The organism is Undibacterium umbellatum, from assembly GCF_014284125.1.
GTDB classification, from domain to species: domain Bacteria; phylum Pseudomonadota; class Gammaproteobacteria; order Burkholderiales; family Burkholderiaceae_D; genus Undibacterium; species Undibacterium umbellatum.
This window is the reverse complement of sequence record NZ_JACOFX010000014.1, coordinates 1-57,671: the sequence shown is the minus strand read 5'-3', so window position 1 is coordinate 57,671 and position 57,671 is coordinate 1. Positions and strand designations below refer to the sequence as shown.

Here is a 57,671-nt window from a genome sequence, read left to right as displayed (position 1 = left end):
TCAAGACGGGTGCCAGCAAGCCGTGCAGTATGGTATCAGTGGTGGTGATGCGAACTGTACCAGCTACCTGGTCTGGCTGCATTTGCATGGCCGAACGGGCAGCTTCTAGTTGCGCCTCCATCTGTTCTGCATGCACCGCCAACTCCTGCGCCAGTTCATTGGCTTGATAACCTGTGCGCGAGCGTTCAAACAGACGTTGCCCCAAGCCTTTTTCCAGCTTTTGTATGCTGCGAAATACGGTGGATGCATCCAGTGACAGGCGCTCGCCTGCCTCAGCCAGCTTGCCAGTGCGCACCAGCGCCAGCACCACTTCAAGATCAGCCGCAGTTAATTTGTAATTTAGCTTGTATTGCGTTCTTGCATTCATCGTTTGCTCTATCGCCTATTTTCATTGCATATTCGAAATCATATAGTAGCTCCATCAACCACTTTTTGGAGAATAAAATGACTCACTCAATTCCCTCTGCAAACCAAGGCAGCAATGCCTACGGTATCACCTTATTACGCATCAGCCTGGGCATCATGTGGATAGCCCACGCCCTGCTGAAACTGTTTGTGTTTACCCTGCCTGGTACGGCGCAGTTTTTTGCCAGCATAGGTTATCCGGGTTTTCTCGCTTACCCCGTGTTTGCGCTTGAATTACTTGGTGGTGTGGCCTTGGTTCTTGGTATCTACAGCCGCCAGATTGCGCTGGCACTGGTGCCTATCATGGTGGTTGCCGCTACTGTGCATTTCGGTAATGGCTGGGTGCACACCAGCCCTAACGGTGGCTGGGAATATCCAGTGTTTCTGATCGTCACTTCAATTGCGCTCTGGTTGCTCGGTGATGGTGCGTTTGCCCTCCGCCGTAGCTCACGCTTTTCATTGACATAAGGAAGGGACAAATCATGAGCAATCAATATACCCTGATCAGCCACAAGCTTTGCCCTTATGTGCAGCGCGCGGCAATTACCCTCGCAGAGAAAGGTTTAGACTTTGAACGAATAGATATAGACCTGGCGAACAAGCCCGACTGGTTCTTGCAAGTTTCACCACTGGGCAAGACACCGGTACTACTAGTCAATGGGCAAGCCATTTTCGAGTCGGCTGTGATTTGCGAATACCTGGATGAAACCACGCCATCCTGCCTGCATCCAGAAGCCGCACTGGAAAGGGCGCAACACCGTGCCTGGATAGAATTTTCCTCAGCCACCTTGAATAGCATAGGCGGTTTTTACAATGCCGCAGATGCGCAGATATTGGATGCCAAAGCAGCAGAATTAAAAGCCAAGTTTGCACAATTGGAAAAGCAGTTAGGCGATGGGCCTTATTTTTCTGGTAAAAATTTTAGCCTGGTGGATGCCGCGTTTGCACCAGTCTTTCGCTATGTTGATGTGTTTGAACGGATAGCAGATTTTGGATTTTTAAATTGCCACCCCAAGATCCAGGTATGGCGGCTATCCCTACAGGAACGTACTTCCGTGCAGACTGCGGTCAGTGAAGATTACCCTGCTTTATTAAGTGCATTCTTACGAGCCCGTCAATCTGCCTTATCAGCTTTGATGCAATAAAAAAACGGTGCAGATTTTCTGCACCGTTTTCATTGTCCCATTTCAAATCATCAGAAAAGGATCACAGATTGTTTTTCAAAAACTCCCATTTGGCTTTTTGCAAAGACCAGTTAATCCAGTCACCGCGCGGGCTATGGCCTACGCCAGGATACAATTGCAGGCTATAGTCCTTGCCATTCTTGATGAGTTCATCAATGAACATGATGGTATTTTGCGGATGGACATTATCATCCATGGTGCCATGCATGAGCATGATCTTGCCACTCAGGTCCTTGGTCGCTTTCAGCACGCTGCCCTTGTCATAGCCTTCGGCATTGTCTTGCGGCAGGCCCATATAACGCTCTGTATAGACGCTGTCATACAGGCGATAATCCGTGACTGGCGCGCCGACAAATCCTATCTTCCATGCCTTGCTATGCGTCATCGCATACGCAGTCATATAGCCGCCATAGCTCCAGCCATTCAAGGCTACCCTGTCCATGTCTGCCCAGCCCTGCTTGCGTAACCAGTCAAGTCCATCAAGCTGGTCTTGCAGTTCAAGTTGGCCCAGTTTTTTGTGTATGGGCCAGGCGCTGGCAAGACCTTTGTTGCTGGCACTGCGATTATCCAGTACCCAGACAATATAGCCCTGCTGCGCCAGGAAGTGGTGCCAGAGATTGCTGTTCCAGCGATCCACCACTTGTGGTGCCATGGGGCCTGAATACAGATGCTGGTAGACTGGGTATTTCTTTTTCGGATCAAAATCCGGTGGCAGGAACAACAGACTCTCCATCAGGAAGCCGTCACGCGATTTGATTTGCTGTTGCGTGACTTTGCCCAGTTTCAGGCTTTGCATTTTTTCTGGCACGCCTGCATCATCGACCAGCTTCAATGACCTTCCTTCTGCATTGAATACGGCCTGCTTCGGTGCTTGCTTGAGGCTGCTCCAGCTATCGATGAAATGCGTATATGCACTATTCCAGCGTGCATTGTGGTTGCCGGATTCTGTCGTCAGCCTTTGCAGCTTGCTACCATCCAGATTGATTGCATATACATCGTTACCGATGGGATTGCGTTCATTGGCCGAAAAATAGACTTTGCCTTTTGCTTCGTCAACGCCATAGACAGTGCGTATATCCCAGTCGCCTTTGGTAATCGCCCCCTTGAACTGGTATTGCTGGTCATAGTGATACAGGTGATGGTGACCTGTGCGGTCAGAAGCCCAGACAAAGCTGCCATCTTTCAAGAACTGTGGTAACGGCAAACGCTCCACCCAGGCCGGACTACTCTCGCGCAGCAATTGCTTGCTGCGGTATTGCGTATCATAGATGCGCAAGTCCAGCCAGGTTTGCACACGGTCTTGCCAGGATGCCAGCAGCTTGCCATCTGGGGTCCAGCCCACTTGCACGATCAGGGTTTCCTTGCCAGCATATGGATTCTCAGTCCAGCTGGTTTTGCCTGTCATGTCAACGACACCAAGTTTGACTTCAGGGTTGGGATCGCCAGCCTTGGGATAGCGGGTGCGTTCGCTCTTGATGGGTTGGGCATGGTCACCGCTAAGGGTGTAGACAGGCACCTTGCTTTCATCAAAACTCAGGTAGGCGATTTTTTTTGAATCTGGTGCCCACCAGAATGCACGCAAGTGACCACGCCCATAAATCTCTTCCATGTAAACCCAGTCCAGGCGGCCATTGAAGATGGTTTCGCTGCCGCCTGTGGTCAGTCGTTTTTCTGTCGCTGTGACCAGGTCTGTCAGGTACATGTCATTACCCTTCAGATAGGCGACCGATTGCAGGTCAGGTGACAGGATAGCTTCATCTTCAGCCTGATCCGGCGTATGGGTCAGTTCCCTGACCTTGCCCTGCTGCATATCCAATAGCCATAAGTCATTTTTATAAGTGAACAGATACGATTTCAAATCTGGTTTGAACTGCGGTGTCAGCTTATCGACCAGGGCCTTGGCTTCTTTCTCTGGGATGCCTGCGGCTGTCATCAGGGCCAGGATATTGCCATCGGCAGCCAGGGCCTGTTTTTCCCAGTTGACGGGATTAACAACAAATTGCTGGACTATGCCATCCTTGCTTTGCGTTTCTATCAATCGGTTTTGCGCATCCCAGGCAAGACGAGTCAGGGGCTTGGTATCGAATTTTTCTTTTTTTGTGGGGTGATACATCATCTCAAGACTGAGCATGCCCTCCTGGGCTTGGGCTGCCGTAGCTATCAGCAAAAACGGCAAGACGCAGGATGTGAAACGGATTTTCATGAATTCCCTCAATATTTTTATAATGAATATGGCAACCGGAGTTTAAACAGGATGCCATGTCCTGACTAAGACTATTTGGCTGCCACACAGTTCACAGCAGCCCATTGAACAAGACAAAGCACAGAAAAATGCCTGCCAGCTTTACATATCTAAAGGCAAGTCTGCATTATGATGATTTTTATTTGCCACCCAGATATTTCATGACCTGGGATAGCCGCTGCTCAAGGCTGCCGCAAACGCGCAAATAAGGCAAGGTACGCTGCGCCAGTTGCTGTTTATACCATTCTTGCTGATGCAGCCGGAAAGCCTGGTCCTGACGCGTACCATCCTGTATCAGGGGGATATCTATATCGCACAGGATGATGAAGTCATAGGGCGTATTTGCCATGTCTTGCAAGGCATCAGATGCTTGTTGAAACATCGCCAGGCTATACAGCAAGGTCGTCATTGGCGAAGTATCGCAGACCAGCCACTGGTTTGCCTGGGGACGCAACTGCTCTTCATGTGCCAGTTGCTTCACGGCGATGGCCTGCATATCTTCAAACACCAGTTGCCCATCTTTTTCTACCCACAGATCACGCCCATATTCCGGCACCCACAGGGTATGCAAATGCCGTGCAAGCGCCTCGGCCAGGGTGGTCTTGCCGCTGGACTCAGCACCCAGCAGGCAAATCTTTTTGACAAAGCTGGCATACACGTGGCTGGACAGATACGCTTTATTTGCATGGGGATCCAGGCGCACTTTGGTCCCGGACACAGGCACGGTAAGACGCTGCTGGTCCAGCTTGATATGGGCCACGACAGGCAAGCCAGGATCATGCTGCTGAAAGCGCTGCGTCAGCACCGCTGCAAAACCATCACCATAATCTTCACTGGTGAAAACAGCATCAGCCGTGCTATCCAGTAGCGCCAGGCATAGCCAGGCGACGAACTGCCGGTGTATATCCTCAGCGGCATCGTTATGAGGAACTTCAGGGATGTGCTGTATGCCACGTTCGCTACACAAGCGCTGCAAGATCACATCATCGATGACCAACTGCTGGATATACGGGAATGACAGCGCCAGCCAGCGCTCACGTACTAGCGGGCCACATAAGGGAAATTCTGGTTTGGTATAACTGATCACCAGCAAGTCTTCACATGCCGCGATTGCCTGCTCGATCAGGTATTCATGCCCTTTATGCAAGGGGCAGAATTTGCCGACGATCAAACCACGCTGAAATGTCTTGCTCATTTTGCCGCAACCACAAAAGAAATAGCCTGGTCACTGTTCAGGTTTTTCCGCCATGCCAGCCAGGACACAATGGCATTGATCCAGTAAAACGCATACAGGAAAGCTGTCAGATACAATTCGCGGCTGGCATACAGTGGTACGGCGATGGTATTCACCAGCAGCCAGAATACCCAGGTTTCCATGCGCCTTTGCATCAATAGTATCTGCGCGATGATACTGAATACCAGTACCGCTGAATCGACAAAAGGGGCATAAGCCTTGGTCCAGTAGTACAAGAGCATCCCATAGCCCAGCGTTGCCAGCAAACCCACAGGTATGGACCATAGATAGCTGGCATGGCCTGCCCTGGAAATTGGTAGCGGCCTACCATTACGCCCTCTCAACCATTGCCACCAGCCTGTCATGCTGGTAACGATAAAAAATAACTGCAGCAATACATCGGCATACAGCAGGGCCTGGCCAAACACCAGGGCAAACAAGATGCTGCCTATGATGCCTGTCCACCAGGTGTGTACGCTATTGCGTCCTGCCAAAATAATGGAGGCTGTGGTGACTGCATTGGCAGACAATTCTAATGCTGAAATCAAGGGTGAGCGCCTTCCAGGTCGGATGTGTATTGCAGTATTTTATTATCAGTCGTTATCGTCTCTACTATCAGCTGCCGGATATTGAATAAGCTTGCCAGTGCCTGCTTTGCTTCGTCCGCCAAGTGCATGACAGATGGGGCCAGTCGTATGACGCTGCGGCCATCTGCACGTTGATGAAAACCATATTGTGGCAGCGGCAAGGCCTGTAATGCATGGGTGATGTCGATATTGTTGACCCAGGCACCAGTCCTGGTTTGAAACCTGACTGGGGAACGACCAGCCAGACCGACCAGCATGGGGCCTTTGGCACTGATCGCCATTGAGGCAAAATCACCTGTGCGGTAACGCAGCAGCGGCATGCAAAAATTGAAGCCGCCAGACAGACAAATTTCACCACGCTGGCCAGTTGCTACTGGCTGGCCTTTACTGTCGAGTATCTCTACATATAATTCTGGCTGCAACAGCAGATGGCCGCCAACAGCGGCATCATACACAGCCACAGGCCCGACTTCATTGAGGGAATAAATATCCAGCACAGGGCAGTGAAAACGTGCTTCCAGCATCTGCCGCATACCGGCTGAAAGGGCCATGGAAACCGAGATCAGCGCGCGCGGCAATTTTGTCAATTCCAGTTTTGTCAGCTCTGCAAATGAAAGCGGGTCACCCGTCATGACTTCTGGTGCCAGCGCATCCAGATAGCGCGCGCGGTCTTCTGGTTCACGCCAGTCATCCACATGCAAATTGATCTTGGCCAGGCCAGAATCATCCATGGTGGGCGTCACCGAAGTATAGGTAAAACAGCGCTGCTGGAAACCCACCAGCACCACGCCGACTTGCCCGCGTCCGTGCCGCAGTCGAATGCCATTCAGCAGTAAAGCCCGTTTGTGGAAAGTCAGGTAACGTGCCGCCACGACAGGATGGGAAGCAATGAGCATGGGGTGGCCAGTCGTACCTGTGGTACGAAAATTGATGAGCCTTTCCAGGGGCACAGTGTCTGGCACAAAGGCAGCAATATCTGCTGCCAGGTCAGCGCGGTTGATTGTAGGTATGTCTGCAAATTTTTGTGGAGCAGAACCCAGGGCCCGGTAATGTGGGACATGGGTAAAGACATGCGCAATGAATTGCCTGAGCCAGTCAGGTTCCAGGCCAGGGGCCCATGTAATGGGCTGGCCTATATGTTTTTTTTCAAAATCACGCAGCTTTTCCACTTCATTCTCAAGCAGGCGGTTACCACTTTGATTGCGAAAGGTGGGAGCAGATGGATGCTCAGTCATGAAATCCAGCATGGCCCTGCCGTGTTCAGACAAGGTCGGAAAATTGCTGATCTCTTGTGATGTAGCCAGGCTCATTCACGTGTCCTCATTCACGCGTCCACTTATCGGCAGATTCTTCTGCCGCTTTCTTTGCCAGCGCTTCACGTATGGCGCGTGCACGCTGCTCTGCTGCGCGGCTGGCTTCGACAAGTCGGCGACGCTCTATACCGCTGATGCTGGATAATCTGTCTGTCGCTTGCGCCAGGCTTTCGCCATAGGGTCGGTAATTCAAACGCGCCAGCACTACCCTGGCCAGTTCTTCGCGTCTGTCAGGGTCACTGGCAAATTTGTGTGCGGCAGTGGCAGCAGCCAACTCAGCAACAGTCTGGTCAAGTATCGTCATGAACTGCGCCGCTGGTAGCGCGGCTTTGATAAACCACTCATCTGCCAGCAACCAGGTAGCGATCATGGTCAGGGCCAGACGGTTTCTGTCTTTGCCCGCATCCATACCATCAAATTTTTCCAGGCCATCGAGCGGCGATACATTACCCAGCATGCGCAATACATCGTTGACAAGTGCTGCCACGGCGACGCCTTTATTGTTTTTTGCCATGCGCGGTTCATCGAGGAAATCTGGCGGTATGTTTGCCAGCCTGTGCGTCAGGGTTTCCAGTATAGGGCCAATGTTATCCATGCTTTTTTTGCTTACCTCAGATAATGTTGCTGACTGAAAACGCGGGCGAATTCCATCAAATGCTCGAACCCGGTGATGGCATGGATATGCCATCCCTGCTCATCGCGAGCACGCTTCAGGTCCTGTGGCACCTGCGCATAGTATCTGGATTCTTTTTCCCAGTCCGATGGCAAATTCAAGGCCATGCTGCCACCGGCACGTCCTTTTTCCAGGGCCATGGCGGAGATATCCCAGCCGTCGTTGCCAAGCTCGTCTTTATCAAACATAGTGGTAATGCCATCGTCGGAAATCATCAGGATATGCACGGCGCGGTCCTCCGGTTTTCTGCTGGCGAATGTATCGCGCATTTGAGGTATGGGAAAGCAGGTTGCACCGCCAAAAAAGCCGGTCAGCACGCTGAGTATTTCCGCATCATCACGCACAAAGCCATTGGTTTGCAGGGTTTGGTTCTTGCCGCTCCACAAAGTCACCTGCACACGCGAGCCCGCGCGCAAAGCTGACATGGCGATAATGGCCCCCGCCAGCGTCAAGTAGGATGTATGCGTCTGCGGATTGGGCATGGAACCTGAACTGTCTACATACATATCCAGGTCTATGGGTATATGTCCGGGGTCTTTGCCCTGCTCGTTGCCGTAAGCACGTTTTACCGTGGTCAGGCCAGGGATGGGGTGCGGCGACTGCAGCAAAGTCTGCAGCCAGTCTATTTCATCAAAGGGTTCGCCTATATCCCATTGTTCCAGCCCTTCCAGCTGCGGTTCTGGTGATTGCGGATTGGGTCGCTTCGGGAAAGGCACCAGATGTGGCAAGGCACGTTCACGGTAATAGCGTATGGCAATTTCATGATCCGACATCTGTATGCCTGCGGCCCTGAGGATTTCACCATATTCATAAGGCTCGCGGGTTTGTCCTGATGATGACGATGCGGTATTTTCATCTGGGGATGTCATGACCTCATCCACACCTGATACCAGAGGGTCATTGGCCGGGTGGACAGCACCATTGATTTCATCCGCCTCTATCTCCTGTGCACCTATCGGTTCGCAACCTGCCGCAGCATCTTTGGTATCATGTAAATGTGCCAGCGCTTGCTGGCTGGCGCTGGCTTCATTATCGGCAATCAGATAGGGTAGCAGCAGCGTGGCAAACTTGCCTGCGCCATGCATCCAGTCGCCTGCATATACACGTATCAAACGTGCGCCCAGCCAGGCATCCGTATCCATTTCTGGGCTGACGGCATTACTGGCAATCAGGCTGCCTTTTTCCAGTTTCCATAATTGCTCATAGATGCGCATGTATAGCACCCAGATCTGGCTGCCGGCAGTCGCGGCGTTTTCGCTCTTGCCTCTGCCATGTTGCGCAAGACGCAAATATATGTCTGCCATGCGCAAACTGGCCTGCCTGTGCAACCTGTCATTGATGTAAAGGTCTGTGTACAAGTTGGCGACCGTGGGCGCAAATTTTTCCAGCGTGGGCAAGGCGCGGCGTATCCTGGCCAGCAGGCGGAATTGTTCAGTCACACTGCCGGGCGCAAACACATGATGGCCAACTTCATGCGCCAGAATTTCAAGGGCATAATCTTGCAAACCTAGTTGCTGTATGCCTTCCAGGTCCACTACAACACTTTGATCGGACAGACGTATCATGGCAAAGCTGCCACTCAAGCCTGCTTGCGAGGCAGCCAGGCGGCTTACACACAATAGGGGTTCATGCAGGCGCGTAAACCTGCTCCATGCAGCCAGCGCCTGTGGCCACGCCGCCTGCCATGTTGCGAGCAGGGTTTGCTGAGTATTGGTTTGCTGCTCTGTGGATTGCGTATTCATTACAGTGGATACAGGCTGATGCCATATGTATACGGTGAGCTGACCGCGACCGTATGCAGATTGCAAGTCAAAACCAATTCTTTTGCAGGCAAGTTCAAGTTATGTTTGCCTCGTCTGGTCAGCAAGCTACTACCCTGTACGGTGGCCGCAAGGGGACCAGTAAGCACAGGGCCATGCTCAAATTCCTCCTGGCTCGCCCCATGCAGGACTGCCCCATAGACATCTGCCATCAGCAAAAAATAGCGATCAGCACTTTTTACCCAAAAACCATATTCAAAGGCACGCAACTCTGGCGGCGCTGGGAAAGCACCGCCCAAGCCTGTGAAATGACCTATAGAAATGCCATGCTCGTTCACATTCATTTGCTTTGCATCGGGGCACCACCAGGGGTCTTGCTGCATTTGTTTTTTTATCAGTTGCCAGTCACTACCTGCTTCTGCACCCAGCAATTGCAATAACAAAGCCGGTGGCAAGGTATCGGCGATGGCCATCCCCCCCTCCCTGAAGTGCGTCATGCCTGTACGCCATGCCAATACCTGCCCGGTCGCCTGCAAGGCAGACAAAGTGGTGATCAGTGGCGCGATGTTTTTCATTTCACTCAGCCATTGATCTACTCTTGCGCCAGGCGTCTTTTCTATATTCAGTGCGGCATTTGTGAGCAGGGCAAACACCTCCGTCGGCGCATTGACCAGTATGTGGGTATAGACTGGCAATAAATCCTGCCATACTCTGTCAACAATCTTGCTGCGTGCACCGGTACCGGTAAAAGCCTGGCCAACCAGATCAAGCGCAATATCGTAGGCAGTAAGAGCAATCACGGCAAGTCTATCTGGCATGTGCGCTGATACAGCTTGCACGACCGGGGTTACGCTGTTTTGCAAAAAATCGGACAGGGCCTGCACATCAAAAGCAGGATAGCGCCTTCTGGCCTCGACAACCCTGGCATTGAACTGGCTGCGCCCGGCCGCCAGTACTTGAGCAAAGGGTCCGGATATCATTGCGAGCGCAGCCACTTGAGATAATTGGTATAGCGCTGGTGCAGGTATTTCAGCTTGAGCAAATCATCATATAAATGACCATATAATTTACGGCCTTTGACACGGTCACCGATCAGGCGTTCTATTCTCATTAGCCTCGCTCTGGTATCGCGTTCACTGACATCGTTCAAGCCCTGGGCGAATTCGGCAGCCAGTTCTCCTACAGGATCATCCCTGTCCAGGTCAAGACGGTTGAATTCATCATTCGAGAGATCAAACAAGCGGCGCAACCAGCCCAGGCGGTCAGTCTTGTAGGCTGCGTTTTCTGGACGCGAGAAAAACGGGGCATCGATGTCAGGATGCAGTTTATCCAGCAAGACAAAGGGCAGAACCTGGCGCAGGTCGTCCAGTTCCACACTTTTATTACCGCGAAAATAAGCCAGTGATTTGGCAAAAATCAACAAGGTCATGAGATTGCGGACCGATACCCCGTTCATGGTCTGGCAACCCAGGTCCTTTAGGCGGTCGCGGCCATTATCTGCTGCTACGAGCTGCCCCCAGTCCATGCCAGATAGTCGCGCCGTGTCTTTGGTCATGTATTCAAACTGGGCACCAGCAGTTTCAAACAATTCAAACTGGCTGCAAAAAAATTCCAGCCTGTGCCGCACTTCTGGCGGCACTTCAATCTGGCGGATTTCTTCTCCCGCGCGATCAACCTCCTCCTCAGTGAAAATCAATTCACGCGGCATCAACTCTTCTGGCCGTATATTTTCTTCTATGCGTACCAGCAAGTCATTCAAAAAGCGTGGATTGAATGCCAGTGCCTGCACAGTGACGTCTATGCGGTCGCGCAAGGCATCAATCACCTGATAAGTGCCGCCACCCTGGTCATCATTCGCAGTCAGGTACCAGGCCGATTCAGGACATTCAAAAATCTGCCCCAGCACCTCGGCATAATTGTCACCCATCACTGTCAGCAAGGCACTTTGGGTGCGAGTGGGGATACGGTTATATTCATCGACGATCTTGACACGCATACCCAGCCATTTGCGCCAGGCGATGCGGATATCGTCCATATTCTGCGCCGCCATCAAATCAGATGGCAGCGGGTTGCCGAGCAGATCGGCAATCGTCATCTGAGGATGGCCATGCTGCATGGCACGACGTACATCGCGCACAGGAGCGCCGGAGAGTACGCCCATCAAAATAGCACTGGCCGTCTTGCCACGTCCTGGCCCACCAACAAACAGGCATTTTTTGCGGGTAACAAAAGTCAGCAGTGGCAGCAGGATGAAGCTGGAATAACTTTGCGCCGATGGCAGTGTCAAAGTGCGCTTGCTGTCGCCTACCGCGTAAGTCTGGCTGGGACCTTCATTATATTCAATATCGTAGTGCGGGCTGATGATGGCATTATTCACTATCCAGAAATACGCCTGGCGCAATTTTTCATCCAGCGCCTGCTCACCTGCCACCGCTGCCGCCCCGCTTTGCACCGGCCCCTGGTACAGGGCCGCCACATCAAACTGCCGTGGCTTGACCACAGGCCTGGGATTGGTAGGCGCTTGCGAAATACGGTTGAAGATATTAAATGGTGACATCGGATGTTTCCAGACTGGTATTTAACATGGATTAATATTTTGTATTTTTCCATATAAAGACGAACACTGGAAAAGAATATGGCGAGAAGCATGCGGCGATGGCACACTAGGAAAGTCGATGGAAGCGTGACGAGGACTCAGTACCCCGCATGAGCCACGGCGGCACGACAAAAAGGATGAGAAATTTGAAGACATAAAGAAAAAACCCACCGTTATTTCTAACGATGGGTTCTTAATTTGGTGCCGACTGCCGGAATCGAACTGGCCACCTGATGATTACAAGTCAACTGCTCTACCAAATGAGCTAAGTCGGCGAAACTTTATTCGTTTTTGCTTCGTTGCCGTTGCATTCCCGAAGACCAAGATTATAGGCTACTTTATTATTTTTAGCGAGGGCTTTTCTGATTTTTTTTCAGATTTTTTTATTTCATCTGTAGAAACCTGGTTTTCCACTGGGGAAGGTGCGCTTTTCACCGATGCAAGGCCCAGTACAGGCTTAGCCGTTTCTTCAACTTCTGCGGCGGCAACTTCATTTTCTTCTTCAGCTCCGCTGAGGTCGACTTCAAAAGCCATGCCCTGGCCATTTTCACTTGCATAGACTGCCAGGACATTTTCCACGGGTACATAGATTTCGCGGGATACGCCACCGAAGCGGGCTTTGAAGACCACGGCATCATTGTCCATCTTCAGGCCACTTGTCGCGCCGAAACTGATATTGAGTACGATTTCACCGTTCCGGACGAATTCCATGGGGACACGGGCAGCATGGTTGACCTTGACCGCCATATAAGGGGTAAAGCCATTGTCGGTGCACCATTCATAGATGGCACGCATAAAATAAGGTTTGGTGGATATTTCTTGCATGTTTATACAATCGGTGAAAATGTACTTTAAGAGCTGCGTTAAGTTTACAACTAAGTGTGCAACAAGAAAATGCCGTAAAAGATGCTTTCAGGGCTACTTTAAGCATAGGCGTAGTGCCCAAAAACAACAAGGCTGATATGCATCAGCCTTGTTATCTTATCCTGAAAAGTCGTGCTTATCTGCGCATGACTTTTTCAGATGGCGTCAGTGCTTCGATGTAGGCAGGACGAGAGAAAATACGTTCTGCATATTTCATCAAAGGTGCTGCTGTCTTCGACAATTCTATACCGTAGTGATCGAGGCGCCACAACAATGGGGCAACCGCCACGTCAAGCATGGAGAATTCATCGCCCAGCATGTATTTGTTCTTGACGAACAAAGGTGCGAGCTGGGTCAGGCGGTCGCGGATTTCTGCGCGTGCCTTATCCTGCACTTTGGCCGACGCAGTATTCTTGTCGTTTTCCAGAGTGTGGACGTGGATGAACAATTCTTTTTCAAAATTGAACAGCATCAGACGTGCGCGGGCGCGTTGCAGCGGGTCTGCCGGCATCAGTTGCGGATGCGGGAAGCGCTCGTCTATGTACTCGTTGATGATATTGGATTCATACAATATCAATTCACGTTCAACCAGGATAGGCACCTGACCATAAGGATTCATGGTCGAGATATCTTCAGGCTTGTTAAACAGATCAACATCGCGGATTTCAAAATCCATGCCTTTTTCGAACAACACCAGGCGGCAACGTTGAGAAAATGGGCAGGTTGTACCCGAGTAGAGAACCATCATTTTTATAGTTCCTTAGAAACGATCGGGGCGAGGAGCCAGTTTTGCGCACCTCACCCCTGGGATTACACGTCCGTCTACGACGGAGAAAAACGGACGATCTCAAAAAATTCCTGGCTCGTACTATGAATAGCGCAAGCCGGAAACCTTACATTTATTTTACTTCTTTCCAGTAAGACGCGTTCAAACGCCAAGCCAGAGTCGCCAGTGTTGCCAGGAACAACAGGACCCAGACGCCCAGACGCTTGCGCGTGCTTTGTGCTGGCTCACCCATCCACTGCATGTAGGCAACCAGGTCACCGACTGCATTGTCATACTCTATCTTGTTCATCGTGCCTGGTTTAACCAGATCAAAGCCAACAAACTTGTGCACCTTTTTGGATGCATCGTGTGGATCTTTTTCTTCCACTACCTTTTCTTCTTGTACGCCTTGCAATTCCCACAATACGTGCGGCATGCCCACACTAGGAAACACTTTGTTGTTCCAGCCGCTTGGGCGGGAATCATCTTTGTAGTAAGTACGCAGATAAGTGTAAATCCAGTCAGCACCAGTACCATCACCTGAGGCTTTGGCACGGGCAATTACGGACAAATCAGGCGGTACTGCGCCAAACCATTCCTTGGCATCCTTGGCTGACATGGTGGTCTTCATCAGGTCGCCAACTTTTTCTCCAGTGAACAGCAAGTTTTGCTTGATCTGGTCATCTGTCAAACCGATATCTTTCAAACGGTTGTAACGCATGGCAGAAGCAGAGTGGCAGTTCAGGCAATAGTTGACGAACAACTTGGCACCGTTTTGCAATGCGGCCATATCGGTAGAACGATCAGGTGCGCTGTCCAAAGGGAAAGTGCCACCAGCCGCCAACACCATTGCAGGTGCAAATGCCAGCACAGCGATCAGTTTTTTAAGTAATTTCATGCTTATTCTTCCTCGCTAATTCTCAGTGCGCTGCAAATGTAACGCGCTTGGGCACGGGCTTAAATGTTCCCATCGCACTCCACCATGGCATCAGCATGAAGAAGCCGAAGTAGATGACTGCGCAAACCTGGGAAACACGCTCACCCGCCGGCGATGGCGCCTGCACACCGAGGTAACCCAGGGTAACGAAGGCAATACCGAACACGATGTAGACATACTTGTGCCAGTCAGGACGGTAACGTATCGATTTGACCGGGGACACATCCAGCCATGGCAACAGTGCCAGTATCATGACAGAACCGCCGAACAATACCACACCCCAGAATTTTGCATCCAGTGCACCTGGCATCATGCCAGCAATGGCAATCAATGCAATTGCTGCAATTGCTATCTTCAGCATTTGTGGCAACTTGGTGGTCAGCCAGATAAGTGCAACATAAGCAACAGCACCAGCTTGCACTACGAACAGGAACTCGGAAGTCGTTGCACGCAGGATCGAGTAGAAAGGTGTGAAATACCAGGTTGGTGCAATATGCGGAGGCGTTTTCAAAGAATCCGCTGGAATGAAGTTGTTGTACTCAAGGAAGTAACCACCCATTTCTGGTGCAAAGAACACGACTGCACTGAAAATCGTCAGGAACACAGTCACGCCAAAGATATCGTGGAAAGTGTAGTAGGGGTGAGAAGGTATGCCATCAACAGGATGACCATCAGGGCCGATATTGTCCTTGATTTCGATACCGTCGGGATTGTTGGAACCCACTTCATGCAAGGCGATCAAGTGAGCAGCCACCAGGCCCAGCAAGACCAGAGGAATCGCGATCACGTGGAAAGAGAAGAAGCGGTTCAATGTTGCGTCAGACACTACATAGTCACCACGAATCCACAAAGACAGATCAGGGCCGATGAAAGGAATGGCACCAAACAGGTTAACAATCACCTGAGCCCCCCAGTAAGACATCTGACCCCATGGCAGCAGGTAACCGAAGAAAGCTTCGGCCATCAGGCACAGGAAAATCGCGAAACCGAACAACCAGATCAGTTCACGTGGCTTGCGGTAAGAACCGTACAGGAAGGCACGTGTCATGTGCAGGTACACGACGATGAAGAATGCCGACGCGCCAGTAGAGTGCATGTAGCGCACCAGCCAGCCCCAGGGCACATCACGCATAATGTATTCAACCGACGCAAACGCCAGCGTTGCATCTGGTTTGTAATGCATAACCAGGAATATACCTGTGACGATCTGGATAACCAGCACCAGCATCGCCAGGGAACCAAAGATGTACCAGAAATTGAAGTTCTTTGGAGCGTAATACTTGCCCCATTGATCATTCCACAATTTAGTCAGCGGAAAACGGGAATCGACCCAGTTCAAGGCCTTGTCCACGACAGGTGCGTCTGCCGGGAGTTTTTTCTCAACAAATGCCATGATTAAGCCTCGCCTTTCTCATCTTTACCGATGATGATTTTGGTGTCCGATAAAAACATGTGACGAGGCACATCCAGATTTTGTGGGGCTGGCTTGTTTTTATATACACGACCCGCCAGATCGAAAGTCGATCCGTGGCATGGGCAAAGAAAACCGCCTTTCCAGTCATCCGGCAGGGATGGCTGTATGCCTTCCTGGAATTTGGAGATTGGGGAGCAACCCAGATGTGAGCAGATACCGACGGCGATCAGAATGTCGCTATGCTCTTTGCGGGCGCGGCTTTGCTTGTCGCAATACTCTGGCATATCCATGGTGTAAGGCTTTTCCGACTTTGGATCGGCAACCTTGTCTTCAGTCTTTTTCAGACTGTCCATCATTTCTGGTGTGCGTTTCAGAATCCATACTGGCTTACCACGCCATTCTGTTGTTTGCATTTCGCCCGGTTTCAAGGACGAAATGTCCACTTCCACCGGCGCACCTGCAGCCTTAGCGCGCTCGGATGGCTGGAAAGTGCTTACCAGCGCACCTGCCGTTGCCAAGCCAGCCACACCACCCGCCGCGCAAGTGGCGACGAGTAAACCGCGACGGCCGGAATCGACCTGCTTTTCGATACTCATACCAACCCCAATCTGTCAATAATCAAAACTTGATGAAGCAAAACCCAACTTCTAGCAACCTTAAATTATAAATGACCCGGATATGGTTTTAAAGAAAAAGATATCCGAAACGCCAACTTGCTGGCATTTTTCAACAATTCAAGCCCCATTTGCTTGTTCGGGCTGGTTGAAATTGTGCTTTCAGCACAAAATCACGAGAGGTATTAAATATTTAAAATCTGTGAGAAAAGAAAATTGACAAAAATCTGCAAGCTTTTCCTGTACTTTGCACATTAAAATCGTGCAACTTAAATTTTGGACATGCATTTTTGTAGCTTATTTTGCACCAAAACACACTCTTTTTCAGCTTTTTATCAGCCTCTCAACAGGAGAATTTCTATGGCTATGTTGCAAGAATTCAAAACCTTTATCAGCCGCGGCAATGTGGTTGACCTGGCTGTCGGCGTCATCATCGGCGCTGCCTTTGGCAAGATCGTTGACTCTCTGGTGGGTGATATCGTCATGCCTGTCATCGGTCGCATTGTCGGTGGCCTGGACTTTTCCAATTACTACATCCCGCTGAATGGCCAGGGCACGCATCTGGTGCTGGTGGAAGCGAAAAAAGCGGGCGGTGTGATAGCCTATGGTAATTTTATCACTGTCAGCGTGGGCTTCGTTATCCTGGCATTTGTTATTTTCCAGATGGTGAAACTAGTCAATGCACTGAAAAAGCCTGAGCCTGCAGCGGAACAGGCACCTGAAGTCACTGCGGAAGATATCTTGCTGTTACGTGAGATCAGGGATTCGCTGAAGAAGTAAGCTGAAAGCTGGCAGTTCTCAGTCTTTCAACACACGAATAATGAGTGTAGCTCCTGCCCGATCAGCAGGAGACCACCAGACTTGGCACTCACACCGGATTATCAATATCCACAAAGCTGTGTTTGATTCCAAACTGAGCAGCGATAAAGTCCCCCAGACTCTGTACCCCAAAACGCTCGGTTGCATGATGGCCACAGGCGATGTAAGCGACACCTGATTCGCGTGCCAGGTGAACAGTAGGCTCGGAAATTTCACCACTCAGATACACCGACGCCCCGGCAGCAATCGCCTGATCCAGCATATTCTGGGCAGCGCCAGTACACCAGGCGACGCGGCCAACTGGAGCAGCAGGGTCGCCGATCAGTAAGGGTTTGCGCTCCAGCTTCAACTCTATATGCAGGGCCAGGTCAGCCATTGTAGCGACTGCGCGATCATCCACAGTACCCAGCCAGGCCAGATCATTTTCACCAAAGCGACCGTCAGCAGTAAAGCCCAGGCGGCGGCCCAGACCGATGTTATTGCCCAGCTCGGCATGGTTATCCAGCGGCAAATGGTAGGCGAACAGGGAAATATCATGTTCCAGCAAGAGTTTCAGGCGCCGTTGTTTCTGCCCGATGACGCGCATATCTTCACCGCGCCAGAAATAACCATGATGCACAAGGATGGCATCGGCCTGCATTTCCACGGCTTTTTCCAATAATGCTAAACTGGCGGTCACGCCGCTGACTATATGCTTAATCGTGTTGCGCCCTTCCACCTGCACGCCGTTTGGGCAATAATCACGAAAGTAATTCACTTGCAGTTCTTTTGCAAGAAATTGCGCCAAGTCTTCCCGATTCACTGATTTCATACTCATACTCACTATGCGTCGTCTTTGGTTATTGTTTGCCCAAACTGTTACTGTAGGTCTGGCGATCTGGTTTATTGTAACCACCTTGCAACCCGATTGGGTGAAAGCTGCTTATAACACCAGGCAAACCCAGACGCTGAATGCAGGTGCCCCGATCAAGGAAGCACCTGCCAATAGCGTGCCCGCGCAAAGTTCGTATGGCGCTGCTGCCAAACGTGCCATGCCGTCAGTGGTGAATATTTTCACATCGAAAGAAGTACGCCAGCGCCGCAACCCACTCTTGAACGACCCCTTCCTCAGGCGCTTCTTTGGTGATCAGCAAAACCCACAGGCCGAGCGCTTGTCCAGTCTTGGCTCGGGCGTGATCGTCAGTTCAGAAGGCTATATTCTGACCAACAACCATGTCGTGGAAACCGCCGACGATATCGAAGTTGCCCTGGCAGATGGCCGCAAGGCCCGCGCCAAGCTGGTCGGTACCGACCCGGAGACCGATCTGGCGGTCATCAAGATTGATTTACCAAATTTGCCAGCAATTACCCTGGGGCGCGCTGACCAGGCAAGTGTCGGCGATGTCGTCCTCGCTATCGGCAACCCTTTTGGTGTAGGCCAGACTGTCACCATGGGCATTATCTCGGCTTTGGGCCGCAATAATTTGACCGAGAATGCCTTTGAGAACTTCATACAAACTGATGCCGCGGTCAACCCTGGCAACTCAGGTGGCGCGCTGGTGGACGTGAATGGCAATCTGTTGGGTGTCAATACGGCAATTTATTCGCAAACTGGTGGTTCGGTAGGCATAGGTTTTGCCATTCCTGTATCTACCGTCAAACTGGTGATGGAATCCATCATTACCAATGGCCATGTAGTGCGAGGCTGGATAGGTGTGGAGCCACAAGATATCACGCCAGAACTGGCTGACAGCTTTGGCCTGAAACAAAAATCCGGTGCCATTATCGCAGGCGTGATCCGTGGCGGCCCGGCGGATAAGGCTGGGATGAAGCCCGGTGACATCCTGATCGCGATCGAAGGCAAGCCGGTCGGTGACACCACCCAGATGCTAAACCTGGTGGCGCAACTAAAGCCAGGCAACAAAGCCAAGATCACCGTCTTGCGTGATACCAAAGAACCGACCCTCGAAGTCTTGATCGGCAAACGCCCTTCAGTGCGCAAAGAAGAAGCCAGGGAATAGAGAAATCCATGCATTTGATAGACTTGCAAGCTTATTTGTCCGAACTGGGCGAGAACAATAACCGCGCCTGGTTCGTCATGAACAAACCACGCTATGACATTTTGCGGGCAGAATTTTTGCAACTGGTGACTGAGCTGATTGCCGACATCAGCAAATTTGATCCTGCCATCACAGGTCTGGAACCGAAGAAGGCGCTGTTTCGCATCAACCGCGATGTGCGTTTTGCGCATGACAAATCGCCGTATAAAACCACCTTCTCTTCTTCCATCCTCCCCAGCGGACGCAAGAAGCCCAGCGAAGGCGGTGGCCCTGCGTATTATTTCCAGATGGATGGAACGGGCCGCCTGTTCTACGCCTGCGGCGAATACATGCCACCGTCAGACCGGCTGAAGGCGATACGCAATCACATCGTGGCTGACCCGGATGGTTTTGCCAAGGTCTTGAAAGACAAGAAGCTGAAACAGTATTTTGGCACCCTGCAGGATGAAGGCAAGCTGCAGCGCCCGCCCAAAGGCTTTGATGCCGACCTGCCGCATATGGATCAGATCAAACTGAAGAATTTCATGGTGTGGACAGAGTGCCCACTCATGGGCATGGATACCGACGAATTGAAAACCACCCTGCTGACAGCTTACCGCAGCGCAATGCCACTGGTAAGCTGGTTGCGCTCAGCCTGATTAACTGCCGCTGGATTCATCGGCCGCAGGTGGTGCCTGGGTTGCCCTGACAAACAGCGGGGCAATCAGCAAACCTAATTCATATAACAGTATCATCGGTACGGCCAGTGAAAACTGGCTGACGATATCTGGTGGTGTCACGATGGCGGCAATCACGAAAGCACCAACGATGACATAAGGACGGATGGCCTTGAGTTTTTCCAGCGATACCAGGCCCACGCGCACCAGCACCACGACCACCACTGGAACCTCAAAGGTCACGCCAAAGGCCAGGCACATGGAAATAATGAAATCCAGGTAATTTTCTATGTCCGGCGCAATGCTAATCGAGGTAGGCGCAAATTCATTGATGAATTTGAAAACACGGCCAAACACCAGGAAATAACAAAATGCCACGCCACTAAGAAACAGCAGGGATGAAGAAATCACCAGCGGTGCTACCAGTCGCTTTTCATGGGTGTAAAGGCCAGGCGCGATGAAGGCCCAGACCTGGTACAAGATCCATGGCAAGGCCACCATGAAAGCCAGCAGCAAAGTCACTTTCATTGGCACCAAAAATGGCGAAATAACACCAGTCGCGATCATTTTCGATCCTGCTGGTAAAGACGCCAGCATGGGTTGTGCCAGAAAGTCGTAAATCGCCGACGGCCCGGGCCATATCATCAATGCGGCACAGGCCAGAATCAGCCCCCCAAGTATCTTGACCAGACGGTCGCGCAATTCAACCAGATGCGAGATAAAACTCTCTTCCGGGCTATGTTCCTTGTCATCGCTCATGCGAATACCGCCAAATTATAAAAACGCAAAAACATAAGCGAAAATTAAAAGAAGCTGCCGCCGGAGCGGGGAGTGGCACGGTGACGCGCCATTCTTGCTGATCCAGAGACAATATGTTGGCGCTGGCCATGGCGGTTTTTATACCAGGCAGGCAGTGCCGAAGTGCGGGCAAGTTTTTTACGGCGGAAGTCTTTAGCCTTAACCGCCAGTTGCTCGGGCGTGGCGGTGTGTAACAAGCTGGTATCGGTTTCCTGGTCCAGATTGCGCAACTCCTGCTCGGTTTCTGACCAGGTCTGGTGTATGGATTGCTCTACATTGTGAGCGGTATCCTGTACATCCTTTTGCATCTTGCGCAATTCTTCCAGCTCGATTTCGCGGCTGACTTCAGACTTGACTTGATTGATATAACGTTGAGCGCGACCCAGCAGAGTGCCAGCCATCCTTGCCACCTTGGGCAATTTTTCAGGACCAATAACGATCAGGGCAACCACGCCTATAAGAGCCAGCTTACTGATACCCAGATCGATCATGCTGGCAACCCGGGTGAGGGCTGCACGTCAGTGCAAGGGAAATACATCACAGCTTGGATTTGTCTTTTGCTTCTACGTCGATGGTGCCCTTGTCAGCAACCTGCTGAGGTGCATCAGTTTTGTCTTCGTCACCCTTGACGCCATCCTTGAAACCCTTGACGGCCTTGCCCAGATCAGAACCGACATTACCCAGCTTCTTGGTGCCAAACACCAGCACGATGACAACCAGAACGATCAGCCAGTGCCAAATACTAAATGAACCCATTACTTACTCCCTGTGAGAGTCTTGCTCTCGAAAAATATGATTAAAGCTTGCATTGCCAAACACGAACTGATGCGGTGGCAACTCAATCAGCGCTGTCCGCGCCAGGGCTTGGGACCGCCTATCACATGCATGTGCAAATGATACACCTCCTGCCCACCATCTGGCCCGGTGTTGATGAGGGTTTTATAACCGCCAGACAAACTGCCATCAGCCTGCTGCACTGGCGCACAACCCTGCTCTTGCGCCAGCTTTGGGGCCAGCGCCAGCATTTTACCCAATAAGGCTGTATGTTCTGGCTGTATCGAAGACAAAGTATCGATATGAACTTTGGGAATAATCAACAAGTGCACTGGGGCAGCCGGGTTGATATCTTTAAAGGCAAGCAATTCTTCATCTTCATAAACACTGGCAGAAGGAATTTGTTTTGCAGCGATCTTACAAAAAATGCAGTTATCCACGTTTTATCCGTTCCTCAACAAGACGTATATTTATGTTCACGCATCCTTGCGTGCCGCTTTTTCTTCAATGCCAGAAATACCTTCACGCCTTGCCAGCTCATCCAGCACCTGCTGAGGGCTGAGATCATACTGCGCTAACATGACAAGCGAATGAAACCATAAGTCGGCGCACTCATATAAAAGCTTGGACGCATCGCCTGATACTCGCGCGTCTTTGGCAGCCATGACGGTTTCTGTTGCTTCTTCGCCTATTTTCTTCAAGATGGCATCGTCACCCTTGGAAAACAGGCGGGCCACATAGGATATCTCGGGGTCGCCGCCATTGACCAGCTTGCGGCTTTCTATGATCTCTGCCAGACGCTGCAAGGTCTGCTCTTGGGAAACAATCATAACAATATACTCATTTGTAAATACTTTCCGGATCTTTCAAGACCGGATCAACTGCTTGCCAGTCACCATCATTGAGGCTACCTTCGAACTTCTGGAAGAAGCAGGAATGACGACCAGTATGGCAGGCAATGCTGTCGGTCTGTTCTATCTTCAGCAAGACCACGTCTTCGTCACAATCGATGCGAATTTCTTTAACCTTCTGGACATGGCCTGATTCTTCGCCCTTATGCCAAAGTTTCTTGCGCGAGCGGCTCCAGTACACAGCTTCACCCAGTTCCACGGTCTTAGTCAGCGCATCGCGGTTCATCCATGCAAACATCAATATGTCATTACTGCTAGCTTCCTGGGCGATGACAGGCACCAGCCCGTTTTCATCCCACTTGACCTTGTTCAACCATTTTGCCGCGCTCATGACAACCTCATGGGGATATGTTGTGCAGCCATAAATTGTTTTGCTTCGCCTACTGTATGTTGTCCATAATGGAAGATACTGGCAGCCAGTACCGCATCGGCACCGCCCACTTTGATACCGTCGGCCAGGTCTTGCAAACCACCGACGCCACCAGAAGCGATGACGGGTATCGATACTGCATCTGACACTGCACGAGTGAGGCCAAGATCAAAACCCGAACGGGTACCATCCTTGTCCATGCTGGTCAGCAGGATTTCTCCTGCACCGAGTTTGGCCATGCGCTGCGCCCATTCGACTGCATCCAGACCGGTGGCATTACGGCCACCGTGGGTGAACACTTCCCATTTGCCTGGCCCCACATTTTTTGCATCAATAGCTACGACTATGCATTGCGAACCATACTTATGCGCCGCATCTGCCACCAATTGCGGATTGGTCACGGCAGAAGTATTGATACCCACCTTGTCGGCACCAGCATTGAGCAAACGGCGTACATCAGCCACCGTACGAACGCCACCACCAACAGTCAGCGGTATGAACACTTGCGAAGCCACGGCTTCGATAATAGGCAAGATCAGGTCGCGGCCATCCGACGATGCTGTGATATCGAGGAAAGTAATTTCATCAGCGCCCTGCCCGTCATAACGACGGGCGATTTCTACCGGGTCACCGGCGTCGCGCAGCTCCTGAAAATTAATGCCCTTGACGACGCGGCCAGCGGTCACATCCAGACAAGGGATAATACGTTTGGCTAAGCTCATTCAGTCTCTTCTTCATCATCGAATTCACCACTGAGCTCATCGGCACGGTCTTGTGCAGACAACAAATCCAGCGTGCCTTCATAAATCGAACGGCCACAAATCACACCTTCTATACCCTCGTCCTGCACAGCGCACAGGGCTTCGACGTCGGCCAGTACATGCACGCCGCCAGAAGCGATGACGGGAATGCTGACAGCTTGCGCCAGTTTGACAGTGGCCTCAATATTCACGCCACCCATCATGCCGTCACGGCCTATGTCGGTATAGACAATGGCTTCCACGCCATAACCTTCAAATTTCTTGGCGAGGTCGATGACTTCATGGCCCGACAATTTGCTCCAGCCATCAGTAGCTACCTTGCCATCCTTGGCATCAATGCCGACAATGATCTGGCCTGGGAAGGCACTGCATGCATCGGCCAAAAAGCCTGGGTTCTTGACTGCAGCGGTGCCTATGATGATGTAGGACAGGCCATCATCAAGATAGCGTTCTATGGTATCAAGGTCACGGATGCCGCCACCGAGTTGTACCGGGATTTCTTCGGTATCGGTTTCTTCTGCGTAATCACGCACCGCTTGTATGATGGCTTTGACCGCCGCCTCGTTCTTGGGCTTGCCGGCAAAAGCGCCGTTCAAATCCACCAGATGCAGACGACGCGCGCCCTGACGCAGCCAATGGCGCGCCATTTCGGCAGGGTCTTCAGAAAATACGGTAGCCTGGTCCATATCGCCTTGTTTAAGGCGTACGCAGTGGCCATCTTTCAGGTCTATAGCAGGGATGAGCAGCATGATATGAGAAAAAGTAGGGACGTCAATTAAACAATAAGAGAAGACAATTAGAACGGACAATACCAGTTAACAATCAGAGTAAACAATTTACATAAGACATTACATAGCCACTTATGGTTTCCAGTGTACAAAATTCTTATACAGTTGCAAGCCAGCCGATGCACTCTTTTCTGGGTGAAACTGGGTAGCAAAGATATTGTCGCGCGCCACTGCACAGGCAAACAGGCCACCGTAATCCGTCATACCGACCGCATGTTGTACATCTGCAGGTTGGGCATAATAGCTATGCACAAAATAAAAATAGGCATCGTCAGCAATGTCTTGCCACAAGGCATGAGACTGCGATTGCTGCACACGGTTCCAGCCCATTTGTGGAACTTTGTAACGCGAGCCATCTGCCTGCAATAGTCCATCCAGTGCAAAGCGTACCACTTTACCGGGCAACAGGCCCAAACCGGGCGTATTACCCTCTTCACTCACATCAAACAGCATTTGTTCACCGACGCAAACACCAAACAGCGGTTTGCTGCGGGCAGCTTCCAGCAAGGCATCTTGCAAGCCTGATTCACGCAGGCAGCTCATGCAATCCGGCATGGCGCCCTGCCCGGGCAAAACTATGCGGTCTGCGCTACGGATATCGGCGACTTCGCCAGAAATCAGCACATTCGCTTCAGGGGCCACGGCACGCAGGGCTTGCGCTACTGAGCGCAAATTACCCATACCATAATCTACTACAACAATTTTATTCATAATGGATCACCAGCCGGGCTGGTATCTGCTATCTGTATTGCGATTAAAGGCTGCCTTTGGTCGAGGGTATGGTTCCTGCCGCACGCGCATCCAGCTCAGTCGCCATGCGCAGGGCGCGGCCAAAGGCTTTGAATACAGTTTCACATTGATGATGAGAATTGTCGCCGCGCAAGTTATCGATATGCAAGCTGACTAAAGCATGATTGACGAAACCCTGGAAAAATTCACGGGTCAGGTCTACATCAAAATTGCCTATCATGGCGCGAGTGAACGGGATATGGTATTCCAGGCCTGGACGGCCGGAAAAGTCGATGACCACGCGTGATAATGCCTCGTCCAGAGGCACATAAGCATGACCATAACGGCGTATGCCTTTTTTATCACCAATCGCCTTGGCAAAGGCCTGGCCAAGGGTAATACCAACGTCTTCTACCGTGTGGTGAGCATCAATATGCAAGTCGCCGACGGCTTCTATGTCCAGATCGATCAGGCCATGACGGGCAATCTGATCCAGCATATGATCCAAAAAAGGGACGCCGGTATTGAGTTTTTGCTGGCCTGTGCCATCCAGATTGATGGCAACACGGATTTGTGTTTCATTGGTATTGCGGGTAACCGCCGCAATGCGTTCTATGGGCTTATTCATTTTGATGATAAAGATGCTGCCAGGGCAGCAAGAAAAAGAGCATTCTCTTCCCGGGTACTGACTGTAATGCGCAGACAGTTACCCAGCAGATTATGCATTTTACCTACATTTTTGACTAAAATTTTTTGTTCGCGTAATTTCACAAAGACTTGTTCGGCATTCGCAACACGTATCAGCACAAAATTGGCAGCAGAAGGAAAGACTTGCACGCCTGGCAAGCTTGCCATCGCGGCCATTAACTCAGTGCGTTGCTGGCGCAATTCTGCTGCCTGGGCATCCAGTACTTCTACCCTGGCCAGTACAAATTCTGCTGCTGCCTGCGTCAGGACATTGATGTTGTAAGGCGGGCGCACTTTTTCAAATTCATGCATCAGGGCATTATTGCCCGCCATATAACCAAGACGTATGCCCGCCAGGCCCAGCTTGGAGACAGTGCGCATGACGACCAGATTATCAAACTCTGCCAGACGTGACATGAAGCTGGCCTGGGCAAAGGGCTGATAGGCTTCATCGACAATGACGATGCCATTATCACCAACTGCCTGCAAGATGGCGACCATATCGTCAGCCTCGTAAAGCGTGCCGGTAGGATTATTGGGGTAAGCCAGATAGGTGATGGCTGGTTGATGCTCAGCTATGGCTGCCAGCATGGCCGCCTGGTTCAGCGTGAAATCAGAGTTCAGGTCCACGCCAACAAATTCCAGCCCGGCAAACAGGGCTGACATGGCATACATGACAAAGCCCGGCACCGGTGCCAGCACCTTGGCACCCGGTTTGGCGCAGGCGATGGAAACCATGCTGATGAGTTCATCCGAGCCATTGCCAAGAACGATGTCATGGCCGGCAGGTACGCCTAGTTTGTCAGCAATCAATTGTTTGAGGCTGGCATAGGCCGGTTGTGGATAACGATTCAATGCCACGCCTGCCAGATGGTTGGCCAGTTCCTGTTGCATAGCAGGGGGCAGCAGGTAAGGGTTTTCCATCGCATCCAGCTTCAGTAAGCCACTGGCGTCCGGCACGTGATAAGCGGACAGACTGGCTATTTCAGGGCGTATCAGTTTGGTGATGCTCAATTTTTGCTCCATGTTCAGGACTAGTACTAAGAGGCTGTTGCGAAATTAACCTGGCGTTGTTGCACCTCCTTGCCGTGCTAAAGCACTGTCTGCGTCGGCGCGCCTAGCCGGGGGCGCCTAGCCGGGGGCGCCTAGCCATCTTAACTTCGCAACAACCTCTTAGAAAATCACGCAGACCAAGTCTCAACACAAATCAGGCAGAAAGTGCTTCCGTGTCGATCAAGGCCAGGCGATTTTCTATCATTGCGCAATAGTCGGGATTTAATTCAAATCCGACAAAATCACGCCCACAACGTTTGGCAGCTACGGCGGTGGTGCCGCTGCCCATGAAGGGATCGAGTACAACACCGCCTGGTGGGCAGGAAGCCTTGATCATGCGCTCGATGATTTCGAGCGGTTTTTGGGTAGGATGTTCTTCACGTTCGGCATGCTCTCTGTGCAGGCGCGAAACACTCCAGACATCCTTGGGATTGAATCCCATTTCCAGCCACTTTGCACCCTCAAAAATCTTGCGGCTGCGAGCTTTCTTGGTGGCTGCATCATACGGTATGCGTATGGCATCCAGGTCAAAATAGTAATCCTTGGCTTTGACAAAAAAACCTATCGTGTCATGTACCGACGAGTACTTCCTAACCGTACCGCCCATGGATGGCACGCGCCTGTCCCAGATGATTTCATTCATCATGCTCATGCGCTGCTTGAGCATGACAAAGACTTCTGGCGAATAACGCCAGGTCAGAAAGATATAAAGACTGCCATTCGCCTTCAGCTTGGGCAGCGCCAAGTCTATCCACTGCGCCATCCATTCCAGATAAGCCGCCGACTCCATCTTGTCTGATTCATTGCCATAATCCTTGCCCAGACCATAAGGTGGGTCAGCCAGCAATAAATCGATGCTGGCATCGGGCAAACGCGCCAGACCTTGCAGCGCGTCTTCACAAAAAACCTGGTTACGCCATTCAGCCATCATATGCGGGTATTCATAACTGGCAGCAGTTTCGCTTTCATGACTTGAGCCGAAATTCTGCGCTACGGGCATGGGCTTGCAAGCCTTCGCCATAAGCGAGTTCAGCCGCTACCTTGCCCAGGGTCTGCGCGCCCTGTTCACTGACGAAAATCATCGATGAACGTTTTTGGAAATCATAGACACCTAGCGGTGAAGAGAAACGCGCCGTGCGTGAAGTTGGCAAGACATGGTTGGGGCCAGCGCAGTAATCACCCAGGGATTCAGATGAATAGCGACCGAGGAACATGGCACCGGCATGGCGTATCTTTTCTGCCCATTGCTGAGGATTTTCTGCGGAAATTTCCAGATGTTCTGCCGCGATGCTATTGGCGATTTCGCAGGCTTCATCCATATCACGCACCTTGATCAGTGCGCCACGATTGGCCAGTGAAGTGCGTATCACTTCATTCCTCGGCATATCAGGCAAGAGCTTGATGATGCTGGCCTGCACTGCTTCGATATAGGTTTCATCCGGGCATAATAAAATGGATTGCGCCAGTTCATCATGTTCAGCTTGCGAAAACAAATCCATGGCAACCCAGTCAGGGTCAGTCGTGCCATCGCACAAGACCAAAATCTCGGACGGACCGGCAATCATATCTATGCCGACCACACCAAACACACGGCGCTTGGCCGCAGCCACATAGGCATTACCGGGGCCAACGATCTTATCGACAGCAGGTATTGTCGCCGTACCATAAGCCAAAGCGCCGACAGCCTGGGCACCACCAATTGTGAACACGCGGTCAACACCGGCAATCGCGGCAGCTGCCAATACCAGCGGATTTTTTACACCGTCTGGCGTAGGTACGACCATGATAATTTCTTTGACGCCTGCCACCTTGGCCGGTATTGCATTCATCAATACGGAAGATGGGTAAGCAGCCTTGCCGCCTGGCACATAGATGCCAACACGGTCCAGTGGGGTGACTTTTTGGCCGAGCACGGTGCCGTCAGCTTCGGTATAGCTGAAACCGGCTGAGCCACATTCTGCCTTCTGAATTTCGTGATAAGCGCGTACACGTGCTGCTGCCGTTTCCAGCGCAGTGCGGCGTTCTGTATTCAGCGATGCCAATGCAGCCTGCATCTCTTCTTGCGTTAACTCCAGCGCGGCAACGCTGCTAGCATTCAGACGATCAAAACGATTGGTCGCTTCCAGCACTGCGGTATCGCCACTGGTTTTGACGCTGGCCAAAATCTGCGCAGCGGCGCGGTCTATCGCCTCATCTTCACTCGCTTCAAAAGCCAGAAGTGAAGTCAGTTTTCTGGAAAAATCTGCATCGGTAGTATCAAGCCGGGTAATCAGGGATGCCATACTGTTCTCTTGGTCAATTATGCATTTGCCTTGGAAGCACGATCAAATGCTTCCAATATGGGTTGCAGGCGTTCACGCTTCAGTTTCAGGGCAGCCTGATTAACTACCAAACGCGAAGAAATTTCCATGATGTGTTCCACTTCCACCAGGTTATTTGCGCGTAGGGTGCTGCCGGTGCTGACCAGATCAACAATCGCATCTGACAACCCTACCAGTGGTGCCAGCTCCATCGAGCCATACAGTTTGATCAGATCGACGTGCACACCCTTGGCAGCAAAATGCTGACGCGCAGTTTCGGTGTACTTGGTAGCAACGCGCAGGCGCGCTCCCTGGCGCACGGCATTTTCATAATCAAAACCCACTGACACTGCAACTGACATGCGGCATTTGGCTATGTTTAAATCGATAGGCTGGTACAGGCCTGCTCCACCATGTTCATGCAAGACATCCTTGCCTGCCACGCCAAAATCAGCCGCGCCATATTGCACATAGGTAGGCACATCCGATGCACGCACGATGATGACGCGCACGTCAGGATCATTGGTCGCCAGTATCAGCTTGCGCGACTTCTCTGGATCTTCCGTCACGCGTATGCCTGCCGCCTCCAGCAATGGCAGTGTTTCTTCAAAGATGCGGCCCTTGGACAAGGCCAATGTCAGTTGTGAAGACATTATTTGACTCGCTGTATTTGTGCACCAACTGCGGAGAGTTTGACTTCCATGCGGTCATAGCCGCGGTCCAGATGGTAGATGCGGTCAATCAGGGTTTCACCCTCTGCCACCATGGCAGCGATCACCAGCGACGCGGATGCACGCAGATCAGTTGCCATGACTGGCGCTCCGACAAGTCTGTCGACACCATTCACGATCGCAGTATGACCGTCGATTTCTATCTTCGCACCCAGGCGGTTCATTTCCTGTACATGCATGAAGCGGTTTTCAAAGATCGTTTCAGTGACGATGCTGGTACCCTGGGCGATACAGTCCAGCGCCATGAATTGCGCCTGCATGTCAGTCGGGAAGCCAGGGTATTCCGTCGTGCGGAAACCAACCGCCTTGGGGCGGCCACTCATCTGCGCACGTATCCAGTCTGGGCCTGTCGTCAATATCACGCCTGCTTCACGCAATTTGTCGAGCGCGACATCGAGGATGTCACTACGTGTGTTTTTCAAGGTGATGTCACCACCGGTGGCAGCCACTGCACACAGGAAGGTTGCCGTCTCTATGCGGTCAGCAATCACGGTGTGGGTCGCGCCATGCAAACTCTCAACGCCCTGTATGACGAGGCGGTCTGTGCCTATGCCTTCAATCTTCGCACCCATGGCCACCAGCAGGTTGGCGAGGTCAGTGACTTCTGGTTCACGTGCGGCATTTTCCAGCACGGTTTCACCTTCGGCCAAAGTAGCGGCCATCAGCAAATTCTCGGTGCCTGTCACGGTAATCATGTCAGTGACGATGCGTGCACCTTTGAGTTTCTTGGCCTTGGCGTGGATGTAACCAGCTTCAATATTGATCTCGGCACCCATGGCTTGCAAGCCCTTGATGTGCTGATCAACAGGGCGCGAGCCTATCGCGCAACCACCAGGCAGGGATACCTTGGCCTCACCAAAACGTGCCAGCAAAGGGCCTAGCACGAGTATAGATGCGCGCATGGTTTTCACCAGGTCATACGGTGCTTCGAGTTTGTCTATGGCGGAGCCATTAAGAGTGGTCACACCATTTTCCTGCGTGACTTGCAAACCCATCTGACGCAGCAATTTCAACATGGTGCTGACGTCTTGCAGCGAAGGTACATTATGCAATTCCACATTGCCCGACGTCAGCAAGCCTGCGCACAAGATAGGAAGTGCAGCATTTTTTGCGCCGGAAATCGTGATGTCACCATTCAGGCGTTTGCCGCCTGTAATCAATAATTTATCCATTATGCAGCGTACTCTTCAGGCGTCAGGGTTTTCATGGAAAGGGCATGTATTTCTTCACGCATGCGGTCACCCAGCACGGCGTAGACGATTTGATGACGCTGTATCGGGCGCTTGCCAACAAAGGCGGCAGACACGATCACTGCATTGAAATGCTGGCCGTCGCCTTCGACTTCCAGGTGCGTACATTCCAGACCAGCTGCAATGTAATTTTTAATTTGTTCGGGCGTAGGAAACACGGCTAACTCTCTTGATCAAAATGGTGAAGCTAAGGTTGTACTTGGATGCTGATTTAATTCAATAACGCACTTGGTAACTTGCTCAATGTCGTAACTTGTAGCCACGTTTCAGCATATTGATGGCGATGGCAGCAAGCAAGATCGAGAACACGGAAACAATCATCAGGCTGTGCAGAGGATCAACATCGGACTTGCCGAAGAAGCCAAAGCGGAAGCCATCTATCATGTAGAAAAACGGATTGAAACGCGAAATACTCTGCCAGATGCCAGGCAGGGAATGTATGGAATAAAACACACCCGACAAGAAGGTGGCAGGCATGATCAAAAAGTTCTGGAAAGCGGCGAGCTGGTCAAATTTTTCTGCCCAGATACCAGCAATCAAACCCATGGTACCCAGCATCGCGGCACCGAGGAAAGCGAAAATAACTATCCACCAGGGCGCTACAAAATGCAGGTCGGCAAACCAGGCTGTCGCAATGAAGACCCCTGCACCCACCGCAACGCCCCGCAATATCGCGGCCAGTACATAGGCACTGAAAATTTCCCAATGCGACAGTGGTGGTAACAAGATGAAGACCAGATTGCCGGTGATCTTGGATTGGATCAGTGAAGAAGATGAATTCGCAAACGCATTTTGCAAAACACTCATCATCACCAAGCCGGGCACCAGAAAGGCTGTGTACTTGACGCCGGGATAAACCTGCACATGATCTTCCAGCACGTGGCCAAAAATCAGCAAATACAGGATGGCGGTCATGATGGGCGCAGTAATGGTTTGCGTTGCCACTTTCCAGAAGCGCAAGACCTCTTTATAGAACAGGGTATTAAAACCGGTCATGCTGCTCATTTGTTGCCCTCCATGATTTGCAGGAAGACATCTTCCAGATCAGCTTGCAATAAATGCATATCTTCTATCACACAGCCATCTGCACGAAAAGCAGCCAACATGCCTTCGACCTGATTGTAGTCAGTCACACGCAGGGCAAATTGACGCGGGTCAGCCTGGATTTCATGACTGATGACTTTATCGCGCAAAATGGCAGGCAAAGTCACTACACCATTGGCTGCCAGGGTAATGCGCAATTGCGAACCAGAAATGCGCTTGATGAGATTCGCTGTACTATCGAGTGCCACGACCTTGCCCAGTTTCAGCATGGCGATGCGATTACACAGGGCCTGTGCCTCTTCCAGATAATGCGTGGTCAAAACGACAGTATGGCCTTCACGATTCAGACGGGCAATAAATTGCCACAAGGTCTGGCGCAATTCTACATCGACACCCGCGGTTGGTTCATCCAGCACAATGACGGGCGGTTTATGCACCAGCGCCTGCGCGACCAGCACACGGCGCTTCATGCCGCCGGACAGGGCGCGCATATTGACGTCAGCCTTGTTGGTCAGGTCGAGGTTTTCCATGACCTCGTCTATCCATTTGTCATTGTTCTTCAGACCAAAATAGCCAGACTGCATGCGCAGGGTTTCACGTACTGTGAAGAAGGGATCGAATACCAGCTCTTGCGGCACTACACCAAGATTCTTGCGGGCATTGCGGTAGTCACTGACCACATCATGGCCTTGCACGGTGATATTGCCAGCATCGGCGCGGTTCAAGCCTGCCAAAATGGAAATCAGGGTAGTCTTGCCTGCACCATTTGGCCCCAGCAAACCGAAAAACTCACCCTCTTCTATCGTGAGTGAGACACCACCCAGAGCCTGTAGCGACTGGTAGCGTTTTTGTATGTTGCTAATTTGTATGGCTGCCATCTGGCGTGTTTGCACAAAGTGCTCATCAGGGAATTAAGAACCGGAAAACCCGGTTTCTTGCCACTTAAGTGGCGAAACCTTTGATTATAGGGGATTTTCGGTGTTTGATCTGAAATGGCATGCTGGTGTTGTCACCATGTATGCCTTTCAGGAAAAGAAACTCAGGATGCGATCAATGTCGCTCTGGTGTATGCAGCTGGAATTGCTCGTTGAGACCATATAGTGCCAGTATGCTCAGCAAACTGGCAGGCACCCCCGTGAAATGCAGTTTCAAGCCTTGTTGGATCGCCTGACGTTGCCAGGCGATCATGACGGCAACTGCGCTGGAGTCAATCTTGGTCAAGGCCGACAAGTCGAACTCGGACTGACCTTCAGCTAAAGCAGACAAGCCTGCAGCGACAACTGCATTGGCATTACCGTGGCTAAGCTCACCCGTTACTGTATACACGATAGATTCCCGGAATTATTTTGCAGCCGCTTTTGCAGCACTGGAAGCAGCCAACTTTTTATTCTTGTCGGCCAGGACTTTGATCAGGCCATCGATACCGGATTTGCTGATTTCAGCAGAAAAACTGCCTTTATAGGTTTCCACCAACCAGGCACCCAGTACATTAATATCAAAAATCTTCCAGCCTGTTGACAATTTTTCCAGGCGATAATTCAGGACGACAGGTTCACCACGCGACTGTATGACTTGTGTGCGAACCTCTACTTCGGTATCACCAGGATCGGCACGCATAGGTTTGAATTCCACGCGTTGATCCTTGATCTGGGAAATCGCACCAGAGTAAGTAAATACCAACAAAGTACGGAACTCATTGGTCAATTGTTTTTGCTGTTCTGGCGTCGCTTCTTTCCAGCTCTTGCCAGCAGCCAGTGAAGTCATGCGTGGAAAGTCGATATGTGGCAGGATTTTGCTTTCCACCATGTCATAGACTTTCTTTTGATTTCCCGCCTGTATATCCTTGTCATTTTTTGCCAACTCCAGAATTTCCTGGCTCAGGCGTTTGACCAGTGCGTCAGGTGCTTCCTGTGCTTGGGCGGCACCACTGGACAGCCCAGCGATGAGCAAACTGGCAAATATCAAACTAAAAAATTTTGTCAGAGTTCGTTTCATTTTCTTATTCCTGTTCCTGTTTTGCGGCAAACGCCGCACATGAGCAGTTAACTTGTCAGCAGCCTCGGCGGTTGACCCAGTTCACTACAGCTTCATCAATTCTTACAATTTCAAAGACAACTACTTAATCAACATCAGGACTAACCTGACCGGCGCGACGCTGCAGATAGGCGTCGCGGAAGAAGACATACTTGTCGAGCGCTGCTTCTTCCAGCAGACTGCCGGCATCCAGTACTGATGCACGCTTGTCAACCAGACGCACTACCGAGCCTATGTTCTTGATATACATGGGACGCTTGTAGTACCACAAATCACCCCGCATATCGACCGGCATAGCAAGGGCATCACGGACCGTCGATGGCCCAAATACCGGCAAAACCAGGTAAGGACCAGACCTGACACCCCAGCGCCCCATTGTCTGGCCAAAATCTTCATTATGCTTGGGCATGCCCGCCGCCGAGCCTATGTCTATCAAGCCGCCTATACCGAGTGTGGTGTTAATGGCAAAACGCATGACATCAGTAGCGCCATCATTGACCCGGCCCTGCAGCAAGTTGTTCACTGCATTCCATACATCTCCAATATTGCTGAAGAAATTACCTATGCCGGTTTGTACAAACCCCGGTGTTGCAGCACGGTAAGCCTCTGCCACTGGCTTGACCACTGCAGTATCGACCGTATCATTAAAGCTGAACATGGCGCGGTTAAAGCCCTCCAGAGGGTCACGCGGGTTCTTACCTATATTGGTCTTCGTGCTTAATACATCAAGTGTCTTGTCTGCCTTGTCCTTGATTTTCTCTACCGCTATCGTGCTGCAACCGGTCAGCAAGACACTGGTCAGCAAAAGGAACATCGCCAAGATCCTGCTACTGGCAGGAAATTTATTTGTTCTTGTCATTTTTTCTCTTCCGTATTACCGTCTGCTGCTTTACTGAAAAGGAACTGACTAATCAGGCTTTCCAGCACGATGGCATCCTGAGTAAATGTAATTCTGTCACCTGCAGCCAACAATTTTTCATCAGTACCTGCAGTTAATCCTATGTACTGCTCACCAAGCAAACCTGCTGTCAGTACCTTGATGGATGAATTTTTTGGGAATTTATAACGCTTCTCCAACTCCATGACGACAGTCGCCTGGTAGGTTTTATCGTCAAATTTGATTTCGCTGATGCGCCCTACAACCACTCCCGCACTTTTTACTGCAGCCCTGGGCTTGAGCCCGCCGATATTGTCGAAGCGTGCAGTAACAGTATAGGTCTGCTCAAACGATAAGGAACTCAAATTGCCTGCCTTGAGTGCCAGAAACAACAGTGCAGCAGCGCCTAGCAAAACAAATAGGCCTACCCAAAAGTCGAGAGATTTTTTTTCCATTTTTCTTTTCCACCAATTCTTGCGATTTCTTACGTTTTCTTACGTTTTTACCAATCGCCCTGCTTCAGCGCACGTTTTTGGCAAATAATTCAGTTTGCTCAGGGCGCTCAAGCAAAAGCCTGACACAGTTGCACTATTGGAACATCCATGCGGTCAGCAGGAAATCCAGCAACAGTACCAGCAAAGAGGATATGACCACGGTTCTGGTGGTGGCACGCGCTACGCCCTCGGGGGTAGGCTGTGCTTCATAGCCCTGGAATAATGCAACAAAGCTTACTGCAAAACCAAAAACGATGCTTTTGACAACACCATTGCCTATATCCTGAAAAACTTCGACCCCAGACTGCATCTGCGACCAAAATGCACCATTATCGACACCGATGAGTTTCACACCAACGACATAACCACCAATAATGCCCATAGCATTAAAGATGCATGTCAATATCGGCAAGGCGATGATGCCAGCCAGAAAACGTGGGGCCAGCACCCTTTGTATGGGGTTGACTGCCATCATTTCCATCGCGGCCAGTTGTTCACCGGCTTTCATCAAACCTATCTCTGCCGTCAGTGAAGTACCGGCACGTCCGGCAAACAGCAAGGCGGTCACGACGGGCCCAAGTTCACGCACCAGTGAAAGTGCCACCAGCAAACCCAGCGCTTCTGCAGAACCATAACGGTTCAGCGTGTAATAACCCTGATAGGCCAGTACAAAACCGACAAACAATCCAGACACGGCAATAATCAGCATGGAATAATTGCCGATGAAATGAATCTGGTCTGTTATCAAACGCGGTCTGCGCCACAAGCCCAGGCAATTCACCAATATGGAGAAAAAACTGCGGGCCGCATAACCCACATCAGCCAAGGTCGACCTGACAAAACCACCAATTTTTTCTATGATCATGCGCGCGTCTCCAAACCCAGTTCCGCTTGCAGGGATGCACCGGGATAATGGAAAGGCACGGGTCCATCTGCCTCTGCATGTACAAACTGCTTCACATACGGGTCTTCTGAAACCCGCATTTCTGCTGGCGTACCTTGTGCGACGATTTTGCCTTTGGACAAAAAGTAGACATAGTCAGCAATCGCAAAAGTTTCATGCACATCATGCGACACCAGAATAGACGTAGACCCCAGAGCGTCGTTCAAGTTCCGTATTAAATTGGCAGCAACGCCCATGGAGATAGGGTCCAGCCCGGCAAAGGGTTCGTCATACATGAGCAATTCAGGGTCCAGCGCAACTGCACGGGCCAGTGCCACACGCCTGGCCATACCGCCAGAAATTTCGGCAGGCATGAGAGCAGCGGCATTGCGCAGGCCAACTGCCTGCAACTTCAGCAAGACCAGATCACGTATCATGGCTTCGCTAAGATTGGTATGTTCGCGCATGGGAAAGGCCACATTATCAAAAACATTCAAGTCTGTGAACAAGGCGCCATGCTGGAACAGCATGCCCATTTTTCTGCGTATGGCGTACAAGCCCTGCGTGTCTAGCTCAGCAATCTCTTGCCCGTTGACCTTGATACTGCCACGCTGGGCGCGGATTTGCCCGCCTATCAGGCGCAAGATCGTGGTCTTGCCAGAACCTGAACCACCCATGACAGCAATCAGTTTACCGCGTGGGAAATCCATATGGAGTTCAGACAAGATAGTCCTGTCTCCATACCCAAACTGGATATCGCGAATTTCTACAAGATTTGGCACAGCAGTGGATAAATAGTTTTATGAAACCCAGATTGTAATGCAGAAAGGCGCAGAGGGTTGTACAGACAACTATGTCGAAAAAACAAGAAATTGATGAATATTCAGAATAATCCTGTTATTACGCGCAAAACGCGATAAATGGAAATTTTTCCGAATTTAATTCAAACAAAGGGGGTGAAAAATAATTTTTTTAATGAACGGAAAGTCAGTTATTTACAATTCCCTTTTCAAAACTGACTTTATCTTAGCTGATTTGCCTTAGATTTTTACTCACAAGGACAAATCAGCCGGGCCTTGCAAATGCCAATTCAGGCACTCACTCCAACTGCCATTCTTAGCGAGGCAAAACAGAATCACCCATCAGGAAGGCATCCACTTCACGCGCACATTGGCGCCCTTCACGTATTGCCCACACTACCAGCGACTGACCACGACGCATATCACCCGCTGCATAGACCTTGTCTACATTGGTCTTGTAGCAGCCAGCACCGTCTGTGCTTGCCCTGGCATTGCCGCGCGCATCCTTATCAACGCCAAAAGCATCCAGCACTTGTTGTACTGGCGAGACAAAACCCATGGCCAGCAAGACCAGGTCAGCTTTCATTTCAAATTCAGAATCCGGCACTTCCTGCATCTTGCCGTCTTTCCATTCGACGCGGCAGGCGATCAGTTTTTCTACCTTGCCAGCCTTGCCTTCGAGGCGCTTGGTCGCTACTGCCCAGTCACGGTCGCAACCTTCTTCATGCGAAGACGAGGTGCGCAGCTTGGTTGGCCAGTAAGGCCAGACCATGGGTTTGTTTTCTTGTTCTGGCGGCTGAGGCATGAGTTCAAACTGGGCTACTGATTTGGCACCATGACGGTTGGAAGTACCAACGCAATCAGAACCGGTATCACCACCACCGATGACGACCACATGCTTGCCACTGGCCATGATCTGGTCCTTGACCTTGTCACCGGCATTGACCTTGTTTTGCAAAGGCAAAAAATCCATGGCGAAATGCACGCCTTTGAGTTCACGGCCAGGTACTGGCAGGTCACGTGGAGTTTCTGCACCACCGGCGATGATGACAGCATCAAAATCTTTTTGCAGTTGCTCAGGCGAGATTGTTTCCTTGGCCCAGTTGGTCACTGTTGCCGGGAAATCCTTGCCGACGAATACACTGGTACGGAAAGTCACGCCTTCAGCCACCATCTGGTCTACCCGGCGGTCAATATGGGATTTTTCCATCTTGAAATCAGGAATGCCATAACGCAGCAAACCACCGACGCGGTCATTCTTTTCAAATACGGTCACATCATGGCCTACACGTGCCAGTTGCTGAGCAGCCGCCATACCTGCAGGGCCTGAGCCAACCACGGCAATTTTCTTGCCTGTCTTGACAGAAGGAATTTGCGGTACAACCCAGCCATTTTCCCAGCCTTTGTCGATGATGAAATGTTCTATCGACTTGATACCAACAGCATCGCTATTGATACCCAGGGTACAGGCAGACTCACAAGGTGCCGGACAAATACGACCTGTGAATTCAGGGAAGTTATTGGTGGAATGCAGGGTATCGAGCGCCAGTTTGTAATTGCCGTTATAAACCAGGTCATTCCAGTCAGGGATGATGTTGTTGACTGGGCAACCGTTATTACAGAAAGGAATACCGCAATCCATGCAGCGTGCGGCCTGTACTTTGGCCTGGCCATCTTCAAGATGCACCAAAAATTCCTTGTAATGCTTTTTGCGTGACTGCGGTGCTTCGCTTGCTTCTTGCAAACGCTGGTATTCCATGAAGCCGGTAACTTTACCCATTTTCTAACCTCAATATCGTTGCGGGCATATGCCCTGTCTAATCTGATTAAGCTGAACAGTCTGAAGAACACAGGAGGGTGCAGCCGCAGCCAGGCTGCGGCGCGCCCTGCCAACTATGCCGTGACTTTTTCCTTTTTCGCTGCGAGCTGCTTTGCTGCATACATTTCCCCCAGGGCGCGCTTGTATTCAGTAGGGAATACCTTGACGAACCTGGCACGGCTGCGTGCCCAGTCATCCAGCAAATTGCGGGCACGGGTACTACCTGTATGTTTGAAATGACGCTCTATCAGATTACGCAAGATGGCTTCATCCGTCTCTCCCTCACCGCCACGCAGACGGCTATGCCAGATGGATTTATCCAGAGTTGCCACTTGTACGTCCCCTGCCAAGACAGGCTCCAGTGTCACCATGGACATATTGCACTTGGCTTCAAATTCGCCTTCAGGGTCATACACATAAGCGATACCGCCCGACATGCCAGCAGCAAAGTTACGGCCTGTTTTGCCGAGAACGATGACGGTGCCGCCTGTCATGTATTCGCAACCATGGTCGCCAGTACCTTCAACCACCGTCACTGCGCCAGAATTACGTACCGCGAAGCGTTCTCCGGCAACTCCATTGATAAAGGCTTCACCAGAAATCGCACCGTACAGGACGGTGTTACCGCAGATGATGTTATCGACCGCCCAGCCACGGAATTCTGTATTCGGGCGGATGATGATGCGGCCACCGGACAAACCTTTGCCGACATAGTCATTACCTTCACCCACCAGGTCCAGCGTCACACCATGCGCCAGGAAGGCACCGGCAGACTGCCCAGCCGTACCTTGCAACTGAATGTGGATAGTGTCATCCGGCAAACCAGCGTGGCCATATCTTTTCGCCACTTCACCAGACAACATGGTACCGACAGTGCGGTTCAAGTTTTTGATCGGTGAAATGAAGGAGACTTTTTCCCCAGTTTCCAAAGCGATTTTTGCCTGGGCGATCAGTTTGTTATCGAGCGCTTTTTCCAGACCATGGTCTTGTACATCAACATGGCGTATCGCTGCACCTTCGGCCAGTTCTGGCTGATAGAAGATACGGCTGAAATCCAGCCCCTTAGCCTTCCAGTGTGATACTGCTTTGGATTTATCCAGCAAATCAACACGGCCTATCAAATCGTCATAAGTGCGTATGCCCAGCTGTGCCATGATCTGGCGCAATTCTTCAGCAACGAAGAAGAAGTAATTGACGACATACTCAGGCTTGCCAGAGAACTTGGCACGCAAGACCGGGTCTTGTGTTGCCACGCCTACCGGGCAAGTATTCAGATGGCACTTGCGCATCATGATGCAGCCTTCTACCACCAGCGGCGCTGTCGCAAAACCGATTTCATCGGCACCCAGCATCGCAGCAATCGCGACGTCACGGCCTGTTTTCATCTGGCCATCGGCCTGAACGCGAACACGGCCACGCAAGCCATTCAAAACCAGGGTTTGCTGGGTTTCAGACAAACCCAGTTCCCACGGCGTACCAGCATGCTTGATGGAAGACAAAGGTGAAGCACCTGTACCACCATCATGACCAGCGATGACCACGTGATCAGCCTTGGCCTTGGAAACACCTGCAGCAACCGTACCGACACCAACTTCAGACACCAGTTTGACCGAGATCGAAGCTCTAGGATTGGCATTTTTCAGATCATGGATCAACTGCGCCAGATCTTCAATCGAATAAATATCATGATGTGGTGGTGGAGAAATCAAACCCACGCCAGGTACAGAGAAACGCAGTTTGGCGATGTATTCAGATACTTTGTGGCCTGGTAACTGGCCACCCTCACCTGGCTTGGCACCTTGCGCCATCTTGATTTGTATCTGGTCAGCAGAACTCAAATATTCAGCGGTAACACCAAAGCGACCAGAGGCGACTTGCTTGATTTTCGAGCGCAGAGAGTCACCATCCTGCAAAGGAATATCCACTTCTATCTGGTCTTTGCCGATGACTGAAGCCAGTGTCGCACCCTGCTTGATAGGGATGCCTTTCAGCTCTTGCTGATAACGCGCCGGATCTTCACCACCTTCACCCGTATTTGATTTGCCGCCTATGCGGTTCATTGCCACAGCCAGCGTAGCATGCGCTTCTGTACTGATGGAACCCAGGGACATCGCACCTGTTGCAAAACGCTTGACGATTTCCTTGGCCGGTTCTACCTGGTCCAGCGGGATAGCTTTGCTTGGGTCTATCTTGAATTCAAACAAGCCGCGCAGAGTCATATGACGCTTGCTCTGGTCATTGATGATCTGTGCGTATTCTTTATAAGAATTGTAATTGTTGGCACGGGTGGAGTGCTGCAGCTTGGCAATCGCGTCCGGTGTCCACATATGGTCTTCACCGCGAACGCGGAAAGCATATTCACCACCTGCATCCAGGGCATTTTCCAGTACAGGGTCCTGGCCGAAAGCTGCCTTGTGCAAGCGCAGGGCTTCTTCGGCAACTTCAAATACGCCTATGCCTTCTACATTTGATGCGGTGCCCTTGAAGTACTTGTCGACCAGCGATTTGTTCAAACCGACTGCTTCAAAAATCTGCGCGCCGCAATAGGACATATAGGTAGAGATACCCATTTTGGACATGACTTTCATCAAGCCCTTGCCTAATGCCTTGGTGTAGTTGTAGACCGCTTTTTCTGCCGACAATTCTCCAGACAAATCTTTTGCCATGTCGGCCAGGGTTTGCATCGCCAGGTAAGGATGGACAGCTTCTGCGCCATAACCTGCCAGCAGGGCAAAGTGATGGGTTTCGCGGGCAGAGCCAGTCTCGACGACCAGACCAGTGGTAGTACGCAAACCCTTGCTGACCAAATGCTGATGCACGGTCGATGTAGCCAGCAATGCCGGGATGGCGACATAGTGCTCGTCCATCTTGCGGTCAGTGATGATCATGATGTTGTGGCCAGACTTGACCGCATCGACCACTTCTGCACAGATGGATGCCAGACGTGCCTCAATACCATCCTTGCCCCAGGCAACCGGATAGCAGATATCCAGTTCATAGGACTTGAATTTGCCACCAGTATTGGCGCTGATATTGCGCAATTTGGCAATGTCAGCAAAATCCAGTATCGGTTGCGCCACTTCAAGACGCATGGGCGGGTTGATGTTATTGGTATCAAGCAAATTCGGTTTCGGGCCGATGAAGGATACCAGCGACATCACCATCGCTTCGCGGATAGGATCGATAGGCGGGTTGGTGACCTGTGCAAACAATTGCTTGAAGTAGTTATACAAAGGCTTGAGCTTGTTCGACATCACCGCCAGAGAAGAATCATTCCCCATGGAGCCGATTGCTTCTTCACCTGCCAGCGCCATCGGCGCCATCAGGAATTTCAAATCTTCCTGCGTGTAACCGAAGGCTTGCTGTCTATCCAGCAAAGTTGCAGAGTAGACGGTTTTGTCTTCTGCTGCCTTCAATTCATTGAGCTTGATACGTACCGATTTGATCCATTGTTTGTAAGGCTTGGCGTTGGCGTAGGTGTCCTTGATTTCTTTGTCATCAATGATGCGTCCCGCTTCCAGGTCGATAAGGAACATCTTGCCCGGTTGCAAACGCCATTTCTTGATGATCTTGGATTCTGGAATGGGCAAGACACCAGATTCCGATGCCATGACGACCAGGTCATCATCGGTGACAATGTAACGGGCAGGACGCAAGCCATTACGGTCAAGCGTGCCACCGATCTGGCGGCCATCAGTAAAGGCCATGGCGGCCGGACCGTCCCACGGTTCCATCATGGCGGCGTGGTATTCATAGAAAGCGCGGCGGTTTTCATCCATCATGGTGTGATTTTCCCAGGCTTCCGGGATCATCATCATCATTGCCTGTGCGATTGGGTAACCGGCCATCACCAGCAGTTCCAGCGCATTGTCGAAGCTTGCCGTATCAGACTGGCCTTCAAAAATCAGCGGATAGAGTTTTTGCAAATCTTCGCCAAGTACGGCGGATTTCATTACGCCTTCTCGAGCGCGCATCCAGTTGAAGTTGCCTTTGACCGTATTGATTTCACCGTTATGCGCAATCATGCGGTAAGGGTGAGCCAGCGGCCATTCAGGGAAAGTATTGGTAGAGAAGCGTTGATGCACCAGCGCCAGTGCGGAGACGCAGCGCTCATCCTGCAAGTCTTTATAGTAAACACCGACCTGATCAGCCAGCAGCAAACCTTTATAAACGATGGTGCGGGCAGACATGGATGGCACGAAGTATTCTTTGCCATGCAAGAGATGCAGGGCTTCAATCGCATGCACAGCCGATTTGCGGATCACATACAGTTTGCGTTCCAGCGCGTCGGTGACCATGATGTCAGGGCCACGACCGATGAAGATCTGGCGTATGACAGGTTCTTTTTCACGAACGGTAGGTGACATCGGCATGTCGCGGTCTACCGGCACATCACGCCAGCCCAGTACAACCTGGCCTTCTGCGCGCACTGCACGTTCTATCTCTTGTTCGCAAGCCAGACGGGATGCATGCTCCTTGGGCAGGAAGATCATGCCTACGCCGTATTCACCAGGCGGCGGCAGGTTGATGCCCTGCTCGGCCATTTCTTCACGATAATACTGGTCAGGAATCTGAATCAGGATACCGGCACCATCACCCATCAGGGCATCAGCACCAACCGCACCCCTATGGTCAAGATTTTTCAAAATCAACAATCCCTGATCGACGATGGCATGCGTCTTCTTGCCTTTGATATGGGCAACAAAACCTACGCCACAGGCGTCATGTTCATTGGATGGGTCGTATAAACCTTGAGCGTGCATAGTGGATCTCCGGAGGACAATTTCAATATCAGGACTTACGTGAAACAGCTGTCGGTGTGAATAGCTATCGTGGCTATTCATGCACTTGCTGGCTGCGGATGGCAGCTTGATGACTTTGGCTTGATGGATGATCAAACCAGGTTGGCCAGGATTCCGGGTAAGGAAGATGGCACTACGCTGGACAAATGTGTCAGGCATTTGTTGGTTGCAAATGCGCCGACACGACAGTTTGGCGTAAATCCTGTCAGGACAAGACAGAGAATAGTGCAGTGCAAAATATTACGCAACTGGTTTAATTGGGGTCAGTGTCAATTAAAAATCTTCAATTTTTTGTTATTTTTTAATTGGGGACATAGTAAAAATCGCCGTGTTTACTGGGTTTCCGCCGTTTGCATCAGAGTTTTGAAGAGCAGATGTCGCCAGTAGACGGACTCAGGAAAAAGAAAAAATTAAATGATTTCCTGAGTTTTGCGAGGTCGGCCGCGCTTGACTGGCTCTACCCTCCTCTCCGTCAGCTTGCTCATTTCTATCTTGAATCTGGATGAGCCCAGCATCCAGGCCTTGGTGGTGGCCTGGGTGATTTCGCTGATTTGCGTGCTTGACAAACCCTGCTCCAGACTCTGCTTATAGGCAGCTTCGCGCTGGAAAGGTGTATTTCCCAATGCCCAGTAACAGCTATGGTCGGTGATCAGGGGGTCAATAGTCAGGCCTACATGATGACGGTAGCTGGACCAGGTGTAATCGAGCAAATCCTGCACCAGACTGGCGCGCAGAGGATTGCTTTCCATATAGATACTGCAGGGAATGAAGTAGGTCGCGGATTCAATGACTGTGGCGCGATAACGCCCCTGCCACAAGGTACCAGCGCGTTGGTATTTACGATTAAAATAAGGGACATAGTGACGGCCCAACCATTGCATCATCTTGCCCAGTCCTGGTTCATCACCGGGGGTCAGTAACAAATGCAGGTGGTCTGGCATCAATACATAGGCATGGATGGCGACGTCAAACAGCCTGGCAGCTTGCTTGAGCCAGTCCAGGAAACTGTTGTAATCCTCGGCATCCTGGAAAATCAAGGCACCAGCATTGCCACGCTGGATAACATGATGTTGCTGATGCGGAATAACTAAACGGGCTAATCTGGCCATGTGTGTGCAGGCAATCCAAAAGAGTCTGGATTGTGCTTGGCATCTGACTATCTTGTCAAAACTTATCTGTACTGTGTCATTGGCAGCAATAATGCCATTGACGTCAGCAACAAATGCGAACAACGAAGCATACCTGCCATGCCCTGATCACAGGACATGGCCATGGTCTGTCTATGCTCTATATAGTCTTTTGGGAGGCGCGACAGCTTTCCGGTGCAATCGGAAAGCTGGCAATCCCGCTTTATCAGGCAGCGATGAGTTCTTGAACCGGGCTTTTCAAGCGGAAAGCTTTGAGCGCACGGGATGCATCCGGTACTGCAACGATTTCTGGTGTACCAGTCATCAATTCAGAAATACGGCTCTTCAGGGCTTTTGCTTGTGTCGCCAGATTGAAATGTGCGGGACGCTGAGTCTGCACTATGCTCCAGCGCGCTACAGGCGCATGGCCACTACCATCCAGCAAGGATTTTTCACGCAACCAGTTCTCGAAGGAACGGGTAGTCATGTCGCTTTCTATCCAGATCAAATGATCTGAAGTCATTTTCTTGCTGTTGTCCGAAGGGCGAACCAGTATTTCGTAAATCATTTTCTGACTCCTTAAAGGGAAACTTTGCTTAAAGGAAGGTGTCAGCAAAGATTCTTTAGTCCAAAAACGCACCGGTTCGCCATTCAGTTGACACATTAATGTACAAAAGTGAGAAATTTTTTTATAAATTTTATAAAAAAACAATAAATTAGGCCCGATTGCGGTGAAATTACCCTATTCATTGCATTTATTTCAGCTTTTAATACAAATTACCTGGAACTATTTTTATTATTTGATGCGAGAAGCTTCCAGCACGAAACTCAGTTTGCCAAAACGGGCGCTGACTTCATCAAACTTCTTTTGTTTTTGAGCATCGGTCAGTCCTGGATTGTTGAGGTTTTCACGCAAGAGGCTAAATAATGTCAAATCAGCAATTGGTTTCAACTGCGCATCTGTAGAGCGCTGGAAACCAGACAAATTCAGAATATCTTTCAGTACCACCTGCGCCTGCTTTTGCTTGCCATAATTGACAAAGAAATCTTCGATGCGGGTTTTCAAGGCTGGCGACAAGTCCTTGCGGTACAAAATAGGATCATTGGGTATTAGAGGTGAAGTCCAGATAACGCGCACTTTAGCGATTTGCTCAGGCGCTTCTTTTTTTAATCGATCCATCTCTTCAGAATTAAAAGTAGCCACATCAGCGTCACCTTGAGTGACAGCCGCAAAATTGCTTTGATGGTTACCGACATTGACCTTCTTGAACAGCTTATTGATATCTATTTTATTTTTAGCAAACAAATAATAAGCAGGCACCAGATAACCAGAAGTAGATTTCTTGTCGCCATCGGAGAATACATACACACCAGGCTTGGCCGAAACCTGATCAAAAGTCGTCAATGCACTCTTGCTGGAAGCGATCAGCAAAGAATTATAGCCACGTGAGCCATCACTTTTCACCATTTGTGCAAACACAGTCGATTTGCCATCTTCAACGGCATCCAGGGCGACCTTGCTGCTCAGCCAGGCGACTTGTATCTTGTTTTCTTTCAAGCCAGCAACGATCTCACTGTAGTTGGAAGAGATGGCAGCACTCACTTCCGTGCCTGTGCTTTTTGCCAGATCATCCAGCAATGGCTGCCAGCGCTTGCGCGTGTCCTCGATACTGGTGGTGGCGATAAGGCCAACCGTGAGTTTTTCTGCGGCATGGGCAACAGTGACAAACATACTGCCAACAAGCAGTGTCAGGGGAAGAATTTTTTTAAACATAAAGCCTCGATAGAAAATACAAATGCCCAAAGCATCAAGATGCTTATGACCGGTCAGACATGTATGCGATAGCAGACAAACAAGTGCCGTCAATGACGTACTTTGGGACAGGAATGGGAGGGTGATTGGATGTACGACAAGTAAGTTCTGCACATCAATTAAGCAGAATTATAGCATCAGATGAATTGCGGCAACATTTTTTCACAAAGCAAGAGATATATTCGAGTCAGTTGCCGAATGATTAGAAGTTGCTGAAAAAATACGCAAAATACTTTGCAACGATTGGAAGAAACAGCCGTCTGAGCATCTTAAAACCACGCAAAATGACTCAAGCCAATTTAATCAAGTCATTGATTTACATAAATATTTTCTCTGCCACTCAAGACTTTTCAATAACTGGCTCTACACCATACAATCAGAAATGCACAAATAACATGCACTTCCATTTTCCGTTGTAAATTTGTCTCTTGAGCACGCATGAACTTGACAACTACTATCGTAGTTGAAGCTGGTGGAACTCTTCACGTCATTGCGACTCTGCATGCCATTTCTAGCAGCCAGGCCAATCCAGACATTATTTGTTTTGCGCTGCAAGCTCGCGCAGCTTGTCTTTTTTGCTCTTGCGCTTGCCCTTGATGCCGCCAGTTGGCGCATCGGTCTCTTCTGGAGTCATGTCGCCTGATGTCTGGCTGGGCTCAAAACCTGCGAGCGTTTCGCGTGGGACGCGCTTGTCCTGGCGTTTTTCTATCAGGCGGAAATGCATTTCATGTTCGGCAAGGATAAAACTGATTGCACACCCACTGGCGCCGGCGCGGCCGGTACGACCTATACGGTGGATGTAGTCATCTGCCGAGCGCGGCAAATCGTAGTTGACGACGGCAGGCAGACCGGCAACATCAATACCACGTGCCGCCAGATCAGTAGCGACCAGCACCTGGATGCGATTCGCCTTGAAGTCAGCCAGCATATGCTGGCGCGCGCCCTGACTGGCATCTCCGTTAAAGGCTTCGGTCTTGATACCAGCTTTTTTCAACTTATTCGACACCGTATCACTGGCATATTTGGTGGCGACAAAAACCAGTACACGTTCCCATTGTTGCTCTTTGATCAGGTGCACCAATAGCCGGGTGCGCTTGTCGGCATCCACCGCAATCGCCCTTTGCGCGATGTCTGGCAGGTTTTCAGTCAGATCGGCAATCGCTATGCGCTTAGGCTCATGCAACAAAGCCAGGGCCAGCTTTTTTACTGCAGGCGAAAAAGTGGCAGAGAAAAACAGATTTTGCCGCTGTGCGGGCAATTGTTCGAGTATGCGCTTGATTTCATCGGCAAAACCCAGGTCCAGCAAGCGGTCTGCCTCGTCCAGCACCAGCGTGCTGACATGCTGCAAGGACAAGGCATTGTTATCCAGTAAATCAAGCAAGCGGCCTGGTGTACTGATGACAACATCTGCACCGCCCCGCAAATGCATCATTTGCGGATTGATGGACGCACCGCCATAGATCACAGCGACTTTTAATTTTTTTGGCAAGTGCTCTGCCAAGGTTTCGATGGTTTGCCCCACTTGCCCCGACAACTCACGGGTAGGCACCAGGACCAGCACTTTAACCTTGCGCTGCTTGCTGCCCTCTTCCATGTCTTGTTGCAGGCGCTGCAATAATGGCAAGGCAAAGGCGGCTGTCTTGCCCGAGCCAGTCTGCGCCAGTGCCATGACATCCTGACCAGCCAGTACGGCAGGAATAGCCTCAGTCTGCACCGCAGTAGGAAGCGTATATTGGCGCGCTGCCACTGCAAGCAAGAGTTCAGGGCTAAGGCCCAGGTTAGCAAAAGTCATGGAAAAATCTGGAGTAGAAAAATACAATGATGTTCAAGCGAAAGCCTACACCCGACACTCATCAGGATTGCAAAGCTTTTTGTGTATCGCGCATTGTAGAACAGAAAGCTTATTCACTAAGGTATGAATTTTCCAGGAAAGCCTTGACTCTGTAGTTGCTACAGGGTGTTTAATGAAGCATGGCTACAGTTATTCTGGCCACCGAGAATACACAATTGCTTTAAGGTTTATAATTCGCGCATGCTTAAGAAATTTGTCTTTATGATCATCCTTGCCTTCACTCTCCAGCTCAGCTGGGCGGTGGCGAGTGCCTATTGCATGCATGAGACAGACAAGAGCGCGCAACATTTTGGTCATCACCCGCATGAACATGAGGCCGCGGATGGCGATGCACATACAGACAAATCTGCGGACAAGTCACAAAAAAAATCAGCCTCTCACACCGATTGCGCGTCGTGCACACCTAGCCCTCTTGGCACCTATTCTTCAAATTTATTAATCAGCCAGTCGCCGCTGATTGCCTATCAGCTCAGTGCAGCATCTTTACAAACTCCCGCGCCTTTTCTGGCACAACCTGAACGTCCCAAATGGATGGCCTTCGCCTAAGTCCGGCGAGCTATCTGTCTACACCAGTCCTCTTTGTTATTGAGTTTCGCCACGTATCTTGCTACGTGTAGCGTCACGCATTGCAACAGAAAGAAACATGACAGCGACTTGCTGGATTCTTCCTTTTCGTTATTCCAGGAGAATGCCATGCAAAAATTATTACCATCAGCTTTAGTAGCTGTAATGCTGTGTGCCATGCTGTTGCCAGCATCTGCACAGATACAAAATTCACCGCCCCCAACCAGCGCTGCCGTGCTCCCCTTGACCGCTGCATTAAGGCAGGCGCTTGCCAACAATCCCGACATTGCTGCAGCCAGGCGTGAAGTACAAGCCAGTGAAGGCGCATTGCGCCAGGCAGGCGTCATGCCCAACCCTGAACTGTCTGCGCTCGTGGAAGATGCCAGGCAGGATAGCCGCAGTATCACCATACAAATCAATCAGGCACTGGAACTGGGTGGCAAACGCGGCGCACGCATCAGTGTCGCTGAGCATAGCCGTAGAGCAGCCCTGAATGAGCTGGCTATCAAATCAGCCGAGATCAGAGCGGCAGTCACCACGCAATTTTTTGCTGTGCTGATTGCAGAAGAACGCCTGCGCATGGCGACAGCGTCGCTAGAGCTGGCACAACGCGCCAGCCATGCTGCCAGCCGCCAGGTCAATCTGGGGAAAATCCCGCCACTGGAAGCCACCAGGGCAGGCATCGCCGAATCTGGTGTGCGCGTGGAACTGGCGCAAGCCAATAGTGAATTGCTGATAGCCAGGCAAGGTCTGGCAACAGCCATGGGTAACAAGCTGGCTGCTGAGCAGCAATTGCAGGCTGAATTCCATACCTTGCCCGCCTTGCCCAGCATGCAAAAACTGACGCAAGCCCTGGCACGATCACCATTGATGCAACGCGCGCAACTGGAAGTGGACAAGCGCGTCGCCATGTCTGCACTGGAAAAAAGCAGACAAGTCCCCGACCTGACTGTAAGCATAGGCAGCAAGCGCGAACAGCAAACCGGCCGTAACCAGGCCATCGTCGGCATCAGCATCCCGCTGAACCTGTTCGACCGCAACCAGGGCAATTTGCAAGAAGCACTGAGCCGCGCAGACAAGGCCAGGGATGAGTTGACAGCCACAGAAAACCGCCTGCATGGCGAAGTGCTGCAAGCCCATCAACGCCTGAGCCTGGCCAGAGAAGAAGCTGAGATGCTGAAAAAAACCATGCTGCCCGGTGCTCAGCAGGCATATGAGCTTGCCATCAAGGGCTTTGAATATGGCAAGTTCAATTTCATGGATGTGCTGGATGCCCAGCGTTCATTACTGCAAGCCAGGGCGCAATATTTGCGCAGCCTGTCAGAAGCGCAGCGTGCTGCTGCTGAAATCGAAGCTTATCTGGGTGACAGTGAGTTCAGCCTGTTCACTGCCACATCTTCATTCTAGGATTTTGTATGAAACTGAATATCAATAAAAAAACTGCTGTCACTATTGCCAGCGTCATGGCGATAGGCGTAATACTGGGCGCTCTGATACTAAGCACGGGCAAGAAAAAAACTGGTGACGCCCATGGCAGCCACGCGGAACAATCTGCCCATGCAGATGAGGATCACCATGACGAAAAAAATAAAGATGCGCATGCTGACGAGCAAGCGCATGCAGACAAAGAGCATCACAATGACGCTAGTGAATCAAAAAAAGGTCCACATGGTGGCAAACTGTTCAGCAAGGATGGCTATGCGCTGGAAGTGACCATCTTCGAACAAAATACGCCACCAGAATTTCGCCTGTATGCCTATCAGGATGGCAAGCAGCTGGCACCTGCTGCCAATACCGTCAGCATCAATCTGGAACGTCTGGGTGGGGCAGTACAGAACTTCAAGTTCGCGACGGAAAAAAACTATCTGAAAAGCGATGCCATCGTCGAAGAACCGCATTCCTTCAAAGCCAGCATCACTGCCCAGCATGCGGGCAAGAGCTATCAGTTCAATTATGAACAGATAGAAGGCCGGGTCAGCATGAATGCCCTGAAGCGCAAGCAAAATGGTGTGGAAACAGAAATCGCAGGCGCGGTGAAACTGCAAAGCAGTCTGAATCTGCTGGGGGAAGTACGTCTGAATGAAGACCGCACACTGCAAATCGTGCCTCGCCTCGCAGGCGTAGTAGAAAGCGTGGCAGTGAATGCAGGTGACAAGGTCAGCAAGGGTCAGTTACTGGCCGTGATTTCCAGCCAGGCATTGGTGGATTTGCGCACCGAAGTGCTGGCAACACAAAAACGCCATGCACTGGCACGCAGCAATTTTGAACGCGAGAAAAAACTCTGGGAAGAAAAAATCTCAGCCGAGCAGGATTATCTGCATGCCCGCAATGCCATGCAGGAAGCCGACATCACGCTGCAAAGTGCGCAACAAAAACTGGCTTCCCTGGGCACAGGCATGGCGACAACGGGCAACCTGAACCGCTATGAAATCCGCTCACCTATCGCAGGCACAGTGACCGAGAAAAACATCAGCATGGGCCAGTCACTCAAGGATGATGCTGCCATTTTTACAGTAGCCGATCTCAGCAGTGTCTGGGTAGAAGTCGCGATTCCTGCCAAAGATCTCAACCATGTCAGGACAGGCCAGCCTGCCAGGATCAGCGCCAACGCCTTTGATGCAACAGCAGAAGGCAAGCTCAGTTATGTGGGCGCTGTCATGGGTGAACAAACCCGTACGGCCAAAGCACGTTTGCTGCTGCCAAATGCCAAGGGTGAATGGTATCCAGGCCTGACCGTGAATGTGGCCCTGCTGTCGGCAGAAGTGGAAGTTCCGATTGCGATAGTCAATGAGGCCATACAAATCATTGATGAGCAAGCCACAGTGTTTGCCAGCTATGGTGATCAGCTGGAAGCCAGGCCCGTGGATCTGGGCCGCAGCGATGGCAAGTACACAGAAATACGCAAGGGCTTGCAGGCTGGTACAGCCTATGTCGCGAAAAACAGTTTCCTGATCAAGGCTGAGCTGGGCAAAGCTGCCGCCAGTCATGACCATTAGACGCAGGAGCACACATCATGTTTGAAAAAATCATCAGTTTTTCGATAGCGCAGCGCTGGCTGGTCATCATGCTGACCCTGGCGCTGGCAGCACTGGGCATTTTCAGTTACCAGCGCCTGCCGATAGATGCCGTGCCTGACATCACCAATGTCCAGGTACAGGTGAATACTGCCGCCCCCGGCTACTCACCACTGGAAGCTGAGCAACGCATTAGCTTTCCCATAGAAACCGTAATGGCAGGCCTGCCTAACCTGCAACAGACGCGTTCATTGTCACGCTATGGTCTGTCACAAGTGACCATCATCTTCAAGGATGGGACAGACATTTACTTTGCCCGCCAGCTCGTCAATGAGCGTATACAGGAAGCCAAGGGCAAGTTACCTGCAGGCATAGAACCCGGCATGGGTCCTATCTCCACTGGTCTGGGCGAGATCGTCATGTGGACAGTCGAGAGCAAGGAAGGCGCGATCAAAGCCGATGGCCAGCCCTATACGGCAACCGACTTGCGCGAGATACAGGACTGGATAGTCAAGCCTCAATTGCGCAATGTTGCAGGCGTGACCGAGATCAATACCATAGGCGGCTATGTCAAGGAAATTTTGGTTGCACCTTCGCCAGAAAAACTGGTGGCGCATGGCTTGAGCTGGCAAGATGTCGTCACCGCACTGGAAAAGAATAATGGCAATGTCGGCGCGGGCTATATAGAAAGACGTGGCGAGCAATACCTGGTCAGGGCACCGGGGCAACTGTCATCCATGGATGAGATACGCAATGTCGTTGTCAGCAGTCAGAAAAATATTCCTGTGCGTATCGGCGATATCGCCGAAGTCAGTATAGGCCGTGAATTGCGTACTGGTGCAGCGACAGAAAATGGCCGTGAAGTCGTGCTTGGTACAGTCTTCATGCTGATCGGTGAAAACAGCCGCAAGGTATCGCAGGACGTAGCAAAAAAACTGGCCGAGATCAACCGCAGCCTGCCCCCCGGCATTATCGCCAGCACAGTGTATGACCGCACCGTGCTGGTCGACAAGGCCATCAATACGGTAAAGAAAAACCTGCTGGAAGGTGCGGTACTGGTGATCGCCATCCTGTTCCTGTTTTTGGGAAATATCCGCGCTGCCATCATCACCGCCATGGTGATACCGCTGGCAATGTTGTTCACATTTACCGGCATGGTAGGCAATAAGGTCAGTGCCAATCTCATGAGCCTGGGTGCGCTGGATTTTGGCATCATCATTGATGGTGCGGTGGTCATCGTGGAAAACTGCGTGCGCAGGCTGGCTCATGCACAAGCCGCTGCCGGACGTACCCTGAACCGCAGTGAACGCCTGCAAGAAGTATTTGCCGCAGCCAAAGAAGCCCGACGCCCCTTGCTGTTTGGTCAGTTGATCATCATGGTGGTTTACCTGCCCATCTTTGCACTGACCGGGGTAGAAGGCAAGATGTTCCACCCCATGGCGTTTACCGTAGTTGCTGCCCTACTTGCAGCGATGGTGCTATCGATGACTTTTATTCCCGCCGCTGTCGCCTTGTTCATCGGTGAGCACGTCAGCGAAAAAGAAAACCGTTTGATGCTGTGGGCGAAACAACTCTACCAACCCATGCTGGAATTTGCATTGCAAAGCAAGGCACTGGTCTTGAGCATCGTTGTGGTGGTGCTGGCTTTGAGTGGCTTGTTGGCCAGCCGTATGGGCAGTGAATTTGTCCCCAGCCTGAATGAGGGCGATATCGCCCTCCACGCCTTGCGCATACCTGGCACCAGTCTGACCCAGGCGCTACAAATGCAGATAGAACTGGAACACGTGATACGCACTTTCCCAGAGGTGGACAAAGTCTTTGGCAAGCTGGGCACGGCAGAAATCGCCACTGACCCCATGCCGCCGAATGTGGCCGATACCTTCATCATGCTCAAGCCGCAAGAACAATGGCCAGACCCAACGCGCAGCAAGGATGATCTGGTGGCAGCGATACAGGAAGCCGTGGAAAAAGTACCGGGCAATAACTATGAATTTACCCAGCCCATACAAATGCGTTTCAATGAACTGATCTCCGGCGTACGCAGTGACGTCGCGATCAAGGTGTTTGGTGACGACATGGACATCATGAACCGCACTGGAGAGCAGATTGCCAGAGTGCTGGAAAAAATTCCCGGGGCTGCCGATGTCAAGCTGGAACAAACCACTGGCCTGCCGATGTTGAGCATAAACATCAACCGTGAAAAAGCGGCCAGGCTGGGCTTGAATATCAGCGATGTACAAGACGTGATTTCCGCAGCCATAGGTGGCAAGGAATCCGGCACCCTGTTCCAGGGCGACCGTCGTTTCGATATCGTCGTGCGTTTGCCAGAAAACCTGCGCAGCGATATTGATGCCATCAAACGCCTGCCTATACGCTTGCCGAATGTATCGAATCCACAAAATGGAGCAAGTAATTTCATTACCCTGGCGGACCTGGCAAGCATAGACATGGCACCCGGCCCCAACCAGATCAGCCGCGAAGATGGCAAGCGCCGCGTCGTCGTCACCGCCAATGTACGTGGCCGCGATATCGGTTCTTTTGTGGCAGAAGCGCAAGAACAACTGGCACAAAAAGTCAAAGTCCCGACGGCTTACTGGACCACCTGGGGCGGCACTTTCGAGCAATTGCAATCCGCTACCCAACGCCTGCAAATCGTCGTACCCGCCGCTTTGCTGCTGGTCTTCATGCTGCTGTTCGCCATGTTTGGCAATATCAGGGATGGCTTGCTGGTATTCACCGGCGTACCGTTTGCCCTGACTGGCGGCATCGTCGCATTGTGGCTGCGCGATATACCACTGTCGATTTCTGCGGGGGTTGGCTTTATCGCTTTGTCAGGTGTTGCAGTATTGAATGGCCTGGTGATGATTGCGTATATACGCACCCTGCGTGAAGAAGGCATGGCACTGGATAGCGCCATCCAGCAAGGCGCATTGACACGCCTGCGCCCGGTGCTGATGACAGCACTGGTAGCATCCCTGGGCTTCATCCCCATGGCACTGGCGACAGGCACGGGGGCTGAAGTACAAAGGCCATTGGCCACCGTAGTCATAGGCGGCATCTTGTCATCCACCCTATTGACGTTGCTGGTCTTGCCTTTGCTGTATCAACTGAGTCATCGCAAGCTGGATAAGGCTGGGAGAAGTGAAGGGTTTTAACATCCACAGAATGAGATAGTGCAGTAGGGGAATTGCTTTGCAGGTCGTCACGCTTCAGAGAATTTCAGGCGTGACGATCAGGGCAGAAACACCAATGGGGGAGACGAAGTTGTAATTCAGTCTTGCGTACTTTCACCCCGCAAGGATTATCGGATTATTCGTGCAAATAGTGCTGACTATGTCATTCGTGGAATAGTGGAAAAGTGTTATGTCGGCGCAAATGCACACTTGGTTAATGCTCTTAATGGAGAAGTAGAAACCGTAAGTAGTGCCCAGAGAACATGTGACTCGACGACTGGGGTGCAAGCTATACGATATGCCCGTCAGTTTCAAATGGTTCGCCCCAAGCCAGTTTGATGGCAACCTGGGGTTTTCCGGCGAAGAAAGCGCAGGAGCCAGCTTTGTACGCATGGACGGCAGACAAAGACGGCATAGTCGCCGCCCTGCTGGCAGGAGAACTAAAAGAAAAAATCCGGCCGCGACCCCGGCCAGCTATATGAACAGCTTACACAAGAATTTGGCAAACTCGTCAGCATACGGGTAGAAGTCCCCGCCACCCCGGCCCAGAAAAAAGCCCTGTCCAAGCTATCACCACAACAGATCACCAGCAAATTGCTGGCAGGCGACAACATCACAGACATCCTCACCACCGCCCCCGGCAATATGACAGCCATAGGCGGCGTAAAAGTCATCACCGACAACGGCTGGTTCGCCGCCCGTCCTTCAGGGACAGAGGAAATCTACAAGATTTATGCAGAGAGCTTCAAGGGCGAACAGCATTTGAATGAGATAGTGGCGGAGGCGCAGGGGATTGTGGATTTGGCTTTGTCTTAAACAGGACAGGAGGGCAAAATTAATTTGCTTCCCGTTAAGTCCACAAAACCCATCTCACCTTCACCAGGCGTATCAACATCTGTGTTTCTATCTCATAACTCTCTTGATCAGGAATATCCGGCTCACTATAAGAAAGCCACCACTCATACAATTCTTTAATTTCTATCTTGGCGCAACGATGTCTTTCATCCACATCCAGATCTACATGTCCGGAGAAAAGCTGTCCTTTCTCGACGCAATCCTTCAATAGTTGAAAGCATGCATGCAGCATGACCGAGTTTTTATCTCGCCAAGCTTCGTTTAGAGTTTCAATTTTCAGGATATTTGCTGGCTGCATAAGACCGTCATTCGTTTGCTAGCACTGAGGTATCCTGATTTTTTAGGACATTCCTGTTTGTTAAAATAAACGATCAGGAGAAATAATGAAACAGAAAAAGAGATATACACCGGAATTGCGGGAAGAAGCAGTGAAACTTGTGCTGGCACAAGGATTGACACTAGAGGAAGCGGCATCTCGTATCGCCATTCCGAAAGGGACTTTGGTAGGTTGGGTAAATGCGGCCAAGAGTGGGCAGACACAGAAGACTGCCCCAGGAAGTCGGACGGTGCTGGAACTCGAAGCGGAAGTCGCCAAACTACGCAAGGAGCTGGCCCAGGCAAAGATGGAGCGCGATATCGTAAAAAAGGCGGCAGCGTACTTTGCGCAGGAGTCGCTGCCAAATACGCGTTCATGAAGACCATGCGACTCGATTATCCCATTGCCAGCTTGTGTCGCAGCTTTGGCGTCTCCCGTAGCGGCTTCTATGCCTGGCTAAACAGCATTCCGTCGGAACGTGCCAAGGTGGATGAACGCCTCAAGCTTGCCATTGCAGCGGTTCACAAGCAAAGCCGGGAGACTTATGGCCCATTGCGTATGCAACCGGAGCTGGCGGCGCAAGGGTATAAAGCTGGTCGCGATCGCATTATCCGGTTGCGCCGGGTACTGGCCTTGCGTTGCAAACAGAAGCAGAAATTTAAGGCGACAACCAACTCGAATCACCAGTTTCCTGTAGCAGAAAACTTGTTGAACCAGACATTTGCCCCAAGCAGCCCAAATGAAGTATGGGTGACCGATATCACCTATATCAGCACTGGTGAAGGATGGCTTTATCTGGCAGGAATCAAGGATGTCTATACCTGCGAGATTGTCGGCTATGCCATGGGAGAACGCATGACACAAGCCTTGACAGCAAAAGCATTGTGGAAGGCTGTCAGCAATAAACGACCACCGCCTGGTCTGATTCATCACTCAGACCGTGGTAGCC

At 51.1% G+C, this 57,671-nt stretch carries 57 protein-coding genes, 1 tRNA gene and 1 pseudogene (1 of these 59 running past the window's edge); 12 read left to right on the top strand and 47 right to left on the bottom strand.

Going from position 1 to position 57,671, the window contains the following annotated elements:
- Positions 1-367 carry the 5' end (the start) of a LysR family transcriptional regulator gene (locus H8L47_RS21335; protein ID WP_186955619.1) on the bottom strand. The gene continues 530 nt to the left of window position 1, outside the view, so only the first 367 of its 897 coding nucleotides appear in the window; it begins with the start codon at positions 365-367; the stop codon falls past the left edge of the window.
- A 77-nt stretch (positions 368-444) separates the two neighbouring features.
- Between H8L47_RS21335 and H8L47_RS21330 the strand changes: the two genes are divergently transcribed.
- Both H8L47_RS21330 and H8L47_RS21325 read left to right on the top strand, forming a co-directional pair.
- Entirely contained in the window at positions 445-873 is a 429-nt protein-coding gene (locus H8L47_RS21330; protein ID WP_186955618.1) for a DoxX family protein, read from the top strand.
- Between the two features lie 14 nt (positions 874-887).
- A complete protein-coding gene (locus H8L47_RS21325; RefSeq protein ID WP_186955617.1) occupies positions 888-1,550 on the top strand; it encodes a glutathione S-transferase family protein in 663 nt (220 codons plus the stop codon).
- A 61-nt stretch (positions 1,551-1,611) separates the two neighbouring features.
- On the opposite strand, the gene H8L47_RS21320 is transcribed toward H8L47_RS21325, so the two are convergent.
- The 14 genes from H8L47_RS21320 to petA form a co-directional block, all read right to left on the bottom strand.
- Positions 1,612-3,792: a S9 family peptidase gene (locus tag H8L47_RS21320; RefSeq protein WP_186955616.1), complete on the bottom strand. Its 2,181-nt coding sequence runs from the start codon at positions 3,790-3,792 to the stop codon at positions 1,612-1,614.
- 178 nt (positions 3,793-3,970) lie between these two features.
- On the bottom strand, positions 3,971-5,026 hold the full coding sequence (locus H8L47_RS21315) for an AAA family ATPase (protein ID WP_186955615.1): 1,056 nt from the start codon (positions 5,024-5,026) through the stop codon (positions 3,971-3,973).
- Positions 5,023-5,613, bottom strand: coding sequence for a nicotinamide riboside transporter PnuC (pnuC, locus tag H8L47_RS21310; RefSeq protein ID WP_186955614.1), 591 nt, complete (start codon positions 5,611-5,613; stop codon positions 5,023-5,025). The genes H8L47_RS21315 and pnuC overlap by 4 nt, the downstream gene beginning before the upstream one ends.
- A complete protein-coding gene (locus H8L47_RS21305) occupies positions 5,610-6,962 on the bottom strand; it encodes an AMP-binding protein (protein ID WP_186955613.1) in 1,353 nt (450 codons plus the stop codon). Before H8L47_RS21305 ends, pnuC begins: the two co-directional genes overlap by 4 nt.
- Positions 6,963-6,972: 10 nt before the next feature.
- Positions 6,973-7,560, bottom strand: coding sequence for a hypothetical protein (locus H8L47_RS21300; protein ID WP_186955612.1), 588 nt, complete (start codon positions 7,558-7,560; stop codon positions 6,973-6,975).
- Between the two features lie 11 nt (positions 7,561-7,571).
- Entirely contained in the window at positions 7,572-9,380 is a 1,809-nt protein-coding gene (locus tag H8L47_RS21295; RefSeq protein WP_186955611.1) for a vWA domain-containing protein, read from the bottom strand.
- A complete protein-coding gene (locus H8L47_RS21290; RefSeq protein WP_186955610.1) occupies positions 9,380-10,378 on the bottom strand; it encodes a hypothetical protein in 999 nt (332 codons plus the stop codon). Before H8L47_RS21290 ends, H8L47_RS21295 begins: the two co-directional genes overlap by 1 nt.
- The gene (locus tag H8L47_RS21285; RefSeq protein ID WP_186955609.1) at positions 10,375-11,955 is read right to left on the bottom strand and encodes an AAA family ATPase; all 1,581 of its coding nucleotides are present in this window, start codon (positions 11,953-11,955) and stop codon (positions 10,375-10,377) included. The genes H8L47_RS21290 and H8L47_RS21285 overlap by 4 nt, the downstream gene beginning before the upstream one ends.
- A gap of 238 nt (positions 11,956-12,193) precedes the next feature.
- Positions 12,194-12,269, bottom strand: a tRNA-Thr gene (locus H8L47_RS21280).
- Between the two features lie 58 nt (positions 12,270-12,327).
- The gene (locus tag H8L47_RS21275) at positions 12,328-12,819 is read right to left on the bottom strand and encodes a ClpXP protease specificity-enhancing factor (RefSeq protein ID WP_186955608.1); all 492 of its coding nucleotides are present in this window, start codon (positions 12,817-12,819) and stop codon (positions 12,328-12,330) included.
- Positions 12,820-12,994: 175 nt separating this feature from the next.
- Positions 12,995-13,606 (bottom strand): glutathione S-transferase N-terminal domain-containing protein, encoded by a 612-nt coding sequence (locus tag H8L47_RS21270; RefSeq protein ID WP_110256517.1) that lies wholly within the window; start codon positions 13,604-13,606, stop codon positions 12,995-12,997.
- 151 nt (positions 13,607-13,757) lie between these two features.
- Positions 13,758-14,522, bottom strand: a complete 765-nt coding sequence (locus H8L47_RS21265) for a cytochrome c1 (protein WP_186955607.1) — start codon at positions 14,520-14,522, stop codon at positions 13,758-13,760.
- Between the two features lie 22 nt (positions 14,523-14,544).
- A complete protein-coding gene (locus H8L47_RS21260; protein WP_186955707.1) occupies positions 14,545-15,957 on the bottom strand; it encodes a cytochrome b in 1,413 nt (470 codons plus the stop codon).
- Positions 15,957-16,571 (bottom strand): ubiquinol-cytochrome c reductase iron-sulfur subunit, encoded by a 615-nt coding sequence (petA, locus tag H8L47_RS21255; protein WP_186955606.1) that lies wholly within the window; start codon positions 16,569-16,571, stop codon positions 15,957-15,959. Before petA ends, H8L47_RS21260 begins: the two co-directional genes overlap by 1 nt.
- Positions 16,572-16,949: 378 nt before the next feature.
- Here petA and mscL point away from each other — a divergent pair, with 378 nt between their 5' ends.
- On the top strand, positions 16,950-17,369 hold the full coding sequence (gene mscL, locus H8L47_RS21250; RefSeq protein ID WP_305262868.1) for a large conductance mechanosensitive channel protein MscL: 420 nt from the start codon (positions 16,950-16,952) through the stop codon (positions 17,367-17,369).
- Between the two features lie 88 nt (positions 17,370-17,457).
- On the opposite strand, the gene H8L47_RS21245 is transcribed toward mscL, so the two are convergent.
- A complete protein-coding gene (locus H8L47_RS21245) occupies positions 17,458-18,225 on the bottom strand; it encodes a Nif3-like dinuclear metal center hexameric protein (RefSeq protein ID WP_186955605.1) in 768 nt (255 codons plus the stop codon).
- Positions 18,226-18,232: 7 nt separating this feature from the next.
- Between H8L47_RS21245 and H8L47_RS21240 the strand changes: the two genes are divergently transcribed.
- Positions 18,233-19,408 (top strand): Do family serine endopeptidase, encoded by a 1,176-nt coding sequence (locus H8L47_RS21240; RefSeq protein ID WP_186955604.1) that lies wholly within the window; start codon positions 18,233-18,235, stop codon positions 19,406-19,408.
- Between the two features lie 8 nt (positions 19,409-19,416).
- Entirely contained in the window at positions 19,417-20,085 is a 669-nt protein-coding gene (locus H8L47_RS21235) for a DUF2461 domain-containing protein (RefSeq protein WP_186955603.1), read from the top strand.
- Here the strand turns inward: H8L47_RS21235 and tatC are convergent, their stop codons facing one another.
- The 30 genes from tatC to H8L47_RS21085 form a co-directional block, all read right to left on the bottom strand.
- Positions 20,086-20,862 carry a twin-arginine translocase subunit TatC gene (tatC, locus tag H8L47_RS21230; protein ID WP_186955602.1) on the bottom strand — a complete coding sequence of 259 codons (777 nt, stop codon included), beginning with the start codon at positions 20,860-20,862 and terminating at the stop codon, positions 20,086-20,088.
- A gap of 44 nt (positions 20,863-20,906) precedes the next feature.
- Entirely contained in the window at positions 20,907-21,392 is a 486-nt protein-coding gene (gene tatB / locus H8L47_RS21225) for a Sec-independent protein translocase protein TatB (RefSeq protein WP_186955601.1), read from the bottom strand.
- Between the two features lie 46 nt (positions 21,393-21,438).
- Positions 21,439-21,657, bottom strand: a complete 219-nt coding sequence (gene tatA, locus H8L47_RS21220; RefSeq protein WP_186955600.1) for a Sec-independent protein translocase subunit TatA — start codon at positions 21,655-21,657, stop codon at positions 21,439-21,441.
- Positions 21,658-21,743: 86 nt separating this feature from the next.
- Complete coding sequence (locus H8L47_RS21215; RefSeq protein WP_186955599.1) at positions 21,744-22,115, bottom strand: histidine triad nucleotide-binding protein; 372 nt, start codon at positions 22,113-22,115, stop codon at positions 21,744-21,746.
- A gap of 36 nt (positions 22,116-22,151) precedes the next feature.
- Positions 22,152-22,505, bottom strand: coding sequence for a phosphoribosyl-ATP diphosphatase (locus H8L47_RS21210; RefSeq protein WP_186955598.1), 354 nt, complete (start codon positions 22,503-22,505; stop codon positions 22,152-22,154).
- A 10-nt stretch (positions 22,506-22,515) separates the two neighbouring features.
- Entirely contained in the window at positions 22,516-22,917 is a 402-nt protein-coding gene (gene hisI, locus H8L47_RS21205; RefSeq protein ID WP_186955597.1) for a phosphoribosyl-AMP cyclohydrolase, read from the bottom strand.
- Positions 22,914-23,678 carry an imidazole glycerol phosphate synthase subunit HisF gene (gene hisF, locus H8L47_RS21200; RefSeq protein WP_186955596.1) on the bottom strand — a complete coding sequence of 255 codons (765 nt, stop codon included), beginning with the start codon at positions 23,676-23,678 and terminating at the stop codon, positions 22,914-22,916. Before hisF ends, hisI begins: the two co-directional genes overlap by 4 nt.
- Positions 23,675-24,466 carry a 1-(5-phosphoribosyl)-5-[(5-phosphoribosylamino)methylideneamino]imidazole-4-carboxamide isomerase gene (gene hisA / locus H8L47_RS21195; protein WP_110256502.1) on the bottom strand — a complete coding sequence of 264 codons (792 nt, stop codon included), beginning with the start codon at positions 24,464-24,466 and terminating at the stop codon, positions 23,675-23,677. Before hisA ends, hisF begins: the two co-directional genes overlap by 4 nt.
- A gap of 111 nt (positions 24,467-24,577) precedes the next feature.
- Entirely contained in the window at positions 24,578-25,216 is a 639-nt protein-coding gene (gene hisH, locus H8L47_RS21190; RefSeq protein WP_186955595.1) for an imidazole glycerol phosphate synthase subunit HisH, read from the bottom strand.
- 43 nt (positions 25,217-25,259) lie between these two features.
- Positions 25,260-25,862 (bottom strand): imidazoleglycerol-phosphate dehydratase HisB, encoded by a 603-nt coding sequence (gene hisB / locus H8L47_RS21185; protein WP_110256500.1) that lies wholly within the window; start codon positions 25,860-25,862, stop codon positions 25,260-25,262.
- On the bottom strand, positions 25,859-26,947 hold the full coding sequence (gene hisC / locus H8L47_RS21180) for a histidinol-phosphate transaminase (protein WP_186955594.1): 1,089 nt from the start codon (positions 26,945-26,947) through the stop codon (positions 25,859-25,861). The genes hisB and hisC overlap by 4 nt, the downstream gene beginning before the upstream one ends.
- 181 nt (positions 26,948-27,128) lie before the next feature.
- Entirely contained in the window at positions 27,129-27,902 is a 774-nt protein-coding gene (locus H8L47_RS21175) for a DNA-methyltransferase (RefSeq protein ID WP_186955705.1), read from the bottom strand.
- A 37-nt stretch (positions 27,903-27,939) separates the two neighbouring features.
- Positions 27,940-29,256 (bottom strand): histidinol dehydrogenase, encoded by a 1,317-nt coding sequence (gene hisD, locus H8L47_RS21170; protein ID WP_186955593.1) that lies wholly within the window; start codon positions 29,254-29,256, stop codon positions 27,940-27,942.
- 17 nt (positions 29,257-29,273) lie between these two features.
- The gene (gene hisG, locus H8L47_RS21165; RefSeq protein ID WP_186955592.1) at positions 29,274-29,927 is read right to left on the bottom strand and encodes an ATP phosphoribosyltransferase; all 654 of its coding nucleotides are present in this window, start codon (positions 29,925-29,927) and stop codon (positions 29,274-29,276) included.
- Positions 29,927-31,177 (bottom strand): UDP-N-acetylglucosamine 1-carboxyvinyltransferase, encoded by a 1,251-nt coding sequence (murA, locus tag H8L47_RS21160; protein WP_186955591.1) that lies wholly within the window; start codon positions 31,175-31,177, stop codon positions 29,927-29,929. Before murA ends, hisG begins: the two co-directional genes overlap by 1 nt.
- Positions 31,177-31,413 carry a BolA family protein gene (locus tag H8L47_RS21155; protein ID WP_186955590.1) on the bottom strand — a complete coding sequence of 79 codons (237 nt, stop codon included), beginning with the start codon at positions 31,411-31,413 and terminating at the stop codon, positions 31,177-31,179. Before H8L47_RS21155 ends, murA begins: the two co-directional genes overlap by 1 nt.
- 82 nt (positions 31,414-31,495) lie before the next feature.
- Positions 31,496-32,251 (bottom strand): ABC transporter permease, encoded by a 756-nt coding sequence (locus tag H8L47_RS21150; protein WP_186955704.1) that lies wholly within the window; start codon positions 32,249-32,251, stop codon positions 31,496-31,498.
- Between the two features lie 5 nt (positions 32,252-32,256).
- Positions 32,257-33,177 (bottom strand): ABC transporter ATP-binding protein, encoded by a 921-nt coding sequence (locus H8L47_RS21145; RefSeq protein ID WP_186955703.1) that lies wholly within the window; start codon positions 33,175-33,177, stop codon positions 32,257-32,259.
- A gap of 172 nt (positions 33,178-33,349) precedes the next feature.
- The gene (locus tag H8L47_RS21140) at positions 33,350-33,625 is read right to left on the bottom strand and encodes an STAS domain-containing protein (RefSeq protein ID WP_186955589.1); all 276 of its coding nucleotides are present in this window, start codon (positions 33,623-33,625) and stop codon (positions 33,350-33,352) included.
- A 15-nt stretch (positions 33,626-33,640) separates the two neighbouring features.
- The gene (locus H8L47_RS21135) at positions 33,641-34,294 is read right to left on the bottom strand and encodes an MlaC/ttg2D family ABC transporter substrate-binding protein (protein ID WP_186955588.1); all 654 of its coding nucleotides are present in this window, start codon (positions 34,292-34,294) and stop codon (positions 33,641-33,643) included.
- A gap of 124 nt (positions 34,295-34,418) precedes the next feature.
- Positions 34,419-35,192, bottom strand: a complete 774-nt coding sequence (locus H8L47_RS21130) for an MlaA family lipoprotein (RefSeq protein WP_230413853.1) — start codon at positions 35,190-35,192, stop codon at positions 34,419-34,421.
- A complete protein-coding gene (mlaD, locus tag H8L47_RS21125; RefSeq protein ID WP_186955587.1) occupies positions 35,189-35,665 on the bottom strand; it encodes an outer membrane lipid asymmetry maintenance protein MlaD in 477 nt (158 codons plus the stop codon). The genes H8L47_RS21130 and mlaD overlap by 4 nt, the downstream gene beginning before the upstream one ends.
- A 133-nt stretch (positions 35,666-35,798) precedes the next feature.
- Positions 35,799-36,569, bottom strand: coding sequence for a lipid asymmetry maintenance ABC transporter permease subunit MlaE (gene mlaE / locus H8L47_RS21120; protein WP_186955586.1), 771 nt, complete (start codon positions 36,567-36,569; stop codon positions 35,799-35,801).
- On the bottom strand, positions 36,566-37,369 hold the full coding sequence (locus H8L47_RS21115) for an ABC transporter ATP-binding protein (protein WP_186955585.1): 804 nt from the start codon (positions 37,367-37,369) through the stop codon (positions 36,566-36,568). Before H8L47_RS21115 ends, mlaE begins: the two co-directional genes overlap by 4 nt.
- Positions 37,370-37,703: 334 nt before the next feature.
- Entirely contained in the window at positions 37,704-39,167 is a 1,464-nt protein-coding gene (locus tag H8L47_RS21110; RefSeq protein WP_186955584.1) for a glutamate synthase subunit beta, read from the bottom strand.
- Positions 39,168-39,280: 113 nt separating this feature from the next.
- The gene (locus tag H8L47_RS21105) at positions 39,281-43,969 is read right to left on the bottom strand and encodes a glutamate synthase-related protein (RefSeq protein ID WP_186955583.1); all 4,689 of its coding nucleotides are present in this window, start codon (positions 43,967-43,969) and stop codon (positions 39,281-39,283) included.
- Positions 43,970-44,418: 449 nt separating this feature from the next.
- A complete protein-coding gene (locus tag H8L47_RS21100; RefSeq protein ID WP_186955582.1) occupies positions 44,419-45,117 on the bottom strand; it encodes a transposase in 699 nt (232 codons plus the stop codon).
- Positions 45,118-45,361: 244 nt separating this feature from the next.
- A complete protein-coding gene (locus H8L47_RS21095; protein WP_186955581.1) occupies positions 45,362-45,703 on the bottom strand; it encodes a hypothetical protein in 342 nt (113 codons plus the stop codon).
- Positions 45,704-45,931: 228 nt separating this feature from the next.
- Positions 45,932-46,909: a phosphate/phosphite/phosphonate ABC transporter substrate-binding protein gene (gene phnD, locus H8L47_RS21090; protein WP_186955580.1), complete on the bottom strand. Its 978-nt coding sequence runs from the start codon at positions 46,907-46,909 to the stop codon at positions 45,932-45,934.
- A gap of 574 nt (positions 46,910-47,483) precedes the next feature.
- Positions 47,484-48,740 carry a DEAD/DEAH box helicase gene (locus H8L47_RS21085; RefSeq protein ID WP_186955579.1) on the bottom strand — a complete coding sequence of 419 codons (1,257 nt, stop codon included), beginning with the start codon at positions 48,738-48,740 and terminating at the stop codon, positions 47,484-47,486.
- Between the two features lie 261 nt (positions 48,741-49,001).
- Here H8L47_RS21085 and H8L47_RS21080 point away from each other — a divergent pair, with 261 nt between their 5' ends.
- From H8L47_RS21080 to H8L47_RS30305, 6 genes are all read left to right on the top strand, one after another.
- Positions 49,002-49,346, top strand: coding sequence for a cobalt-zinc-cadmium resistance protein (locus H8L47_RS21080; RefSeq protein ID WP_222616632.1), 345 nt, complete (start codon positions 49,002-49,004; stop codon positions 49,344-49,346).
- Between the two features lie 147 nt (positions 49,347-49,493).
- Positions 49,494-50,771: a TolC family protein gene (locus tag H8L47_RS21075; protein ID WP_186955577.1), complete on the top strand. Its 1,278-nt coding sequence runs from the start codon at positions 49,494-49,496 to the stop codon at positions 50,769-50,771.
- A gap of 8 nt (positions 50,772-50,779) precedes the next feature.
- Positions 50,780-52,360, top strand: a complete 1,581-nt coding sequence (locus tag H8L47_RS21070; RefSeq protein WP_186955576.1) for an efflux RND transporter periplasmic adaptor subunit — start codon at positions 50,780-50,782, stop codon at positions 52,358-52,360.
- A 17-nt stretch (positions 52,361-52,377) separates the two neighbouring features.
- Positions 52,378-55,533 carry an efflux RND transporter permease subunit gene (locus tag H8L47_RS21065; protein WP_186955575.1) on the top strand — a complete coding sequence of 1,052 codons (3,156 nt, stop codon included), beginning with the start codon at positions 52,378-52,380 and terminating at the stop codon, positions 55,531-55,533.
- Between the two features lie 316 nt (positions 55,534-55,849).
- Positions 55,850-56,077 (top strand): hypothetical protein, encoded by a 228-nt coding sequence (locus H8L47_RS30310; RefSeq protein ID WP_329605480.1) that lies wholly within the window; start codon positions 55,850-55,852, stop codon positions 56,075-56,077.
- Between the two features lie 68 nt (positions 56,078-56,145).
- The gene (locus H8L47_RS30305) at positions 56,146-56,367 is read left to right on the top strand and encodes a hypothetical protein (RefSeq protein WP_329605479.1); all 222 of its coding nucleotides are present in this window, start codon (positions 56,146-56,148) and stop codon (positions 56,365-56,367) included.
- A gap of 34 nt (positions 56,368-56,401) precedes the next feature.
- On the opposite strand, the gene H8L47_RS21055 is transcribed toward H8L47_RS30305, so the two are convergent.
- Positions 56,402-56,704 carry a hypothetical protein gene (locus H8L47_RS21055; RefSeq protein ID WP_186955574.1) on the bottom strand — a complete coding sequence of 101 codons (303 nt, stop codon included), beginning with the start codon at positions 56,702-56,704 and terminating at the stop codon, positions 56,402-56,404.
- Between the two features lie 85 nt (positions 56,705-56,789).
- Here H8L47_RS21055 and H8L47_RS29885 point away from each other — a divergent pair.
- Positions 56,790-57,671: pseudogene (locus tag H8L47_RS29885) on the top strand (IS3 family transposase); the annotation flags it as partial.

What these genes read in the sequence shown, in the direction of transcription:
- H8L47_RS21330 (WP_186955618.1), top strand. Translation starts at nt 445, where the DNA reads ATGACTCACTCAATTCCCTCTGCAAACCAAGGCAGCAATGCCTACGGT.
- H8L47_RS21325 (WP_186955617.1), top strand. Translation starts at nt 888, where the DNA reads ATGAGCAATCAATATACCCTGATCAGCCACAAGCTTTGCCCTTATGTG.
- H8L47_RS21320 (WP_186955616.1), bottom strand. Translation starts at nt 3,792, where the DNA reads ATGAAAATCCGTTTCACATCCTGCGTCTTGCCGTTTTTGCTGATAGCT.
- H8L47_RS21315 (WP_186955615.1), bottom strand. Translation starts at nt 5,026, where the DNA reads ATGAGCAAGACATTTCAGCGTGGTTTGATCGTCGGCAAATTCTGCCCC.
- H8L47_RS21305 (WP_186955613.1), bottom strand. Translation starts at nt 6,962, where the DNA reads ATGAGCCTGGCTACATCACAAGAGATCAGCAATTTTCCGACCTTGTCT.
- H8L47_RS21300 (WP_186955612.1), bottom strand. Translation starts at nt 7,560, where the DNA reads ATGGATAACATTGGCCCTATACTGGAAACCCTGACGCACAGGCTGGCA.
- H8L47_RS21295 (WP_186955611.1), bottom strand. Translation starts at nt 9,380, where the DNA reads ATGAATACGCAATCCACAGAGCAGCAAACCAATACTCAGCAAACCCTG.
- H8L47_RS21290 (WP_186955610.1), bottom strand. Translation starts at nt 10,378, where the DNA reads ATGATATCCGGACCCTTTGCTCAAGTACTGGCGGCCGGGCGCAGCCAG.
- H8L47_RS21285 (WP_186955609.1), bottom strand. Translation starts at nt 11,955, where the DNA reads ATGTCACCATTTAATATCTTCAACCGTATTTCGCAAGCGCCTACCAAT.
- H8L47_RS21275 (WP_186955608.1), bottom strand. Translation starts at nt 12,819, where the DNA reads ATGCAAGAAATATCCACCAAACCTTATTTTATGCGTGCCATCTATGAA.
- H8L47_RS21270 (WP_110256517.1), bottom strand. Translation starts at nt 13,606, where the DNA reads ATGATGGTTCTCTACTCGGGTACAACCTGCCCATTTTCTCAACGTTGC.
- H8L47_RS21265 (WP_186955607.1), bottom strand. Translation starts at nt 14,522, where the DNA reads ATGAAATTACTTAAAAAACTGATCGCTGTGCTGGCATTTGCACCTGCA.
- petA (WP_186955606.1), bottom strand. Translation starts at nt 16,571, where the DNA reads ATGAGTATCGAAAAGCAGGTCGATTCCGGCCGTCGCGGTTTACTCGTC.
- mscL (WP_305262868.1), top strand. Translation starts at nt 16,950, where the DNA reads ATGGCTATGTTGCAAGAATTCAAAACCTTTATCAGCCGCGGCAATGTG.
- H8L47_RS21245 (WP_186955605.1), bottom strand. Translation starts at nt 18,225, where the DNA reads ATGAGTATGAAATCAGTGAATCGGGAAGACTTGGCGCAATTTCTTGCA.
- H8L47_RS21240 (WP_186955604.1), top strand. Translation starts at nt 18,233, where the DNA reads ATGCGTCGTCTTTGGTTATTGTTTGCCCAAACTGTTACTGTAGGTCTG.
- H8L47_RS21235 (WP_186955603.1), top strand. Translation starts at nt 19,417, where the DNA reads ATGCATTTGATAGACTTGCAAGCTTATTTGTCCGAACTGGGCGAGAAC.
- tatC (WP_186955602.1), bottom strand. Translation starts at nt 20,862, where the DNA reads ATGAGCGATGACAAGGAACATAGCCCGGAAGAGAGTTTTATCTCGCAT.
- tatB (WP_186955601.1), bottom strand. Translation starts at nt 21,392, where the DNA reads ATGATCGATCTGGGTATCAGTAAGCTGGCTCTTATAGGCGTGGTTGCC.
- tatA (WP_186955600.1), bottom strand. Translation starts at nt 21,657, where the DNA reads ATGGGTTCATTTAGTATTTGGCACTGGCTGATCGTTCTGGTTGTCATC.
- H8L47_RS21210 (WP_186955598.1), bottom strand. Translation starts at nt 22,505, where the DNA reads ATGATTGTTTCCCAAGAGCAGACCTTGCAGCGTCTGGCAGAGATCATA.
- hisI (WP_186955597.1), bottom strand. Translation starts at nt 22,917, where the DNA reads ATGAGCGCGGCAAAATGGTTGAACAAGGTCAAGTGGGATGAAAACGGG.
- hisF (WP_186955596.1), bottom strand. Translation starts at nt 23,678, where the DNA reads ATGAGCTTAGCCAAACGTATTATCCCTTGTCTGGATGTGACCGCTGGC.
- hisA (WP_110256502.1), bottom strand. Translation starts at nt 24,466, where the DNA reads ATGCTGCTCATCCCTGCTATAGACCTGAAAGATGGCCACTGCGTACGC.
- hisH (WP_186955595.1), bottom strand. Translation starts at nt 25,216, where the DNA reads ATGAATAAAATTGTTGTAGTAGATTATGGTATGGGTAATTTGCGCTCA.
- hisB (WP_110256500.1), bottom strand. Translation starts at nt 25,862, where the DNA reads ATGAATAAGCCCATAGAACGCATTGCGGCGGTTACCCGCAATACCAAT.
- hisC (WP_186955594.1), bottom strand. Translation starts at nt 26,947, where the DNA reads ATGGAGCAAAAATTGAGCATCACCAAACTGATACGCCCTGAAATAGCC.
- H8L47_RS21175 (WP_186955705.1), bottom strand. Translation starts at nt 27,902, where the DNA reads ATGGCTGAATGGCGTAACCAGGTTTTTTGTGAAGACGCGCTGCAAGGT.
- hisD (WP_186955593.1), bottom strand. Translation starts at nt 29,256, where the DNA reads ATGGCATCCCTGATTACCCGGCTTGATACTACCGATGCAGATTTTTCC.
- hisG (WP_186955592.1), bottom strand. Translation starts at nt 29,927, where the DNA reads ATGTCTTCACAACTGACATTGGCCTTGTCCAAGGGCCGCATCTTTGAA.
- murA (WP_186955591.1), bottom strand. Translation starts at nt 31,177, where the DNA reads ATGGATAAATTATTGATTACAGGCGGCAAACGCCTGAATGGTGACATC.
- H8L47_RS21150 (WP_186955704.1), bottom strand. Translation starts at nt 32,251, where the DNA reads ATGACCGGTTTTAATACCCTGTTCTATAAAGAGGTCTTGCGCTTCTGG.
- H8L47_RS21145 (WP_186955703.1), bottom strand. Translation starts at nt 33,177, where the DNA reads ATGGCAGCCATACAAATTAGCAACATACAAAAACGCTACCAGTCGCTA.
- H8L47_RS21135 (WP_186955588.1), bottom strand. Translation starts at nt 34,294, where the DNA reads ATGAAACGAACTCTGACAAAATTTTTTAGTTTGATATTTGCCAGTTTG.
- H8L47_RS21130 (WP_230413853.1), bottom strand. Translation starts at nt 35,192, where the DNA reads ATGACAAGAACAAATAAATTTCCTGCCAGTAGCAGGATCTTGGCGATG.
- mlaD (WP_186955587.1), bottom strand. Translation starts at nt 35,665, where the DNA reads ATGGAAAAAAAATCTCTCGACTTTTGGGTAGGCCTATTTGTTTTGCTA.
- mlaE (WP_186955586.1), bottom strand. Translation starts at nt 36,569, where the DNA reads ATGATCATAGAAAAAATTGGTGGTTTTGTCAGGTCGACCTTGGCTGAT.
- H8L47_RS21110 (WP_186955584.1), bottom strand. Translation starts at nt 39,167, where the DNA reads ATGGGTAAAGTTACCGGCTTCATGGAATACCAGCGTTTGCAAGAAGCA.
- H8L47_RS21105 (WP_186955583.1), bottom strand. Translation starts at nt 43,969, where the DNA reads ATGCACGCTCAAGGTTTATACGACCCATCCAATGAACATGACGCCTGT.
- H8L47_RS21100 (WP_186955582.1), bottom strand. Translation starts at nt 45,117, where the DNA reads ATGGCCAGATTAGCCCGTTTAGTTATTCCGCATCAGCAACATCATGTT.
- H8L47_RS21095 (WP_186955581.1), bottom strand. Translation starts at nt 45,703, where the DNA reads ATGATTTACGAAATACTGGTTCGCCCTTCGGACAACAGCAAGAAAATG.
- phnD (WP_186955580.1), bottom strand. Translation starts at nt 46,909, where the DNA reads ATGTTTAAAAAAATTCTTCCCCTGACACTGCTTGTTGGCAGTATGTTT.
- H8L47_RS21085 (WP_186955579.1), bottom strand. Translation starts at nt 48,740, where the DNA reads ATGACTTTTGCTAACCTGGGCCTTAGCCCTGAACTCTTGCTTGCAGTG.
- H8L47_RS21080 (WP_222616632.1), top strand. Translation starts at nt 49,002, where the DNA reads ATGATCATCCTTGCCTTCACTCTCCAGCTCAGCTGGGCGGTGGCGAGT.
- H8L47_RS21075 (WP_186955577.1), top strand. Translation starts at nt 49,494, where the DNA reads ATGCAAAAATTATTACCATCAGCTTTAGTAGCTGTAATGCTGTGTGCC.
- H8L47_RS21070 (WP_186955576.1), top strand. Translation starts at nt 50,780, where the DNA reads ATGAAACTGAATATCAATAAAAAAACTGCTGTCACTATTGCCAGCGTC.
- H8L47_RS21065 (WP_186955575.1), top strand. Translation starts at nt 52,378, where the DNA reads ATGTTTGAAAAAATCATCAGTTTTTCGATAGCGCAGCGCTGGCTGGTC.
- H8L47_RS30310 (WP_329605480.1), top strand. Translation starts at nt 55,850, where the DNA reads ATGCCCGTCAGTTTCAAATGGTTCGCCCCAAGCCAGTTTGATGGCAAC.
- H8L47_RS21055 (WP_186955574.1), bottom strand. Translation starts at nt 56,704, where the DNA reads ATGCAGCCAGCAAATATCCTGAAAATTGAAACTCTAAACGAAGCTTGG.